The sequence below is a fragment of the Streptomyces sp. NPDC096205 genome (assembly GCF_044763135.1).
Classification (GTDB): Bacteria; Actinomycetota; Actinomycetes; order Streptomycetales; family Streptomycetaceae; genus Streptomyces.
Genome location: NZ_JBIWFS010000007.1, coordinates 225,081 through 281,935, shown reverse-complemented (window position 1 = coordinate 281,935; position 56,855 = coordinate 225,081). Strand labels below are relative to the sequence as shown.

The following is a 56,855-nucleotide window of genomic DNA, read 5'->3' as shown; positions in this document are numbered from 1 at the left end:
ACGCCGGGTTCGCCGTGGACCGGGTGCGCTCCGCGATCGAGGCGGACCCGCGCGTGGGCGGGCGCCTCGCGCTGTGGGCGCGACGGCTGATGGGCGAGGCCTTGTCGCAGTCGCAGCGGGTGGTCGCCGACCGGGACGCGCTGTCCACGATGCTGGTGGGCGGCGTGGCCGACGGGTTCGACCTCGCCGAGGTCGGCAAGATGTTCTCGCGGATCACCGAGGCGCACACCAAGCGGATGGCTGCGCTGGGCCTGGCGGCGTAACGCCCTGTGGGGGCGCTTCTGTTGTCTCGCGGCTGCGGGTCGTCTGTCTTGCGGCTGCGGGGCGTCCGGGGTTGCTCGCGCAGTTCCCCGCACCCCTGAAGGACCTAAGCCGTCACTGATCGTCGGCGCATTCTTCCCGCCGGGCGGACCAGCAGGGACAGGGACGCCGCCGAGACGATCAGGGCGCCCAGGAGGCTCAGGGGAATCGCGGCGGCGTCCAGGGCGGTGTGGGTGATGAAGTCACCGAAGAGGGCGCCGGCCACGCCGGTCGACAGGACCAGCGGACGGGACGGCAGGCGATGGGCCAGGCGGTGCGTCGCGGTCCAGGCGAGGGCGAGGCCGAGCAGAGCGGAGCCGAGCGCTTCCAAGATCATGAAGGGTCCCTCCCACGCGGCCGGCAGTGTGCTTCGCGGTCCTCGTCCGTCATACCCCTGACCTGCGGAATCCAATCCTCCCTCACAGGGGAGGACCTGCTCCGTCCGTGCACCGACACGCATGAGGGGCCCGGCAGCCGAAGCCGCCGGGCCCCTCATCCGGGCGTATCGCTTACAGGGCGCCGAAGCCCACCTTGCGGGGCGCCGGCTCGCCGAGCTCGACGTAGGCGAGGCGCTCGGCCGGGACGAGGACCTTGCGGCCGTGCTCGTCCACCAGGCTCAGCAGCTGCGACTTGCCGGACAGCGCCTCCGCCACGATGGCCTCGACTTCCTCGGCAGTCTGACCGCTCTCCAGAACGATCTCGCGCGGCGCGTGCTGCACGCCGATCTTGACCTCCACGGCTAAGTCCCTCCGAACGGTCAGTGAAGTGCGCGGACATCCGCGCCGTACCCAGCACACATTAGCCCGGTGAGGGGACGGACACGGTCCGGGCGGCCACGCCAACAGCGAACAGCCGCCGGGAACAAAACCCGGCGGCTGCCCTTGCCGCTTGTCTCTTGCTTCTCTTCCACGAACCTCAGTGGTGCTGATCCGTGCCGTGCAGCGGGAAGCCCGCGATGCCGCGCCAGGCCAGCGAGGTCAGCAGCTGCACCGCCTGGTCGCGCGGGACGCTGCGGTCGCTGTGCAGCCAGGAGCGGGCGACCACCTGGGCGAGGCCGCCCAGACCCGACGCCAGCAGCATCGACTCGGCGCGGGACAGCCCGGTGTCCTCGGCGATGACGTCGCAGATCGCCTCCGCGCAGTCGTTGGTGACCTTGTCGACGCGCTCGCGCACGGCGGGCTCGTTCGTCAGGTCCGACTCGAAGACCAGACGGAACGCGCCGCCGTCGTCCTCGACGTACGCGAAGTAGGCGTCCATGGTCGCCCGTACGCGCTGCTTGTTGTCGGTCGTCGACGCCAGCGCGCTGCGCACGGACTGGATCAGGGACTCGCAGTGCTGGTCCAGCAGTGCGAGATACAGGTCGAGCTTGCCCGGGAAGTGCTGGTAGAGCACCGGCTTGCTGACGCCGGCGCGCTCGGCGATGTCGTCCATCGCGGCCGCGTGATAGCCCTGCGCCACGAAGACTTCCTGAGCGGCGCCCAGCAGCTGGTTCCGTCGGGCACGGCGCGGCAGGCGCGTGCCTCGCGGGCGTGCCGCCTCTGTCTGCTCGATGGCTGTCACGCCGCCTCCCAAAATCGTCCACATGCGGTGTGCGCCGCGCCGCCATCGTACTTTTGGGTAACCCTGGTGTGCGCGGTGCGAGCGCAGAATTTCACGTACCGGACGGCGGCGAAAGCCGCGCAGACGGTTTTGAACAGGGGCTAAAGGGGCAGAGTTCGGCCTCTTGCCTGGTCAGCGGTAGTCGTCCTCGTCGAGGGAGACGACCCGGGCCTGTTCCGCCAGGTCCGCCTCGTTGCCCGCCCCCGGATCGATGTCCTTCAGCGAGTCGTCGCGGTCCGGTGCGACGTCGGTGTGCTGTTCGGCCGCGTCGGCTTCCGGCGCCTCGACGTCGTACTCCTCGCTCTCCCGTGTCTCCTCGTCCTCGAACGTCTCGGGATCGGTGGGGTCGACGGTCATGGCTGGGCTCCCTTCCTGCGTACGCCTACGAACGTCCCTGGGAAATGCAGGGGCCACACGCGGGTGCCCTCTGTACGAGCCTAGGAGACACCCGATCCGCACGCTATGCGATCCGCGTTCGGAGGGTCACGCGGTGCATGCGGTACGCGAGCGCATGCTGTGACGCCGAACACAGGGACACGCATGGGCCGGTGCGTGATCACCTCGTAACATTGCCGCATGTCTTCGACCGAGCTGCCGTCCGTGCCGACTGCCACCGTGCTCCCGAAGGTGGCGCCCGTCCGGGTCGCGGAGGGCGAGCGGCTGCGCTCGGTCGGTTTTCCCGGGATCACCCTGTCGGTGCGCTCGCGGCCGCCCGCGCGCGAGGGTCTCCCGCCCGCGCTGTACGTCCACGGCCTCGGCGGTTCCTCGCAGAACTGGACCGAGCTGATGCGGGTGCTCGACGGGGTCGTCGAGAGCGAGGCGCTCGACCTGCCCGGCTTCGGCGACTCTCCGCCGCCGGACGACGGCGACTACTCGGTCACCGGGCACGCGCGCGCGGTCATCCGCTATCTCGACGCCGCCGGACGCGGTCCCGTGCACCTCTTCGGCAACTCCCTCGGCGGCGCGGTCACCACCCGCGTCGCCGCCGTACGACCGGACCTCGTGCGCACGCTCACCCTGGTCTCGCCCGCGCTGCCGGAGTTGCGCGTGCAGCGCACCGCCGTGCCCACCGCGCTGCTGGCGCTGCCGGGCGTCGCCGCCCTCTTCGCGCGGTTGACCAAGGAGTGGACGGCCGAGCAGCGGGTCCGCGCGATGCTGGCGCTGTGTTACGGCGACCCCGGACGGGTGACGCCGGAGGGCTTTCGCAACGCCGTCGAGGAGATGGAGCGGCGGCTGCAGCTGCCGTACTTCTGGGACGCGATGGCGCGTTCCGCGCGCGGGATCGTCGACGCGTACACCCTCGGTGGCCAGCACGGACTGTGGCGTCAGGCGGAACGGGTCCTCGCGCCGACCCTGCTGATCTACGGCGCACGCGACCAGATGGTCGGCTTCCGAATGGCCCACAGGGCGGCCCGTGCTTTCCGCGACTCGCGCCTGCTGACGCTTCCGGACGCCGGGCACGTGGCCATGATGGAGTACCCCGAGACGGTGGCCACCGCCTTCCGGGACCTGCTCGCCTCCACGACCAGAGCCGAGGGCGGTGCCGTGAACACGACCGAGACCAAGAGGAGCTGAGGCGCGGGTGGGACGCCACAGCCGCCGCGGCCCTGCACCCAAGGGCACCGCTGCGGATATAGAGGGGCGCCGGAAGTTCCTGGGGGCGGGGGCCTCGGGAGCCGCGGGGGCGCCGCCGGAGCGGGAGCCGCGTGAGGCGCGTGAGCGGCCTCAGGAGCCTCAGCGACAGCAGCAGCCTCAGCGACAGCAGCAGCCTCAGCGACAGCAGCAGGCTCAGTACCAGCAGCAGCCTCAGCAGCGCGGTCAGTATCAGCAGCCGCAGCCGCAGCCGCAGCCGCAGTACCAGCAGCAACCTCTGCGGCAGCCTCAGTTTCAGCGGCCCGGAGGCGGGGCGCCCGGTTTCGGGGTGCCTCCCAGACCGGACGGGACGCCTGCGCAGGGCGTACCGCGCTTTCCCGATGGCACGCCCGCGCACGGCACGACGCGTTTCGACGGGACGCCTGCGCACGGGATGCCGCAGGTGCGTGGAGGGCATCCGGAGCAGCGGGAGGCCGGTGGGGGCTGGGGTGAGGTGAGGGGCGCGTCGGCGGGTGGCGGGCCCACTCTGCCTCGGCAGCGGCAGGCGCCGCCCGGCGGACCGCGGCGGGAGTACCTCGCGGCGTTCGACGCCGAGGGCGCCGGCGGCGGCAACGGGGGCGACTTCGGGCGTCGTACGGCCATGCCGGCCGCAGACTCGTACGCCTCCGGCACGCAGCGGGAGGGCGCGCCGCCGCAGCCCCCCGTAGAGGAGGAGTCGGTGCGGGGCAAGGGCGGCAAGGGGCGCGCGTTCACCGGGATCGCGGCGGCGGCCGTGACCACCGTGCTGGCGGTCGTGGTGACGGGCCAGGTCACCGACCGGGGGAAGGACCCCGCCATGGGGCCCCAGTCGGCCACCCAGCAGGGGCGAGGCGTCGCCGGCTCGGCCTCGCGCGGGGACGGGCGGCCGACGCCGTCCACGTCGGCGAGCGCGGCACCGTTGACGTACGAGCAGAAGATGGACAAGAAGTACCCGCTGAATCCGGAGCTCACCGGCTCGGGGGAGTTCGACGCGATCCGCGGCATCGACAAGGCGCCCGGCCAGGGGCAGAAGTTCACCTACCGGGTGGACGTCGAGCAGGGGCTCGGCCTGGACGGCGAGCTGTTCGCGCAGGCCGTGCACAAGACGCTGAACGACGACCGGAGCTGGGCCCACAATGGCGGCCGCACCTTCGAACGCATCTACTCCGGACAGCCCGACTTCGTCATCACCCTGGCCAGCCCCGGCACGACCGCCGAGTGGTGCGCCGAGTCCGGCCTGGACACGACCGTCGACAACGTCTCGTGCGACTCGGCCGCCACCGAGCGCGTGATGATCAACGCCTACCGGTGGGCGCAGGGCTCGAAGACCTTCGGCGACGAGATCCACGCCTACCGGCAGATGCTGATCAACCACGAGGTCGGACACCGGCTCGGCTTCCACCATGTGACCTGCGACAAGGACGGCGATCTCGCGCCGGTCATGCAGCAGCAGACCAAGTTCCTCGACCACGACGGCGTGCACTGCCTGCCCAACCCCTGGGCGTACCCGAACAGCTGACGCACCCTGCGTCGGCGGTCACGTTCCGTAGATCCGTGATCTCTTAGCGCGACGGAACGCGCTCCGCACGCGAAAGTTACGACCGTTCACCCCTTTTGGTGGTGCGACGGACAACCGTCCGTCGCACCACCACCTTGTCCGCTTACGTTCGTCCCGCTGCGAGCCGCCGGGTCAACGGCGGCTCCTGATACGGGAGAACGGGGGTGCACGCGTGCGCATCGGACTGCTTACGGAGGGTGGCTATCCGTATGTGAGCGGTGACGCCAGGCTGTGGTGCGACCGTCTCGTGCGCGGACTCGGGCAGCACGAGTTCCACGTGTACGCGCTCAGCCGTGACGCGCGCCAGGAGGCCGAGGGCCTGATTCCGCTGCCCCCGCAGGTCAGCCGGGTGCGCACGGCGGCGCCGTGGACGGCCGAGGAGGACGGCGTGAGCCATGGCCGCCGGGCGCGCCGGCGCTTCACCGAGTGCTACGCCGAGCTGGCCGCCGCCCTGTGCGAGGCGGTCTCCGCGGGTGCCTCGCCCCCTTCTTGCGCCCCTGAGGCGGACCGTTTCGCCAGCGCGCTGTACGGGCTCGCCGAGCTCGCTCGCGACGAGGGCGGCCTGGTGGCGGCGCTGCGCTCCGAGACCGCCGTACGCGCCCTCGAACGCGCCTGTCGTGCGCCCGGCGCCCCGCGCGCCGCCCACGAGGCACGCGTCCCCGACCTGCTCGCCGTCGCGGCGCACCTGGAACGCGCCCTGCGCCCCCTTTCGTTGCACTGGTACGAGGACGACGGGCTCGGCGCGGTCGACCTGTGCCACGCCGCGTCCGGCGGCACCGGCGCCCTGCCCGGGCTGCTCGCCCACCACCTGTGCGGCGTGCCCCTGCTGGTCACCGAGTACGGGGTCCGGCTGCGCAGCCACTACCTCGCCTCCGGCACGGACGAGGCGCCCGTCGTGCGGGCCCTGCTCGCCGCTTTCCACGGTCGGCTCGCCGCCGAGACCTACCGGCGGGCCGCGTACGTCACCCACGGCAACGCCCATGCCCGCCGCTGGCAGGAACGGTGCGGCGCCGACCGGGCCAAGCTGCGCACGGTCTACCCCGGCATGGACGCCGACCGGTTCGCCGAGGTCGGTGAGGCGCCCGAGGGCGCGGACCCCGACACGCTGGTCTGGGTCGGCCGCGTCGAACCCACCAAGGACCTCGTCTCCCTGCTGCACGCGTTCGCGGAGATCCGCAAGGAGGAACCGAAGACGCGGCTGCGGGTCATCGACACGGGCGACGGGGGTGCCGACGGGGCCGCCTACCTGGAGCACTGCCGGGTGCTGGCCGCCCAGCTCTTCCCCGACGAGGCCGCGGGGCTGCACTCCGTCGGCGACAACCCCGTCTCCTTCGAGGAGCTCGGCGGCCCGGAGGCCCCCGACCTCGCCGAGGCGTACGCGTCCGGCGCCGTGATCGTGCTGTCCAGCGTCGTCGAGGGCTTCCCGCTCGGCCTCGTCCAGGCGATGCTCTGCGGCCGGGCGACCGTGTCGACCGACGTCGGCGCGGTCGTGGAGGTCATCGGCGGTACGGGGCTCGTGGTGCCGCCGCGCAATCCGCGGGCGCTCGCCGAAGCGTGCGTGGCGCTGCTGCGCGACCCCGAGCGCCGTGCGCGCCTCGGTGCCGCCGCGCGCGCCCGCGCACTGGAGCTGTTCACCGTCGAGCAGAACATCACGGCATTTCACGGTATTTACCTGGAGATCGTCGCGCAGTGCCCCGTCCGCCGGGTCGTCCTCGACGACACCGGTGAGCCCCTGCCCTTCGGCGTACCCGCCGAGGCCCACGTCCCGGGCCACTGGCCCGCGCCCGCCTCCGGACCGGTCCCCGGCTGGGCGGCGGGGCCGCCGGTGCGGGCGACGTCGGTACCGGGGGCCGCACGGGGTGCCGTGACCGAGGGGGTGCGATGAGCGACACGGAGAGCCGGCTCGGTATGCCCAGCGGGGCGGGGGCGTGGGACGAGCGGTCGGAGAGGTGGCTGGGGGAGGCTGCTGTCGGGGGAGCGTCTGGGGTTGCCGGGGGTGGCGTGGAGGCTGCTGCCGGGGGAGCGTCCGGGGTTGCTGGGCGGGGCGCGGAGGACGCTGCCGGGGGAGCGTCCGGGGTTGCCGGGCGGGGCGTGGAGGCTGCTGCCGGAGGAGCGGCCGGGGTTGCCGGGCTTGGCACGGAGGCCGCTGCCGGGGTGGTGCCGCCTCGGGCCGCCCCTCGGCGGGGGGCCGTGGATCCGGTGAAGGCGCTGATGCACCGTCATCGGGAGCTGTGCAAGCGGGCGGTGGATCCGCTGGAGATCGCGGCCGGGCTCGAGGCGCACGGGGTCACCGACCGGACCGCCGCGCGCTTCCGGCACCGGGATGTGTTCTCGCTGGCCGAGGAGATGTTCGCGCGGGTCCCGCGCGACGGGGACTCGCACGTGCGGTCTGCGGAGGGGGCCGTGTCTCAGGGGCTGCCTTCGGCATCGGCATCGGCATTGGCTTCGGCATCGGCATTGGCTTCGACTTCGGCTTCGGCGGCGCGTGAGCGCGGCTGGGCTCTGCGGGTGTTGCTGCCCGGGGCACTGTGCGCGGCGGCGGTGGCCGGGCTGCGGCTGACCGAGGGGCAGACGCGTCTGCTGGTGGCCGCCGCCGGGGTGCTCGCCGTAGGACTGGGGCTGCGCCTCGCCCTCGCACGCGGCCCGCTGAGCCGGCACGGCGCCCCGTCGGCCGCGCGTCCCGCGACCGGCGTCTGGACCAGCTGGCTCCTCGGATACGCCGCTCTCGGCGACGGCCTGCTGCGGACCGCGGCCACCGGCGGCCCCGACACGCTGCCGACCGGCGCCCCCGACGGCCCCTGGCCGCTTGCCACGGCACCGCTCCTCGCCCTGGCTCTGTCCTGCGCCCCGGCCGCCTGGAGCGCCCGCCTCCTCGCCGGCCGGGCCCGGCGCAGGCTCATCTCCAGCCGGGGCCTGGAGGAGTTCGCCTCCGCCGTACGGCCGCTGCTGCTCGGCTCGTTCGCCCTGTACCTGGGCGCTCTGGCCGCGCTGCTCGCGCTGTGCGCCACGGTCCTGGACGAGCCTGCCGGGTACGCCCAGACCCTCGCCCTGGGCGCGCTCGTGCTGCTCGCGCGGCTGCTGACCGCACACGGCTTCACCCACGCGCCCGCGGTCGTCCTCACGGCGTGCGCGGCCGGCGAGGCCATCGCCCTGGCCGGCGTCTTCGCCGGCCGCCTCCCGGGCTGCGGCTTCCTCTCCGTCCCCGTCGAGGAACTCCTCGACGCCTGGGGCGCCGGGAGCGTACCGGCCCTGATCTGCGCGGTCGGCGCCCTCACCCTGCTGATCCACGCCGGCCGCACCCTGACCCGCGCCTCGGCCCATGCGCACCCGACGCCGTCGCCGTGACCGGCGGTGACCCGGGCCGCCGCCGTCAGCGGCGGACAGCGCCGCACGCCGGACCGACCGGTCGCGCAGCCGAAGGCACCCGCACTCGCACCACCCTGTTGTAAGGAGAACACCAGATGACCACCTCCCGACCCGGAGCACACGGCGCCACGGGCGTGTCCGTAGCCGCTGCACGTGCCGGGGCCACCGGAGCCACCGCGCCTGCCGGGGCTGGCGCGGGTGTCGGAGCCGGCTCAGCCGCCGCGGGTGCCCAGGCGCCCGGAACCGTCGGAGCGCACTCCCAGGGGGGCGCGCGATGAGGGTCCTGCTGATCGGAGCCAACGGCTACCTCGGCCGCTTCGTCGCCGACCGCCTGCTCGCCGACCCGGCCGTCCAGCTCACCGCGCTCGGCCGCGGCGACGACGCCGACGTCCGTTTCGACCTCGCCTCCGGCAGCCCGGGAGCGCTCACCCGCTTCCTGGACGCCGTGCACCCGGGCGTCGTCATCAACTGCGCCGGAGCCACCCGCGGCGGTGCCCGCGACCTCACCCGGCACAACACCGTCGCCGTCGCCACCGTCTGCGAGGCCCTGCGCCGCAGCGGCTGCGGCGCCCGCCTCGTCCAGATCGGCTGCGCCGCCGAGTACGGCCCCAGCCAGCCCGGCTCCTCCACCGCGGAGGACGCCGTCCCGCGCCCCGGCGGCCCGTACGGCGTCAGCAAGCTCGCCGCCACCGAACTCGTCCTCGGCTCCGGCCTCGACGCCGTCGTGCTGCGCGTCTTCTCCCCGGCCGGCCCCGGCACCCCGGCCGGGTCGCCGCTCGGCCGGCTCGCCGAGGCCATGCGCCGGGCCATGCAGTCCGGCGACGGCGAGCTCAAGCTTGGCGGCCTGGGCGCCCAGCGGGACTTCGTCGACGTCCGCGACGTGGCCCGTGCCGTGCACGCCGCCTCGCTGTCGGCCGCCCAGGGCGTCATCAACATCGGCTCCGGCCGTGCCGTGCGGCTGCGCGACGCCGCGGCCGTCCTCGCCCGGGTGGCCGGCTACGGCGGCGCCCTGCACGAACTCGACGGCCCGCCCGGCGCCCTGCGGACCTCCATCGGGCACCCGCGCGGCGACGCGGACCACCCGGGCCACGCGGCACCTGTCGCGTACCCGTACCCGGACGGCTGCGGCAGTTGGCAGCAGGCCGACGTGCGCACCGCGCGCGACCGGCTCGGCTGGCGGCCCCGCATCAACCTGGAGGAATCGCTGGCCGACATCTGGATGGAGGCGGCATGCCGTATCTGACCAGGACGAAGGCCGGCAGCGCGAGCACCGACGTCCGCACCGGCCTCGGCGTCCCCGGCTATGCGCATCCGCTGGTCGCACCTGCCGAGTGGGCCGAACTCACCCGCCCCGGAACGCCCGTCCACTGGGCCGTCCTCGACGTCTCGGACGGGCCCGGCGTACGCCCCGACCCGCACTGCCTGCAGACCGCGAGTCGCCTGCGCACCGCGGGCGTCCGGGTCCTCGGCCGGCTCGACACCACCTATGGCGCCCGGCCCTTCGGCGAGGTGATCTCCGACGCACACCGCTATCTGGAGTGGTATCGGGTCGACGGCTTCCTCCTCGACCGCAGCCCCACCGAACGCGGCGCCCTGCCGGAGATCCGCCGCACGGTCACCACGCTGCGCTCCATGGCCGACAGCCCGCACATCGTCCTCGGCCACGGCATCCACCCGTATCCCGGGTACGCCGAGAGCGCCGACCAACTCGTGACGTTCTCCGGGCCCTGGAGCGACTACCGCTGGTCGCAGGCGGCCGAGTGGACCGCCGAGTATCCGCCCGAGCGGTTCTGCCACTTCGTCCACGGGGTGCCCCGCGGCCATCTCGACGAGGCACTGCGCATCGCCCGCTGGCAGGGCGCGGCCACGATCTGGTTCACCGACCGCACCGAGCACGGCGGCCAGGAGGACCCCTGGGAGGCCATGCCCGGCTACTGGGACGAAATCGTCTCGCGGATCGGAACAGGTGTCTCGGAATGAAAAAGGCCGTGGCACTGTTACGGGGAGAACAACCGTACTTATTGACCGACCAACGGAGTCCCCGTGTCGCTGCCACCCCTGGTCGAGCCCGCCTCCGAGCTCACCGTAGACGAGGTCCGCAGGTACTCCCGCCACCTGATCATCCCCGACGTGGGGATGGACGGGCAGAAGCGGCTGAAGAACGCGAAGGTGCTCTGTGTGGGCGCCGGTGGACTGGGCTCGCCCGCGCTGATGTACCTGGCCGCCGCGGGCGTGGGCACCCTCGGCATCGTGGAGTTCGACGAGGTCGACGAGTCGAACCTGCAGCGCCAGATCATCCACAGCCAGGCCGACATCGGCCGCTCCAAGGCGGAGTCCGCGCGTGACACCGTCAAGGGCATCAACCCGTACGTGGACGTGATCCTTCACGAGGAGCGGCTCGAGGCCGACAACGTGATGGACATCTTCAGCCAGTACGACCTGATCGTCGACGGCACGGACAACTTCGCGACCCGCTACCTCGTCAACGACGCGTGCGTGCTGCTGAACAAGCCGTACGTCTGGGGTTCGATCTACCGCTTCGACGGCCAGGCGTCCGTCTTCTGGTCCGAGCACGGCCCCTGCTACCGCTGCCTCTACCCGGAGCCCCCGCCGCCGGGCATGGTCCCCTCCTGCGCCGAGGGCGGCGTCCTGGGCGTGCTGTGCGCGTCCATCGGCTCCATCCAGGTCAACGAGGCCATCAAGCTCCTCGCGGGCATCGGCGAGCCGCTGGTCGGCCGCCTGATGATCTACGACGCCCTGGAGATGCAGTACCGCCAGGTCAAGGTCCGCAAGGACCCGAACTGCGCGGTCTGCGGCGAGAACCCGACCGTTACCGAGCTCATCGACTACGAGGCCTTCTGCGGCGTCGTGTCCGAGGAGGCCCAGGCGGCGGCCGCCGACTCCACGATCACTCCCAAGCAGCTCAAGGAGTGGATCGACGACGGCGAGAACATCGAGATCATCGACGTCCGCGAGCCGAACGAGTACGAGATCGTCTCCATCCCGGGCGCCAAGCTGATCCCCAAGAACGAGTTCCTCATGGGCACCGCCCTGGAGGGCCTCCCGCAGGACAAGAAGATCGTCTTGCATTGCAAGACGGGTGTCCGCAGTGCGGAAGTCCTCGCCGTCCTGAAGTCGGCCGGCTTCTCCGACGCCGTCCATGTCGGCGGCGGTGTCATCGGGTGGGTCAACCAGATCGAACCCGCCAAGCCGGTCTACTGAGCCCAGACCGGGCCCGCCTTCGCGGCGGCCCACTGAGCCGAGCCCCGGCTCGCCTTCCCGGCGGGGGTCCCGTGCACCGCAGGTGCCCGGGGCCCCCGCCGGTGTCATGAGCAGACCTTGCCGTCCTTCGGGACCGCGCCGTCCAGCAGGTAGTCGTCCACCGTCGAGTCGACACAGTCGCTGCCGCTGCCGTACGCGCCATGGCCCTCGCCCTTCCAGGTGAGGAGCACACCGACGCCCTTGCCCAGCTCGTCGGCCATCCTGCGGGCGCCCTCGTAGGGGGTCGCCGGGTCGCCCGTGTTGCCGACGATGAGGATCGGCGGGGCGCCGGGAGCACGGACCTCCGGCGTGTCGTGCTGACCCGGCACCGGCCAGTCGTGGCACCAGCCGGCCGTGTCCCAGCCGAGGAAGGGGCCGAAGACGGGGGAGATCCGCTCGAAGTCCGGCAGGGCCCGTTTCGTCTCCTGGAGCGTCGGGCGCTGCCGGTCGTCCAGGCACGATATGACCCGTTGGGCGTGGGTCGATGTGCCGTAGTGCCCCGAGGGGTCACGCTCGTTGTAGTCGTCGGCCAGGGCCAGCAGCTCGGAGCCGTCGCCCTCCTGCGCCGCCTCCAGCGCGCTGGTCAGGCTCGGCCAGTTGCTCTCGCTGTACAGCGGCACCACGATGCCGGTGATCGCCAGGCTCTGCGTCAGCTTCCGTCCGGCCGACGCCGGCAGCGGTTCGGCGTCGATCTGCTTCAGCAGCTCCGCGATCCTCGCCGTGCCCCGCTCGGGATCCTCGCCCGTGGCCTTCAGGTAGTTGTCGAGCGCGCGCTGAAAGCCCCTGGCCTGGTTCTCGGCGTGGCCCATGGCGTCGGCGGTCGGATCGACGACCGCGTCCAGCACCATGCGGCCGACCTGACCCGGGAACAGGTGCGCGTACACCCCGCCGAGTTCGGTGCCGTAGGAGAAGCCGAGGTAGTGCAGCTTCTCGTCGCCGAGCACCTGGCGCATCAGATCCATGTCCCGCGCGGTGTCGGTGGTCGACACATGCGCCATCAGCTGCCCGGTGGCCCGCGCGCAGTCCTTGCCGAAGTCCGTCGCGTCCGCCAGGTAGGCGCGCTCCTCCTGCGGCGTGTCCGGGGTGACGTCCACCGTCTCGGCGGCCTGGATCTCCTTGTCGTCGCGGCACCGGACTCCCTCGCTCGAGCCCACCCCGCGCGGGTCGAAGCTCACCAGGTCGTAGCGCTCGCGCAGGGAGGAGAACGTCGAGGCGTACGACGGGATCGTCGACACCCCGGAGCCGCCCGGCCCGCCGAAGTTGAACACCAGCGAGCCGATGCGGTCGTCACCGCTCGCCTTGGCGCGGATCAGCGCGAGGTCGATCGCCTCGCCGCCGGGTTTCGCCCAGTCCAAGGGCACCTTCAGTGTCGCGCAGCTCCACTCGTCGCCCGGCGCGGGGGAGTCGGCGGTCTCCTCGCACCTGCCCCAGTCCGGCTTCTGCCCCGTGAGGGACGACGGCAGCGCGGACGCGGAGGGCGGCGCGAGGCCGGTCCCTGTCGCGTCCGGGTTCTTGTCGTCCCCGTCGTCCGACGAGCCGCCCGTGCAGCCCGTCACCAGCAGCGCGCCGGCGGCACTCGCAGCCGCCCACCGTAGGAATCGCCGCATGACCCATCCCCCCTCTGGCCGTCCGCGCTTCGACGGGCGAACGGCGGTCAGGCCATGTTAGGACGGTTGCGCGGAAGTTCGCCGAGGCCTGTGGATAACCTTCTGACCTGCGGATTCTTGGGTTCTGGGGCCGGGTCCCGCCGGCTGGCTCACGAGCAGACCGTGCCGGTCGCGGGCAGCTTGCCCTCCAGCAGGTAGCCGTCCACCGCGGCGTGGACACACTTGCTCTTGCTGTCGTAGGCCCCGTGCCCCTGCCCCTTGTACGTCACCTCCACCCCGACACCCTTGCCCAGCGCCTGCGCCATCCGGTGCGCGCCCTCGTAGGGGGTCGCCGGGTCGCCGGTGTTGCCCACGACGAGGATCGGCGCCGAACCGGGCGCGCTCACATCGGGATGGTCCGCGGCGCCCGGCACCGCCCAGTCGGTGCAGCTGACCATGCCCCAGGCCAGGGAGTCGCCGAACAGCCGCGAGGCGGCCCGGAACTCGGGCAGCTTGCGCTGGACGTACGCGCCGTCGTAGCGGGCCTTGTCGTCGGCGCAGTTGATGGAGATGTTCGCCGCGGTGATGTTGCTGTACTCGCCGTTGGTGCTGCGCCCGTTCATCGAGTCGGACAGCACCATCAGCAGCTGGCCGTCCCCGTCGTAGGCCGAGTCCAGCGCCTCGGCGAGGAACTGCCAGAGGTCCTTGGAGTACAGGGCCTGGAGAATGCCGCTGGTGGCCGCGGACTGGGTCAGCTCCCGGGGGAAGGCGCCGGGGATCGGCTTGGCGTCGAGGTCCGTCAGCAGCTTGGCGATACGGTTCTGCACGTCCTCGACGCTGTCACCGGCCGGGCAGTCCTCGACCTTGGACACACAGTCCTCGGCGAAGTTCTCCAGGGCCAGCTGGAACCCCTTGGCCTGCCCGAGGGAGCCCTGCTCGGCCGTCTCCGTCGGGTCGACCACCGCGTCGAAGACGGCCCGGCCCACCTTCTTCGGGAACAGGTGCGCGTAGACGCCGCCGAGCTCGGTGCCGTACGAGATGCCGAAGTAGTGCAGCTTGTCGTCGCCGAGCACCTCGCGCATCAGGTCCAGGTCGCGGGCGGCGTCCGTGGTGCGCACATGGGGCAGGATCCGCTTCGAGTGCTTCTCGCAGGCCTCGTTGAAGTCCTTGGTGCCCTCCAGCAGCGCCCCGCGCTCGGCGGCGTCGTCCGGAGTGGCGTCCTCCTGGAACCACGCGTCGAGCTGCCGGTCGTTGAGGCAGGTCACGGGCGAGCTGCGGCCGACCCCGCGCGGATCGAAGCTGACCAGGTCGTAGCGGGTGCGGAGTTTCGTGTAGTCGGCGCCGAAGGAGGGCAGCGTGTAGACGCCGGAGCCGCCCGGGCCGCCGAAGTTGAAGATCAGCGAGCCGATCCGGCTGTTCTCGTCGCCGCTCGACTTCGCCCGGATCAGCGCCAGGTCGATGGTGTCGCCCTTGGGGTCGTCCCAGTCGAGGGGCGCCTTCATGGTGGAGCACTGCCACTCGTCGCCGTCGGGCAGGGGCGAGGGGGTGCCTCCGCCGCCCTCGGCCTGGGACGGCGCGGGGCAGTCCTGCCAGTCCAGTTCCTGTGCCGTCAGATCCTCGTCGTTGTCGCCGTCGTCGTCGCTGCATCCCGCCAGCACGCAGGAGAGCAGCAGAACGGTGGTGGCCAGGGCAGCGGCGCGCAGGCGGGAGGGCTTCGGCATGATCCCATCGTGCGGCCGCGCGGGACGGCCCGCGCGGGGCGCGGGCCGTACGAGGGACGCAGGCCACGGGCCTGCCGGGCTGCACGCGCGCGTGAAGCGCTAGGCCACGCCCGGGCCCCCTACAGCGCGCCCTTGCGCGTGAGGTGGTTGAACGCCAGCCAGCCCGGCAGCACCGGCAGCCACAGCGTCAGCAGCCGGAACAGCAGCACGGCCGGGGCGGCGACCTCCTTGGGCAGGCCGACGGCGATCAGACCGACCGTCAGGGTCGCCTCGACCGCGCCCACGCCGCCCGGTGTCGGCGCGGCGGAGCCGAGCGCGTTGCCCGCCAGGAACACGACCGCGACGCTGGCGAGGCTGATGGAGGTCGACTGGTCGCCGAAGGCGCGGATGGAGGCGTCCAGGCACATCACGAAGCAGGCGGTGAGCAGCAGCATGCCGCCGATGCCGGTGACCAGCTTCTGCGGCCGTTGCAGCACGTCGAGCATGCGCGGCACGACACCGGCGAACAGCGACCGCACGCGCGTGACGACGAATTTCCGCAGGAACGGCACCGACGTGACCACGAGCACCAGCACCGCCACCGTCAGCAGACCGGCGATGACGGTCCGGGACGGAGACAGCGACGGCGTCTTCTCGGTGCCGGTCAGATAGCCGAAGGACAGCAGCATCAGGATGTGGCAGCCGAGCCCGAACAACTGGGACGCGCCGACACTGGCGACCGCGAGCCCGGGGCGCACGCCCGCGCGCTGCAGGAACCGCGTGTTGAGGGCCACACCGCCGACCGCCGCCGGGGCGACGATCTTCACGAACGACCCCGCGACCTGCGCGGCGACGGTCCGCGGGAACGGCACCCGCTCCGGCACGAACCCCAGCAGGCTCATCGCGGCGGCGACATAGCTCAGCGCCGAGAACAGCACGGCCGCCACGACCCAGCCCCACTCGGCCTCGGCGAAGAGCTTGCCGAACTCGATGTGGGTGAGCTGCGACAGCAGGAAGTACGCGCCGAAGGCCCCGGCGATGAAGCTGATCAGCGTGCGCGGCCGCACCCGCTCCAGACGGGCCGGTTCGACGGGTGCCTGGGGCCGGATGCGCAGCACCTCGTGCCGGATCTGCGTCAGCAGATCGTCCTCGCGCGCCTCCTCCAGTGCCTCGTCCATGGCCCGCTTCTCGGCCCGCGCCTCCGCGCGGACGGCCTTCTTGTCGGCCTTGTCGAGCTGTACGGTCTTGCCCGCCTTGTCGAGCCGTACGGGCTCGGCGTCGCTCTCGGACGCCTCCGCGCGGGCCTGCTTGGCGTGCCGGGACGCCTCCAGCACGGCCTCGCGTTCGCGTTCGGCCCGCTCACGGTTCATCCGGCGCAGTGTCGCGCGCGTGGAGCGGGTCAGCGCGATGGGCTGGAGCATGGGCAGACAGTCGGCGACCGTGTCGGGCCCGAGCACCTCGACCGCGCAGGCCACGGCACGCTCGGCGCCCACGCGTAGCGCGAGGGTGGTCATCAGCTGGGCGACGTCCATGCGCAGCAGCAGATCGCCGGCCGCGATCTCGCCGCCGCGCAGGTCGGTGAGGATCACCTTGCCGGAACGATCCACCAGAATCGCGTCACCCGCGAGCCTGCGGTGCGCGATGCGCCGCGACTGCAGGGCCTTCACCTGGAGCCAGGTGCTGCGCAGCAGCTCGTCGGTGATCTCCTCGTCCGCCAGCGAGTCCAGCGTGCGCCCGCCGGTGTGCTCGTAGACGAGCATCACGGCGTCGGGGCCGAGCTCGGACGTGGCGATGAGCTTGGGCGCGTTGGCGCCCGCGGCGATGGCGGCGTAGGCGAGCAGGGCCTCCTGCTCCAGCGCCTGCCGCAGCGACTGCAGGCTGCGGCGGGTGGCGAAGCCGCGCAGGGTGAGGTTGCGCCACACCCGGTAGAAGAAGCCCTGGGCCTGCTGTTCGCGGTCGACGACGGTGACGTCGAGGGGTGGGCCGTCCTCCAGGGTGACGAAGTAGCGCCGGCCGCGGTCGGTGCCGTCGGAGGTCTCGGAGACGTCCTCGCGGGCCGCGCCCACCGGGCGGAAGCCGACCGTCCGCAGGCCCGCCATCAGCGTCTGCCCGGTGGGACGGACATTGGGCGAGCCGACGGCGTAGAGGGTGCCGTAGGCCACGCTCCAGCCGATGAGCACCGTGAGGATGATCGAGAACGGCGTCGTGTAGCCGGTCACCAGCATCGAGAAGGCGTCCAGCATCAGCACGATCCACAGCACCGCGCGCCAGCGGGGTCTGCGGGACATGCCGACGGCCGTCATGTACGCGATGACCGGCGCGAGGTAGCCGTGCACCGGGTCGGTCAGGGCGTTGATGTCACCGGGGGAGGGCTGGGTGAGCGCCTCCTGGATGGAGTCCGGAGCGGCGCGCGCGACCCACAGGTCGGTGGCGAGGGTCACGCCGTGCGCGAGGACGGCGGCGAGCACGCCATCGGCGATCCGCAGCCCGTCGCGTTTGATCAGGCGTTCGATCGCGAAGGCGACAGGGACGAGCAGGATCGCGATGCTGGACGCCAGCCCCGCGATCTTGATCAGGAGGTCGGGAGCCTGCCCCGTGCCCTTGTTGATGTCCTGTTCCAGGCCCGAGGTCGTGCCGTGCGCGAACGCGGCGATCGCCAGCAGCACGATGATGGCGAGCACGCCCACCAGCAGCCGCATGAGGTCGGAGGGGCGGTGCACGCGCGCGGGGAGCAGCGGTTCGTCGCCCTCCACCTCCTCGGCGCGGACCTCGCCCTCGTCGTTCCCGTGCGGTGGATCCTCGTCCCGCCGGCCGGCCTTCTCGTCCGTCGTGGCGGCGTCCGGGCGCGACGCAGCGTCAGAGTTGCCCTCCGCGTCGTCGGGGTGCACACCCTGCTGCTTCATCGTCTCTTCTTGATCTCGTATCAACGGTCACCGCCCGCATGATGGTGGCATGCCGCACCGACACACGGGGGCATCAGGGTGCAAACGCGGGGGCGCACAGTCTGCCGGATGCGCCGTTCCCGGGCGAGGGATACCCGCGGTGGCGGGCCGCTCACATTGTCGGTGGGGTGGTGCAGGATGGGGCGAATGAGCGAGGAGAGCCTGCCGCGAGACGCCCGCGCGGAGTACGCGGACGAGCTGCCGGAGTACGCCGAGCGGGTCCTTGAGGTCGCGGAACTGATCCCGCCGGGGCGCGTCATGACGTACGGCGACATCGCGGAGTGGCTCCAGGAGGGCGGGCCGCGCCAGGTCGGCCGGGTGATGGCGCTCTACGGCGGGGCCGTGCCGTGGTGGCGCGTGACCCGCGCGGACGGCGTCCTGCTGCCCGGCCACGAGCTGCGGGCGCTGGCCCACTACCGCGCGGAGGGCACCCCGCTGAAGGAGGCGGGCAGGGCGGCCGAGGGCCATCTGCCCCGCCTGGACATGAGGCGGGCGCGATGGGACGGCGGCGAACACGCGCAGGGTCACACCTGACAGCTTCGGCCATCGGACGCGGACGCGGGGGACACGTGATCCGTACGGGGGAAACGGGGCACTTCCGTGACATGACGTACGTTCGTGGGGTGAGGGACGTACGTGGCGCACGGGCCGCGAGGGAAGAAGCGGAAGCTCTGCTTCCGGCCTTCTCGTCGGCGTAGCGTCGGCTGCGCGCGTCCCTCTCACCTCCCGGCCACCTTCCTTCCTCGGAGGCGGCCCGGCAACCAGCACACCCACCAGGACCGGCGAACCACGTGAGCTCCTCTTCCTCCACCAGGCGCCTGTCGCACCACCCGGTGCGACAGGGGAGCCGTGGCGCTTACCGACTGGTCCGTACCCCGCCGGCCCAGCCCGCTCCCCCTCGTCTGGACGCCGCACAGCGGTCCGTGGTTGACCACACCCACGGACCGCTGCTCGTCCTCGCCGGCCCCGGCACCGGCAAGACCACCACCCTCGTCGAGTCCGTCGCCGCCCGTGTCGCACGCGGCGGAGATCCCCGGCGCATCCTGGTGCTCACCTTCAGCCGCAAGGCCGCCGTCGAACTGCGCGACCGCATGGCCCTGCGCATAGGGGCCGCCCGTGCGCCCCAGGCGACCACCTTCCACTCGTTCTGCTACGCCCTGGTCCGCGCCCACCAGGACAGCGACCTGTTCGTCGAACCCCTGCGGCTGCTGTCCGGCCCCGAGCAGGACGTCGCCGTACGCGAGCTGCTGGCCGGCCAGACCGACCTGGAGCGGCTCGGCCTCGCGCATGTGCGCTGGCCCGAGGAACTGCGCGCCTGCCTGACCACCCGGGGCTTCGCCGACGAGGTCCGCGCGGTCCTCGCCCGCAGCCGCGAGCTGGGCCTGGAGCCCGGCGCGCTGGACGCCTTCGCCCGCCGCATCGGCCGCCCCGACTGGCGCGCGGCCGCAGCCTTCCTCGCCGAGTACCTCGACGTCCTCGACCTCCAGGGCGTCCTCGACTACGCCGAACTCGTCCACCGCGCGGTGCTCCTCGCCCGCCGCTCCGACGCTGCCGAGAAGCTCGCCGCGCAGTACGACGCCGTGTACGTCGACGAGTACCAGGACACCGACCCCGCGCAGGTACGCCTGCTGCAGGCCCTGGCCGGCGGCGGTTGCACCCTGGTTGCCTTCGGTGACCCCGACCAGTCGATCTACGCCTTCCGGGGCGCCGACGTGAACGGCATCCTGGACTTCCCGCACACCTTCCCGCGCGCGGACGGCAGCCCGGCCCCCGTCGAGGTCCTGCGCGCCTCCCGCCGCTCCGGAGCCACGCTGCTCGCCGCGACCCGGCTGCTCACCCGGCGCATGCCCCTCAACCGCCTCCCCGCGGACAAGACCCGCGCCCACCGCGAGCTGACTCCCGCGCGTGAGGGCGGCCGCGTCGAGGTCTTCACCTACCCGACGCCGGGCACCGAGCTCGACAACATCGCCGACATCCTGCGCCGGGCCCACCTGGAGGACGGCGTCCCCTGGAGCGACATGGCCGTACTGGTCCGGGCCGGCTCCCGCACCATCCCGGCCGTCCGCCGCGCCCTCACCTCCGTCGGCGTCCCCCTCGACATCGACGGCGACGACCTGCCCCTGCGCCACGAACCGGCGGTGGCGCCCCTGCTGACGGCGCTGCGGGCGGTGGCCACGGCGGAGGCGGGGGGTGCGGCCGAGGAGGTGGCCAGGGCCGAGGAGGCGGCCATGGACGACGACGTGGCCACGGTGGCCGCGGACGGCGACGTGGCCACGGTGGCCGCGGACGACGAGGAAGGCTCTGCCCCTGGTGACGAGGCGGGCCAGACCGCCGAGCCCTGCTGGCTCGACACCGAGACCGCGCTCACGCTGCTCACCTCCCCTCTCGCCGGCATGGACGCCGCCGATCTGCGCCGGCTCGGGCGGGCCCTGCGGGAGGAGGAGCGGGCCGCGGGGAACCCCGTGCCGCCGCCGTCGGACGAGCTGCTCGCGCGGGCGCTGGCCGAGCCGGAGCGGCTGGCCGTGCACGACCCGGCCTACGCGCGCGGGGCGCAGCGCCTGGGCGCGCTGCTGCGCAAGGCCCGCGAAGGCCTGGCCGGCGGCGGTACGGCCGAGGAGGCGCTGTGGGACCTGTGGGACGGCACGCCCTGGCCCGCGCGGCTGGAGCGGACCTCCCGGCGCGGCGGGGCGGCGGGCCGTAACGCCGACCGCGACCTGGACGCCGTCTGCGCGCTGTTCGCGACCGCCGCCCGCGCGGAGGAGCGCACCGGAGGGCGGGGCGCGCTGAACTTCCTGGAGCAGATCGACGCCGAGGACATCGCCGCCGACACGCTCACCCGGCGCGCCCTGCGGCCCGACGCCGTGCGCCTGATGACCGCGCACCGCTCCAAGGGCCTCGAGTGGCGTCTGGTCGTCGTGGCCGGGGTCCAGGAGGGGCTGTGGCCCGACCTGCGCCGGCGCGGCTCGCTGCTGGAGGCCGACCGCATCGGCCGCGACGGACTCGCCGAACCGCTCACCCCCGGTGCCCTGCTCGCCGAGGAGCGGCGCCTGTTCTACGTCGCCGCCACACGCGCGCGTGAACGGCTCGTCGTCACCGCGGTGAAGGCCCCCGCCGACGACGGCGACCAGCCCTCCCGCTTCCTCACCGAGCTCGGCGTCGACCCCAAGGACGTCACCGGCCGCCCGCGACGCCCCCTGTCGGTCGCCGCGCTGGTCGCGGAGCTGCGCGCCACCACCGTCGACCCGCGCGTGTCCGACGCGCTCAGGGAGGCCGCCGCCCGTCGGCTGGCCCGGCTCGCCGCGCTCACCGACGACGACGGACGCCCGCTGGTGCCGTCCGCGCACCCCTACCGCTGGTGGGGCATGTTCGATCCGACCGAGTCCAAGGTGCCGCTGCGCAACCGTGACCAGCCCGTCGTGCTCTCCGGCAGCGCCCTCGACCAGCTCGCCAACACCTGCGCCCTGCAGTGGTTCCTCGGCCGCGAGGTGAAGGCCGACGCGCCCGCGACCGCCGCACAGGGCTTCGGCAATGTCGTGCACGTCCTCGCCGACGAGGTGGCCTCCGGGCACACCCCCGCCGACCTCGACGTCCTGATGGAACGCCTCGACTCGGTGTGGAACGCGCTCGCCTTCGACGCGCCCTGGAAGTCGTCGCAGGAGAAGGAGCACGCGCGCGTGGCGCTCGAACGCTTCCTGAAGTGGCACGTCATGGACCGCACCGGCCGCACGCCCGTGGCCAGTGAGCACGACTTCGACGTCACCCTCGGCGCGGGCGAGTACGAGGTCCGCATCCGGGGCCAGATGGACCGCGTGGAGGCCGACGGTCAGGGGCGGGCGTACGTCGTCGACTTCAAGACCGGCAAGCAGGCGCCCACCGCGCGCGAGGTCGAGCGCCATCCGCAGCTCGCCGTCTACCAGCTCGCCGTCCGCGAGGGGGCCGTCGACGACGCCTTCGACGGGGTGCGCCCCGAGCCGGGCGGCGCCGAACTCGTCCACCTCCGCCAGGGCGCGGCCAAGCGCGACGGCGGCGAGACGCTGCCGAAGGTGCAAGCCCAAGAGCCGCTGGAAGGCGAGTGGGTCGGAGACCTGCTGGCCACGGCCGCCGGAAAGGTCCTCGACGAGCGCTTCACCCCGTCGGCCGGCCAGCACTGCACGCACTGCGCCTTCCGCGCCTCGTGCAGCGCACGGCCGGAGGGACGGCACGTGGTCGAGTAGCGGTCGGTCCTCAGGCGCTCACGTCAGCACGTGACGGATCGCACCACCTCCGCCGACCTGCGCTTCTCCCGCCCTGGAAGGGCATCGCGGCCTGCGCTGTCAGTGGCCGCCGCTAGCCTCTTCTCTCATGTCCGCCCGTATCACCGACCCCGAGCAGCTCAAGGAGCTCCTCGGCATCCCGTTCACCCCGGAGCAGATGGCCTGCATCGTCGCGCCGCCCGCCCCGCAGGTGATCGTGGCCGGAGCCGGGTCGGGCAAGACGACGGTGATGGCGGCGCGTGTGGTGTGGCTGGTCGGCACCGGCCAGGTCGCCCCGGAGCAGGTCCTCGGCCTGACCTTCACCAACAAGGCCGCGGGCGAGCTCGCCGAGCGCGTCCGCAAGGCGCTCGTCCGCGCGGGTGTGACCGACCCCGACGTCATCGACCCGGACAACCCGCCGGGCGAGCCGGTGATCTCGACGTACCACGCCTTCGCCGGCCGTCTGCTGACCGACCACGGTCTGCGTATCGGCCTGGAGCCCACCTCCCGGCTGCTGGCCGACGCCACGCGCTATCAGCTGGCCGCGCGGGTGCTGCGCGAGGCGCCGGGGCCCTACCCGGCGCTCAGCCGGTCCTTCGCCGACCTGGTCGCCGACCTCCTCGCGCTGGACTCCGAGCTGTCCGAGCACCTCGTACGGCCCGAGAGCCTGCGCGCGTGGGACGCCGGGCTGCTGCTCGCCCTCGACGGCGCCAAGCTCAGCAACGCCGACCTGCGCAAGGTCCCCGAGGCGGCCGCCGCGCGGCGGGACCTCGCCGAGCTGGTGCTGCGCTACCGGACCGCCAAGCGGGAGCGGGACCTGCTCGACTTCGGCGACCAGATCGCCCTCGCCGCGCATCTCGCGCAGCTCCCGGAGGTGGGGCGGATCCTGCGGGACGAGTTCCGGGTGGTGCTGCTCGACGAGTACCAGGACACGTCCGTCGCCCAGCGCGTCCTGCTCGCGGGCCTGTTCGGCGGCGGCACCGGCCACCCCGTGACCGCCGTCGGTGACCCCTGCCAGGCGATCTACGGCTGGCGCGGAGCCTCCGTGGCGAACCTCGACGACTTCCCCGAGCACTTCGCGCACGCCGACGGCCACCTCGCCACCCGCCAGGCGCTCAGCGAGAACCGCCGCAGCGGCGGCCGCCTCCTGGAGCTCGCCAACGGCCTCGCCGAGCCCCTGCGCGCCCTGCACGCGGGCGTGGAGGCCCTGCGCCCCGCCCCGGGCGCCGAGCGCGACGGCGTCGTCCGGTGCGCGTTGCTGCCCACCCATGCCGAGGAGATGGCCTGGATCGCCGACTCCATCGCCCACCTGGTGCGCACCGGCACCGCGCCGGGCGAGATCGCCGTCCTGTGCCGTACGGCGACCGACTTCGCCGAGATCCAGGGCGCGCTCGTCGCCCGTGACGTGCCCGTCGAGGTCGTCGGGCTGTCCGGGCTGCTGCATCTGCCCGAGGTCGCCGATCTGGTCGCGGTCTGCGAGGTGCTCCAGGACCCGGGTGCCAACGCCTCGCTGGTGCGGCTGCTGACCGGCCCGCGCTGGCGCATCGGCCCGCGCGACCTCGCCCTGCTCGGCCGCCGCGCCCGGCTGCTGGTGTCCCACGCGCGCGTGGGCGACGAGGACGACCCCGACCGCAGGCTCGCCGCGGCCGTCGAGGGGGTCGACCCGGCCGAGGTGATATCGCTCGCGGACGCCCTGGACACGTTCCTGGAGGGCGCCGCGGAGGACGACGAGCTGCCCTTCTCGCCGGACGCGCGCGTGCGCTTCGCCCGCCTCGCCGCCGAACTGCGCGACCTGCGCCGCTCCCTGTCCGACCCGCTCATGGACGTCCTGCACCGCGTCCTGGCGGTCACCGGCCTGGAGGTCGAGCTGTCGGCGTCCCCGCACGCGCTGGCCGCCCGCCGCCGCGAGACCCTGTCGAACTTCCTCGACGTCGCCGCCTCCTTCGCCGCGTCCGACGGCGAGGCCACCCTGCTGGCCTTCCTCGGCTTCCTGCGCACCGCGGCGCAGTACGAGAAGGGCCTGGACAACGCCCTGCCCGGCGGCGAGAACACCGTCAAGGTGCTCACGGCGCACAAGTCCAAGGGCCTGGAGTGGGACGTCGTCGCCGTGCCCGGCCTGGTCACCGGGAACTTCCCCAGCGGCCAGGGCCGCGAGAAGTGGACCGCCCAGGCGAAGGTGCTGCCCCACGAGCTGCGCGGCGACGCCGACACGCTGCCCGACGTCGAGACCTGGGACGCGCGCGGGATGAAGGCCTTCCACGAGGCGATGAAGGAGCACCAGCACACCGAAGAGCTCCGCCTGGGCTACGTCACCTTCACCCGGCCCCGCTCGCTGCTGCTCGGCTCCGGCCACTGGTGGGGGCCCAGCCAGAAGAAGCCGCGCGGGCCGTCCGACTTCCTCATGGCGCTGCACGACCACTGCGCCGCCGGGTACGGCGAGATCGAGGTCTGGGCGGCGGAGCCGGAGGAGGACGCCGAGAACCTGGCCCTGCACCGGGACACCGTCGAACAGGCCTGGCCGCTGCCCCTGGACGAGACGGCGCTGGCCCGCCGCCGCGCGGCCGCCGAGACGGTCCTGGCCCACCTGGAGGCCCTTGCCACGGCCCCGTACGACCCGGACGGCCAGGAGGACCCGGACTGGCCCCCGCCGCCGGAGGACGAGGAACCGCCGTACGAGGAGGAGCCGCCGCAGGACGAGGAGGAGCCGCCGCCCTACGAGGACGAGCCCCTCTTCAAAGACGACCCCGACGACTGGGACACCCTCAGCCCCGAGCGTCCCTCGGTCCCGCACCAGGCCGGCCCCCCGGAGCCGGTGACCGAGCCCCTAGGCACCCCCCGGGACCCGGCCCCCCTCACTCCCGAGGAGGCCCGCACCATCGCCTCCTGGGACCGCGACCTCGACGCCCTCACCGGAGAGCTGCTGCGCGCCCGCCGGTCCGTCACGGAGGTGCCGCTGCCGGCCGCGCTGACCGCCTCCCAGTTGCTGCACCTGGCGGCCGACCCGGACGGCTTCGCCCAGGAGCTGGCCCGGCCCATGCCGCGCCCGCCGCAGCCCGCCGCCCGCCGCGGCACCCGCTTCCACGCCTGGGTGGAGACCCGTTTCGAAGCGCTGACGCTGCCCATGCTGGAGCCCGACGAGCTGCCCGGAGCCGACGCCGAGATCGCCGACGAGCGCGACCTGGAGGCGCTCAAGGAGGCCTTCGAACGCACCCCGTACGCACAGCGCACGCCCTACCGCGTCGAGGCGCCCTTCCAGCTCGCCGTCGCGGGCCGGGTGATCCGGGGCCGTATCGACGCCGTCTACAAGGACGGGGACGGCGAAACGGCGACGTACGAGATCGTCGACTGGAAGACCGGCCGCGAGGGCACGGCCGACCCCCTCCAGCTCGCCCTGTACCGCCTGGCCTGGGCCCAGCAGCAGGGCGTGCCCATGGAGTCGGTGACGGCGGCGTTCCTGTACGTGCGCACCGGTGAGGTCGTACGCCCGCAGTCGTTGCCGGACCGGGCGGCGATCGAGCGGCTGCTGCGCGAGGCCGGGCCGGCGCAGGACGGCATATGACGAACCGCCCAAGAGGGACGTCCGTATGTGACGAACCGCCCAACAAGGATGTCGGTGCGGGCCGATAGGCTCGTGACCATGAGCCAGACCCCGGACAGCGCCGTCCGCCAGTACATCCAGCACCACCGTGCCGCCTTCCTCGACGACCTCGCCGAGTGGCTGCGCATCCCGTCGGTGTCGGCCCAGCCCGACCACGCCCTGGATGTACGGCGCAGCGCCGACTGGCTCGCCGCCAAGCTCAGCGAGACCGGCTTCCCGGCCGTCGAGGTCTGGGAGACCCCGGGCGCGCCGGCCGTCTTCGCCGAATGGCCCTCCGGCGACCCGCAGGCGCCCACGGTCCTGGTCTACGGCCATCACGACGTGCAGCCCGCCGCCCGCGAGGACGGCTGGGACAGCGAGCCCTTCGAGCCGGTCGTCCGGGAGAACCGCCTCTACGCGCGCGGGGCGGCCGACGACAAGGGCCAGGTGTTCTTCCACACCCTGGGCGTCCGTGCGCACCTCGCCGCCACCGGCCGCACCGCCCCGGCGGTGAACCTGAAGCTGCTGATCGAGGGCGAGGAGGAGTCCGGCTCCCCGAACTTCCGCGCTCTTGTCGAGGAGCACGCCGGCCGGCTCGCCGCCGACGCGGTGATCGTCTCCGACACCGGCATGTGGTCCGAGGACACCCCGACCGTGTGCATGGGCATGCGGGGCCTCGCCGAGTGCGAGATCCGGCTGCACGGCCCCGACCACGACATCCACTCCGGCTCCTTCGGCGGCGCCGTGCCCAACCCGGCGACCGCCGTGGCCCGTCTGGTCGCGGCCCTGCACGACGAGCACGCGCGCGTGGCGATCCCCGGCTTCTACGACGGTGTCGTCGAGCTCACCGACCGCGAGCGCGAGCTGTTCGCCGAGCTGCCCTTCGACGAACCGCGCTGGCTGCGCACGGCCAAGTCGTACGCCGCCCACGGCGAGGCCGGGCACACCACGCTGGAGCGGATCTGGGCCCGCCCCACCGCCGAGGTCAACGGCATCGGCGGCGGCTACCAGGGCCCCGGCAGCAAGACGATCATCCCGTCCTCGGCGATGGTGAAGCTGTCCTTCCGGATGGTCGCGGGCCAGGACCCCGGCCACATCGAGAAGGTCGTCCGCGCCTGGGCCGCCGAGCAGGTGCCGGCCGGAATCCGCTGCGAGATCGACTTCGGCGCGGCCACGCGCCCGTGTCTGACGCCGCTGGACCACCCGGCCCTGCAGTCGGTGGTGCGCGCGATGAGCCGGGCCTTCGAGGGGCCCGTCCGCTTCACCCGCGAGGGCGGCTCCGGGCCGGCCGCGGACCTCCAGGAAGTCCTCGGCGCCCCCGTGCTCTTCCTCGGCATCTCCGTGCCCTCCGACGGCTGGCACGCACCCAACGAGAAGGTCGAGCTGGACCTTCTGGTCAAGGGTGTGGAGACCAGCGCCTATCTGTGGGGCGATCTGGCGGAGAGCTGGCGCCATGAAAGCTGACCGGCCGGCGCCGTCCGGGGCGCCCTCGCGCGCGGGGCACACTGGAAAGGCCACCCCGCAGCGCGAAGCCCCGCCGGACCCGGTCACCGCCTGCCGCACGTCCCGCTGAACCGCCGCCGAACCCAACCGTTGCCCCCGGGGGAGTTGGAAGCACCCGTGACCACCTGGACCGACCACACCGCCGAACGACCCATCTCGCTCACCGCCCCGAGCGGCATCGACCGCGCCGCCCACCACCGGCTCGACGAAGCCTGGCTCGCGGCGGCGTGGAGCCACCCCACGACCCGCTGCTTCGTGGTCTCCGGCGGCCAGGTCCTCATCGACGAGACGCCCGACGGCCGGACCGAGCTCGTCATGACGCCGTCCTTCGAGGCGCCCCTCACCGAGGCGCACCGCTACTTCCTGGGCACCGACGCCGACGGCGTCAGCTACTTCGCCCTGCAGAAGGACTCGCTGCCCGGCCGTATCGACCAGTCCGCCCGCCCGGCGGGCCTGCGCGAGGCCGGACTGCTGCTGTCCCCGCGCGACGCCGGCCTGATGGTGCACGCCGTGGGCCTGGAGAACTGGCAGCGCACGCACCGCTTCTGCTCCCGCTGCGGCGAGCGCACAGTCATCGCCGCCGCCGGTCACATCCGGCGCTGCCCGGCCTGCGGCGCCGAGCACTACCCGCGCACCGACCCGGCCGTGATCATGGCCGTCACGGACGAGGACGACCGCATCCTGCTCGGCCGCCAGGTCCACTGGCCCGAGGGCCGCTTCTCCACGCTCGCCGGTTTCGTCGAGCCGGGCGAGTCCATCGAGCAGACCGTGCGCCGGGAGGTGTTCGAGGAGGCCGGCGTGACCGTCGGCCAGGTCGAGTACGTCGCCAGCCAGCCCTGGCCGTTCCCCTCCAGCCTCATGCTGGGCTTCATGGCCCGTGCCACCTCCACCGAGATCAACGTCGACGGCGACGAGATCCACGAGGCCCGCTGGTTCTCCCGCGACGAACTGGGCGCCGCCTTCGACTCCGGCGAGGTGCTGCCGCCCTACGGCATCTCCATCGCGACCCGGCTCATCGAGCTCTGGTACGGCAAGCCGCTGCCGACGCGCAGCGTCTGAGGACGGTCACAAAGAGGACGGCCATAAAGAGGACGGACACAAAAGGGCGGAGGCCCCCGACCGGGGGGCCTCCGCCCTTTTCACAAGCCCTGTTCAGACGCTGATCTTCTGCTTCACCTGGGCCAGCGACGGGTTGGTGAGCGTCGAACCGTCCGCGAAGAGAACCGTCGGCACGGTCTGGTTCCCGCCGTTCGCCTTCTCCACGAACGCGGCGGACGCCGGGTCCTGCTCGATGTTGATCTCGGTGTACGCGATGCCCTCGCGGTCCAGCTGCTTCTTCAGCCGCTGGCAGTAACCGCACCACGTCGTGCTGTACATCGTCACAGTGCCCTGCATGTCTCGCGCGCTCCCTTGGCTCGGGGATCAGGTCGTCCGTTGAGGGAACATACGCGAGCGGGTCACCATTCCCGCCGGGGGTATGCCCGTCGACGTGACGCCTGTCGCATCGGTACGACTATCAGTGCGCCCCTGTGGACAACCGGCTCGTGCGTCTCCGGCGACCTGGCAGCATGGCTGTGTGACAGCAGCAACGCACTCCCCTCTCTTCCCGCAGACACCGGACTCGGCCGACGCGGTGCTCGAAGGGCTCGACCCGGAGCAGCGCGAGGTCGCCACCTCCCTGCACGGTCCGGTGTGCGTACTGGCCGGCGCCGGCACCGGCAAGACCCGGGCGATCACCCACCGGATCGCCTACGGGGTGCGGGCGGGCATCCTCCAGCCCTCCAGCGTGCTCGCCGTCACCTTCACCAACCGGGCCGCGGGCGAGATGCGCGGCCGGCTCCGCCAGCTCGGCGCGACCGGCGTGCAGGCCCGCACCTTCCACTCCGCAGCGCTCCGCCAGCTCCAGTACTTCTGGCCGAAAGCGATCGGTGGCTCCATGCCCCGGCTCGTCGATCGCAAGGTCCAGCTCGTCGCCGACGCGGCCGCCGCGTGCCGCATCCGGCTCGACCGGGGGGAGCTGCGGGACGTCACCGCGGAGATCGAGTGGTCCAAGGTCACCCAGACCACACCCGCCGACTATCCGCTCGCAGCCGCGAAGGCCGGTCGCGAGGCCCCCCGCAGCCCCGCGGAGATCGCCCAGCTGTACGCGGCCTACGAAGACGTCAAGCGCGACCGTGCCGTCATCGACTTCGAGGACGTGCTCCTGCTGGCCGTGGCCGTCCTCCAGGACCGCCAGGACATCGCCGACCAGGTGCGTGCCCAGTACCAGCACTTCGTCGTCGACGAGTACCAGGACGTGAGCCCCCTCCAGCAGCGGCTGCTGGAACTGTGGCTGGGGGAGCGGGACAGCCTCTGCGTGGTGGGGGACGCCAGCCAGACGATCTACTCGTTCACGGGCGCAACCCCGGACCATCTGCTCGACTTCCGCCTGCGCCACCCGGGCGCCACCGTCGTCAAGCTCGTCCGGGACTACCGCTCCACCCCGCAGGTCGTACGGCTCGCCAACGGACTGCTCGCCCAGGCCCGCGGCCGCGCCGCCGACCACCGGCTGGAACTCGTCTCCCAGCGCGGCTCCGGACCCGAGCCCGTCTTCACCGAGTACACCGACGAGCCCGCCGAGGCCGAGGGCGCTGCCCGCCGTATCCGCGAGCTGCTGGACGCCGGGGTCCCGGCCAGCGAGATCGCCGTCCTGTTCCGCACGAACGCCCAGTCCGAGATCTACGAGCAGGCCCTCGCCGACGTCGGTGTGCCCTACCAGCTGCGCGGCGCCGAGCGGTTCTTCGACCGGCCCGAGGTGCGCAAGGCGGGCATCGCCCTGCGCGGCGCGGCCCGCTTCGGCGGCAACGACTCCCTGCTGGACGATGCCGTCGACCTGCCCTCCCAGGTCCGGGCGGTGCTGTCGGGCGAGGGCTGGACGCCGCAGCCCCCCGCGGGGTCCGGTGCGGTCCGCGAGCGCTGGGAGTCGCTCGCCGCGCTGGTCAACCTCGCCCAGGACTTCGCCGCCGTCCACCCCCGCGCCACTCTCGCCGACCTGGTCGCCGAACTGGACGAGCGGGCCAACGCCCAGCACGCCCCGACCGTGCAGGGCGTCACCCTCGCCTCCCTGCACTCGGCGAAGGGCCTGGAGTGGGACGTGGTGTTCCTGGTCGGCGTCGCCGAGGGCATGATGCCGATCACCTACGCGCGCACCGACGAGCAGATCGAGGAGGAGCGCCGCCTGCTCTACGTCGGCGTCACCCGTGCCCGCGAGCGCCTGCATGTCTCCTGGGCGCTGTCCCGCTCGCCCGGCGGGCGCCCGAGCCGCAGACCCAGCCGCTTCCTCGACGGCCTGCGTCCTGGCACGACCACCGTCGCGGGCCGCACCGGTGCAGCGGCCGCGGGCGGCGTCGAGCGGGGTGTCGTGGGCGCCGCGCAGGCCGCCCCGAGACGCAGACAGCGCACCCCTGCCCGGTGCCGTGTGTGCGGGCGCACCCTCACCGACGCCGGTGAGATGAAGCTGATGCGCTGCGAGGACTGCCCCTCCGACATGGACGAGGCTCTCTACGAGCGGCTGCACGAATGGCGGGAGATCCAGGCGAGCCGCAGCGGCCAGCCGGCGTTCTGCGTCTTCACGGACAAGACGCTGATGGCCATCGCCGAGGCCGCCCCGGCCGACCCCGTCGAACTCGCTCGTATCCCGGGCGTCCTGACGCGTAAGCTCAACCGCTACGGGGCCGACGTCCTGGCCATCTGTGCCGGTCAAGAGGTCGTCGCGGGGGCCGAGGACGACTGATACGAACTCGTCGAAAAAATAGTTTGCGCATGCCCCAGCAATCCCCATAGGTTCTTAGGCGTGGGAACGGCGGCCTTCTCGGAGGCGCCGATTCCGTGTTGTACTTGCATATCCGTCGGACTGGTTCACCCCAGTCCCCCTAGACGCCGAGAGGAGGCGAGTCCAGTGATCAGCATCAACGCCAGCTCCATCAGCACCGCCAAAATGACCGATCGCTCGGTCGTCGCTTCCCTGTGCATGCTCGGCGCCTCGGACCATGGCACCGGTCTGTCCGGCATTCCTGCCGTCCGTCCGGCGTCCTCCCTGTCTCTCGCGGGCCTTCCCGTCCGTGAGCGCAATGAGCGACCGACCAAGGCACTGGAAGCAGCAGTAGTGGCAGAGGCGCAGGCCTATGCCTTTACCGCGACCGGTGCCGGATTCCGGACGCAGCAGACGACGCAGCACCACCTGATGTGGGCCTTCCGTGGGCCAGAACCCTGGAGTGATCCAGCCTGATCGTCGATCAGGCCGGCGCCTTCAGGGCCGCGGAACCCCATCCGGGATCCGCGGCCCTTCTGTTTTCCCCGAACGGGGAGAGCGGAACGAAGGAGCCTCGGGACAAGAAAAGAACCCGGTACCAGCCGCACCCGGCCCAACAGGGCCGGAACGACCAGACGAGGAAGACGAAACCGTGCAACTCGAAGCGCACGCCCCGTCCGTACCGCCTTCCGAAACGATCCCCCCGCCCGGCCTCACGGAGGACTCCGCCTTGACCCCCCTCACCGCGCTCACCGCGCTCGACGACGCGATCGAGAACCTCGGTGTGCCCGTCCCCTGCCGCTCCTACGACCCGGAGGTCTTCTTCGCGGAGTCGCCGGCGGACGTCGAGTACGCCAAGTCCCTGTGCCGCACCTGCCCGCTGATGGAGGCCTGCCTCGCCGGCGCCAAGGAGCGGCGCGAGCCCTGGGGTGTCTGGGGTGGCGAGCTGTTCGTCCAGGGTGTTGTCGTCGCCCGGAAGCGGCCGCGTGGCCGCCCGCGCAAGAACCCGGTCACAGCATGAACACCGCAGGAACGATCGACCGCCCCCTCACGCACGACCCCAAGAAGCAGGCCCCGATGAAGCCGTCCACCAGCGAGCTCACGAGCTCCGTGATCGAAGACGTCACCACCACCGGCGCGAACGACTCGCGTCAGAACAGGACCCGCGAGATGCAACTCATCCCAGAAGCCCTGGCACGTGCGCATATGCACGACCGCCTGCGTGACGCGCAGGAGGAGCGCCGCGCGCTGAGCGTGGCGACCGCGCGTCGCATGCAGCGCCGGGCCGAGCGCGCGTCGCTGCGCGCCCGCCGCGCGCTGGCGATCGCCGTCATGCAGTGACCCTGACCACCTGAAAGCGGTGGCCTCCCGCACCGGGAGGAGAGAGCTTCCCCGCGGGGGCCGGTCCGTCCGAACGGACCGGCCCCCGCGGTGCGTTGTGCCCGGTGATCGACGGGCCACGGGGATATCGTCGGCAGGTGACGAGTCTTCCCGGAAGTGGGGACGACGGCGGCTCCGCCGCGCAACCCCAGACCCTTGTGTGCGCCCGCTGCGGTACCACGGAGCAGGCACCGCAGCCGACCTGGACCTGTTCCGTGGAGAACGGCGCACGCCGCTACTTCTGCGACCGGTGCTCGCGGGAGAACCTCCGGGCGATCGAGGGGCGGCTCGACTCGGCCTGGTGGTAGAAGACCGGGCGGGCCGCCGCGCTCAGGCCTCGACGGCGGCCTCCAGATCGTCGCCGGCCTCCGCGGTGTCCTCGTCCGAGGCCTCCTCGGTCCCTTCGGCGTCTGCCACGAACCCCGGAAGCCACTCCTCCAGCTCCTCCCGCAGCCGCACGGTCGCGCCCAACTGGCACAGCACGCCGATGGTGCTCAAGGTCACCCGGTGTATCAGCAGGTACGCCGGGGGCAGGTTGAGCTGCTTGCCCAGCTGGTAGGCGGGGGAGCGGGGGTCGGCGATACGGGCCGCCTGGCTGCGCATCCAGCCGCGGGTGAAGGTGAAGTCCTCCACCTGCGCCGGCTCGATGATCGGCAGGAGGTAGTCCAGAACGGCGTCGGGGTCGAGGTCGATCGACTCCTTCACGAACCCCTCGGTACACAGCAGTTCGTAGACGGCCTCCGCCTCACCGGCGAGGGTCAGACGCAGCGAGTGCCCGATCGGGGTGGGCAGCCCGCCCGGCAACCGGTCGACGGTGCCGAAGTCCAGCACGCCCAGCCGCCAGTCGTCCTCACCTTCCGGGCCGCCCGGCAGCAGGCGGAAGTTGCCCGGGTGCGGGTCGGCGTGCAGCAGGCCGGTGCGGGCGGGGCCGGAGAAGAGGAAGCGGGCCAGGAGCTGGCCGGCCCGGTCGCGCTGGGCCTGCGTACCGCCGGAGATCACCTCCGACAACGGGACGCCGTCGATCCACTCGGTGACCAGCACCTGCTCGCCCTGATGCACGACCGCCGGGACGACCACGTCCGGGTCGTCCGCGAACTCCTCGGCGTGTGCCTGCTGGGCCTGCGCCTCCAGGGCGTAGTCGAGCTCCTCCGTGACCCGGTCGCGCAGCTCGGTGATCAGCGGCTTGATGTCCATGCCTGGGATGAGTGGCCCCAACAGCCGGGCGAACCGGCTCAGTTGGGTCAGGTCGGACAGCAGGGCCTCGCCCGCGCCCGGGTACTGCACCTTGACGGCGACCTCGCGGCCGTCGTGCCACACCGCCCGGTGCACCTGGCCGATCGAGGCGGCCGCGGCCGGCTTGTCCTCGAACTCCAGGAACAGCTCCCGCCAGTCCTCGCCCAGCCGCTTTTCGAGCACCGAGTGCACGGTGCTCGTCGGCATCGGAGGCGCCGCCTCCTGGAGCTTGGTCAGGGCGGCGCGATAGGGGCCGGCGACCTCTTCGGGCAGCGCCGACTCGAAGACGGACAGCGCCTGCCCGAACTTCATCGCGCCGCCCTTGAGCTCGCCGAGCACCTTGAACAGTTGCTCCGCCGTGCGCTGTTGCAGCTCGCGGCCGACGATCTCCGCGGACTCGCCCACGATCCGCTTGCCCAGGCCCCAGGTCGCCCGGCCGGCGAAGCCGAGCGGAAGCGCGGCGAGCTTGGCGGTCCGGGTGACCGCCTTCCGGGGAAGATCAGACATGCGCCCTCCAAGTGCCGGCCGGCCGTGCCGCGCCTGCCGTTCGGCCCGACTCCGCTGACGACCGTTGCACCGCCATTGTCTCGTGCGAACCCCCTGTCTCCGAGATGTGTTCCTCATTACCTTCGCCGGATCGCCGCTCCGCGGCACCGCAGGGGCAGGCCGGATGCCCCTGCACGGGACGGGCATGCCAGTGGAGGGTGGGCAGCGAGACTTCCCAGCGCGCCCCCGCGCTGGAGGGGGTGCGGCCGTCGAGGAAGGTCAGCGCGTGCGCCGCGGCCAGTCCGGCGACCGTGGTGGCCAGGGTCAGATCGCAGGCGCGCACCCGGCGAGGCCGGCCGGAGTGCCACTGCGCGACCAGGCGGGGCCAGGTCGGGTCCCGGTCGGCGCGGGCCTCGTGCAGACAGCCGGCGCAGCCCGTGTCACCCGGCAGCACCAGCGGGCCGACGACGCCGGTCGCCTCCACCACACCGGCGTATAGATGAGGTGTGCCGGAGGCCATCAGGGAATCCGCGGTGGAGGGCACGGGCGCGTGGAGGGCGGCGTCGTCGCGCGGGGCGAGGATCACCAGCGACAGTCCCCGCTGGGGCTCCTCCAGGCGCGAGCGGGGGCCGCGCCGCGGAGGGCGGTCCGGAGCGGCGCTGCGCACGGCCTGCCGGGCGGCCTCCTCTCTGCGCTCACCGACCGCGTCGGCGGGAAGGCCGCCGGGCCCGACGTCCTCCGGCTCGACCCGGCCGACGTCACGCACCTCCACCTCGCCGACGCCCGCACCGGACAACAGGGACGCCAGCAGCGCGCCCACCCGACCGGCGCCCAGCACCCGCACCCGCAGGGAGCCGCGGGCGGCCAGCAGCTCCATGGCCTCACCGGGCGCGGACGTGGTCAGGGACAGGGAGGCCAGGTCGGGCCGCAGCCGGTCCATGACGGGCTGTTTCTCGCGCAGTGCCTGAGCCGCCGGTCCGCCGCCGCGGGAGTCGTCGAGCAGGCCGGCCCGGGCCAGGCCCTGGACCAGGGCGTCCACCTGGCCGTCCGGCAGATCCATACGCCGCCCCTCCTCGCGCAGCAGCGGCAGACCGCGGGTGCCGTCGAGCAGGTCCAGGAAACTTCCCGTGGCTGTGTCCATCGGACCCAGCGTCATCGCGTGTGTCGGCGTCATGCCGAACTGCACGGTGTTGAGGTCGCGCCAGCCGCGCCGCAGCGCGGGTTTCACCATCGGATGCATGACAGGCCCCCGTAGCCCCGGAATGAACAGGTGTGTCGGCGGAGCGGGGGCGTGGGGGTCACCCCGCTCCGCCGACGAGTGCCAGAATGCCGCGGCCGGGCGAGGCGCCGTGAAAGTTGTCCACAGGTGACAGTAAGTAGTCATCCGAGCTGCTTGTCATACAAATCCGGCGGGTGGGTCAAGCCTGCGGCACGGGATCCACACGGAAACGGTCCGGAGCCGGGACTTCCCCCGTGTGCAGCGGGTAACGTCGGGGCGTGTCCGCCGACCCACTGAACCGTGCCGGAACACCGCAGCGCCGCACGACCGGCCAGCCGCCCAGCGGCTCGCAGGCCGACGCGATCGAGGTCCGCAGGAGCGCCCGCCGACGAAGGACGGTCTCCGCGTACCGCGAGGGCGATCGCACCATCGTGCTCATCCCCGCCCGCATGTCCGAGGCGGAGGAGCGACGCTGGGTGAACGTCATGCTCGACAAACTCGCCGCCCAGGAGAGCCGCAAGCTCCTGGGCGACGCCGAGCTGGCCGAGCGTGCCGAGCGGCTGTCGGCGCAGTACTTCGACGGCCGCGCCCGCCCCGCCTCGGTGCGCTGGGTGACCAACCAGAACACCCGCTGGGGCTCGTGCACCCCCGCCGAGGGCAGCATCCGGCTGTCGCACCGGCTGCAGGGCATGCCCGAGTACGTCATCGACTACGTCCTGCTCCACGAACTCGCGCATCTGCTCGTGCCCGGTCACGGCCCCCGCTTCTGGCGGCTGCTGGAGGCCTACCCGCGCACCGAGCGCGCCCGCGGCTACCTCGAAGGCGTGGTGGCGGCCGACCGGCTGCCGCACCTGCCCGGCGCGCGGGGGGAGTGAACGAGGGATTCCGCCCCCTCTCGTGCCCCGTGGTACGGCTGAGCTGTGGTTGTGTACCGGGTCTGTACCGACATCGTCCGCTGTCGGAGTTTGCCGTTAGCCTGGCGCGACGAACTCACTTCGGGATGGGGGACGGTCGTAACGCATGGCCAGGGAATTCCAACGCGGCCACAAGGCCAGGATCAGTGACCTCACCGCGGGCACGGATCTGTACGTAGGCGTGCAGATCTCCGGCCCCGGGCTGACCTTCGACATCAGCTGCTTCGGGCTCGACGCCGACGAACGGCTCTCGGACGACCGGTACTTCGTCTTCTTCAACCAGCCGAAGTCCCCCGAGGAGTCCATCCAGCTCCTGGGCGCCCAGGCGGGTGACACGGAGTCCTTCCGGATCACGCTCGACCGTATCCCGGCGCAGATCCAGAAGCTGTCCTTCACGGCGACGATCGACGGCGCCGGGCAGATGTCGCAGATCGCTCCCGGCTACATCCGTATCGTCGCGGGCGGCGAGGAAGTGGCCCGCTACGCCTTCAACGGCTCGGAGTTCTCCACCGAGCGGGCCGTGATGCTGGGCGACTTCTACCTGAAGGACGTGTGGCGGTTCGCCGCCGTCGGACAGGGCTTCGACGGCGGACTCGAGGCGCTGCTGAAGAACTTCGGCGGCGAGGTCGCCGAGGAGGAGGCCCCCGCACCGCAGGCGCCGCAGGCCGGGGCCACGCCCGGTTTCGCACCCCCCGCCCAGGCCGCCGCAGCCCCCGCCTTCAACGCCCCGGCACCGGCCCCCGCGCCCGCCCCGGCCCCGGCACCCGCTCCCGCCGCGCAGGGCTTCGCGCCGCCGCCCGGAGCCACGCCGCCCCCGGCACCCGCTCCCGCCCCCCAGGTGCACACCGCGCCGACCATCGTCGCGCCCTTGCACACCCCGCCCGGCGGCACCGTCCCGCCTCCGCCGCAGGCGCCGTACGGCCAGCCGCCCCAGCCGCAGCAGCCGTACGGGCAGCCGCCGCAGCAGGCGTACGGCCAGGCCGCCCCGCCGCCGCCCGGCTACGCCCAGCCGCAGGCCCCGCAGGCGCCCGCCCCGCCGCCCGGCTACGGGCAGCCGACCCCGCCTCCGGGCTACGGCCAGCAGCCCGCCTTCGGGCAGGTCCCCGGCCAGCAGGCCGCTCCTTACGGCGCCGCGCAGGGCGGCACCCCGGGCGTGGCGGGCGCGCTCCAGCAGTTCCGGGAGACGCCCACCGGGCAGCGCTGGACGCAGCAGAACAAGAAGCTGGTCCGCGTCGACCTCGGCATCGGCGGCCAGCCGGTCCTCGCCCGCCAGGGCAGCATGGTGCTCTACCAGGGCAAGGTCGATTTCAGCTACAAGGGCGCGGGCTTCGCCGGCCGGATCACCGGCAATGCCACCGGCCAGGAGATGCAGCTGATGCGCTGCACCGGCCAGGGCCAGGTGTTCCTCGCCGAGAACTCCACGATGCTGCACCCGATCGAGCTCCAGGGCGACGGCATCTGCGTCTCCGCCGAGAACGTGCTCGCCTTCGACGAGAGCCTGCAGTACGAGGTCCGCCGCATCGAGGGGCACGGCATCCCCGGCGGCGCGCTGTTCACGATGCAGTTCACCGGCACCGGCACGATCGTCGTCAAGACGCACGGCACGCCCGTCGTGCTGCCGGTGACGCCCACGACCTTCGCCGACTGCAACGCGGTCGTCGCCTGGTCGTCGGCGGCCCAGGTGGTCGTCTCCAGCCAGGTCCGCATGCGCCGCAACGCCTACCCCGGCGACACCGGCGAGAGCGTGAACCTGCAGTTCCGGGCAGCGCCCGGCAACTTCATCGTCGTCCAGCCGTACGAGGTCTGAGGGAGAGCCCGACATGAATCAGCCACTCGCGGGCTTCGCTCCCGCACCCGTCACCGCCCGCATGGAGAACCACGGCAACCACATGCTGAAGGTCGCCATGCAGACCGGAAACGACCTTCTCGCGCGCGTGGGGTCGATGGTCGCCTACGAAGGGTTCGTCCAGTACGAGCCCAACCCGCCGGCCGTCCGCCAGATCGCCAAGGACTGGATGACCGGCGAGGGCGCACCCCTGATGAAGTGCTCCGGCGACGGCCTGCTCTACCTGGCCGACTACGGCGCCAACGTCGTCGTGATCAACCTCAACGGCGACGGCATCTCCGTCAACGCCACCAATCTGCTCGCCTTCGACGCGCACCTGAGCTGGGGCGTGGAGCGGGTCAAGGGGCTGGCGAAGTTCGCCGGCCAGGGCCTGTGGAACACCAAGATCTCCGGTCAGGGGTGGGTCGCCCTCACCTCCCGGGGCAAGCCGATCGTCGTGGACTGCGGCGGCGGCGAGGACGAGACCTACGTCGACCCGGACGCGCTCGTGGCCTGGTCGCCGAACCTGAAGGTGAAGGGCAAGCGCAGCTTCAAGGCGCAGTCGCTCATCGGCCGGGGCAGTGGCGAGGCCTACCAGATGGCCTTCTCCGGCCAGGGCATCGTCGTCGTCCAGCCCAGCGAGGACAGCACCGACCGTCTCCGGGTCCGGGGCTGAGGGGGAGCACCACACCATGCAGAGTCCGCTTTTCGCCTACAACGACCAGCAGACCCAGGAACGCTGGGCGCTGCAGAACAAGCAGATGCTCCGCGTCACCATGGAGGGTCACGACGACATCCTCGCCCGCAAGGGCACGATGGTCGCCTACCAGGGCCTCGTCGAGTTCGACGCCGAGTACCAGAGCAACAGCTCCTCACGCGCGCGTGCGCACACCGGTGAGGGCCTGGACCTGATGCGCTGCCACGGGCAGGGCACCGTCTACCTGGCCAACCTCAAGCAGCACGTCCACCTCATGGACGTCGAACAGGACGGGCTCACCGTCGACAGCAGCTACGTGCTGGCGATGGACTCCTCCCTGCACCACGAGGTCATCGCCGTCGACAGCCTCTACGGCATCTCCGGCTCGGGGAAATACCAGCTCAACATCACCGGCCGTGGCAAGGTCGCTCTGATGACCTCCGGCATGCCGCTGCTGATGCAGGTCACCCCGGACAAGTACGTCAACTGCGACGCCGACGCCATCGTCGCCTGGTCCACCTCGCTGCGTGTGCAGATGCAGGCCCAGACGCACTCCTCCGGCGTGTGGCGCCGGCGCGGCAACACCGGCGAGGGCTGGGAGCTCAGCTTCATGGGCAGCGGCTACGCCCTGGTCCAGCCCAGCGAGCTGCTGCCGCCGCAGAACGCCCAGATCGGCTCGGGCCTCGCCGCGCAGTACGGCATGGGCCAGCAGGGGGTCCGCAACCAGAACCAGGGCAACGTCTGGAGCTGACCGTCCGGAAAGCAGACGTAAGGGGTGGCCACCCTGGTGGCCACCCCTTACCTGTTCAGAGCCTTGCTCTATCTGTTCAGAGCCGTGCTCTGGTCGCTTCGAGCAGTCGTACGACCGACTCGTCCGCCACGTCCGCCACCTCGTCGTAGGCGAACCAGCGCAGGTCCAGCGACTCGTCGCTGATGGCCTCGGCGGCTCCGGCGGGTGCCAGGGCCGCGTACTGGACGTCCAGGTGCCAGTTGCAGGGGGCCGGGATGGGATGGCGGTCCAGGCGCACCGGGCCGCCCGCCAGCAGGGTCAGGCCGGGGATGCCCGACTCCTCGGTGCCCTCACGCAGGGCGGCGGCCTCCAGGGAGGTGTCCTGAGGCTCGCAGTGGCCGCCCATCTGCAGCCACATCCGCAGCTTCCTGTGCAGGGTGAGCAGCACCCGCCCGCGCGAGGGGTCGACCACCAGGGCGCTGGCGGTGAGGTGGCCCGCGTGGCAGGCCTTCCACATGCCGTCCGGGTGGGCCGCGAGATGGTCCAGGTAGGCCTGGCGCAGGTCGGGCTGGTCCTCGTAGCCCTTGAGCACGAGGACCGCGTCGTCGTACAGGCTCACTCGGTGTCGTCGCCCTTCTTGTGCAGGTCGGGCTTCTTCGTGGAGCCGTCCGCCGCCTCGCCGAGCATCTTGTCCAGCTCGGAGAAGTCCAGGTGCTCGCGGTGCACGAAGCCGTCCGGGTCGTCGAGGTCCGTCGCGGTGGGCAGCATGTCCGGGTGGGCCCACAGCGCGTCGCGGCCGTCCACCCCGCGCGCGTCCGTCAGGGACGCCCACAGGCGGGAGGCGTCGCGCAGCCTGCGCGGGCGCAGCTCCAGGCCGATCAGCGTGGCGAAGGTCTGCTCCGCCGGGCCGCCGGTGGCGCGGCGTCGGCGCAGGGTCTCCCGCAGCGCGTCCGCGGACGCCAGGCGCGGCTTGGCGGCCGCGTGGACCACCGCGTCCACCCAGCCCTCCACGAGCGCCAGAGCGGTCTCCAGACGGGCCAGGGCGGCCTTCTGCTCCGGGGTGTCCTCCGGCTGGAACATGCCCTGCTGGAGCGCCTGCTGCAGCTCCTCGGGGTTCTGCGGGTCGAACTGGCCGACCACGTCCTCGAGCTTGGCGGTGTCGACCTTGATCCCGCGCGCGTAGCCCTCGACGGCGCCGAACAGGTGCGAGCGCAGCCACGGCACATGCGCGAACAGGCGCTGGTGGGCCGCCTCGCGCAGGGCGAGGTACAGCCGCACCTCGTCCTTGGCGATGCCCAGGTCCTTGCCGAACGCCTCGATGTTCACCGGCAGCAGCGCGGCCTTGCCGGCCGGCCCGAGCGGCAGGCCGACGTCGGTGGAGCCGACGACCTCGCCCGCCAGCACGCCCACGGCCTGGCCGATCTGCGTGCCGAACATCGCACCGCCCATCGAGCGCATCATGCCGATCAGCGGGCCGGCCATGGCCTGCATCTCCTCCGGCAGGATGTCGCCCATGGCGCCGCCGACCCGCTCGGCGACCGGGTCGACCAGCTCCTTCCAGGCGGGCAGGGTGGCCTCGACCCATTCGGCACGGCTCCACGCCACGGCGGTGCCCGCGCCGGACGGCAGCGAGGTGGCGTCGTCCAGCCACAGGTCGGCGAGACGGACGGCCTCCTCGACCGCGGTCCGCTCGGCCGGGCCGACGCTGGCGTCCTTCACGCCGTCCGCGGTGCCCTGGGCGACCGTCTGGCGCGCGATCTGCTTGGCCATGTCCCAGTTCACCGGGCCGCCCTCGTAGGAGAGCATCTGGCCCAGCTGCTGGAACGCGGCGCCCAGGTCGGTGGGGTTCAGCGAGCCGAACATGGCAGCGAGCGGATTGTCCGCTCCGGGGCCGCCAAAGCCTCCGGCGCCGGGCAGCCCGAAGCCGAACGGGTTGGCCGGTCCCTGCTCACCACCGCTCTGCTGGTCCTTCTTCTTGCCCTCGTCGCCGTTCTCCGGCTCCTCCGGCGGAAGGCCGAATCCGAATGGGGTGTCACTCACGGGATTCCTCGGCTGGTAAGGCCGCCGGTTCTTTCCCGACGGCACGACTGCCCGACAACACCACCCAGCGTAGACACCGTGGGCGGTTGGGGCCTCGGTGCTTCGCCGACAGAAGGCCTGCGGCAGGATGGATGCCACCTGGTACGTACGCGTCACTCGCGCTCGTATTGAAGACAACCGCTGGAGACGCCCGGTGAGTTCCCCAGACCCGCAGGTTCGCGCAGCGCGAAACCCGTCAACCTCTCCCGCCGCGCGCGGGCCCGTCGTCGCGGTCACCGGTGCCGCGTCCGGCGTGGGTGCCCTGCTCACCGAGCGGCTCGCCGCGTCGGAGGAGATCAAGCAGGTCATCGCCATCGACGAGCGGCGCGGCCCGTGCGCGGACGCGCAGTGGCACATCCTCGACGTGCGCGACCCGGCGATCGCCGACAAACTGCGGGGCGCCGACGTGGTCGTGCATCTCGCCCTCGACCTGGATCTGGAGACGGATCCCGCCGCCCGGACGGCGTACAACGTGCGGGGTACGCAGACCGTGCTGACCGCGGCCGCCGCGGCCGGGGTGCATCGCGTGGTGCTGTGCACGTCCTCCATGGTCTACGGCGCCCTGCCGGACAACGAGCTGCCGCTGTCCGAGGACGCCGAGCTGCGCGCCACGGCCGAGGCGACCGGCGTCGGGGACCTGCTGGAGATCGAGCGGCTCGCGCGGCGCGCCCCGCGCGCGCATCCCGGGCTGAACGTCACCGTCGTACGGCCCGCCGTCCTGGTCGGCGGCACCGACACCGCGCTGACCAGGTACTTCGAGTCGCCGCGGCTGCTGGTCGTCGCCGGGTCGCGGCCCGCGTGGCAGTTCTGCCACGTCGAGGATCTGTGCAGCGCTCTGGAGTACGCCGTCCTGGAGAAGGTCGACGGGGAGCTGGCCGTCGGGTGCGACGGATGGCTGGAGCAGGAGGAGGTCGAGGAGCTCAGCGGGATCCGCCGGATGGAGCTGCCCTCCGCGGTCGCGCTCGGCGCCGCGGCCCGGCTGCACCGGATCGGGCTGACGCCCTCGCCCGCGGGTGACCTCGCCTACACGATGTACCCCTGGGTGGTGAGCGGCAGCCGGCTGCACGACGCCGGGTGGCGGCCGCAGTGGACCAACGAGGAGGTGCTCGCGGAGCTGCTGGAGGAGGTCTCCGGGCGGCACACCGTTGCCGGACGGCGGCTGGGGCGGAAGGACGCGACGGCTGCGGGGGCCGCCGGTGCGACGGTGGCTCTGCTGGGCGCGGCGGCTGTCGTACGGCGCGCCCGGAAGGCTCGGCGGCGTATCTGAGCGGGCTCTGGTGGGCCGTCCTGTCAGGTGCTGCGGCGTTGTCGCTGGACCCGGGGCGTTCGCGCACCTCGGCGCTACGACGTGCCGCTTCTTTGGGCCGGGAGCCGCCCCAGCGGCCCGACTGCCCGCAGCTAGGACCACCTACGCCCCAGGGGCGCGGAGAACTGCGCGACCGACCCACCACGGCCTGCGGCCGGACGCGATGCCGAGCCACCCCCGCACCCCCCTGCCCCGTCCCTCCGTACGTATCTCCAAATCCGCCCCCACGCGCGCGGGGCGATGACGGTATTCCCCCTGCTCCCGCGTGTGCGGCACGATGGATGTATGGCACTCACGAACGATCACCCCGGCGAGCAGGCCGCGCAGGATCCGATCAAGCTGATCGGGATCAGGGAGACGCCGCTCTCCCTGGACGAGGTTTTCGCGGCGGTGGGGGACGACGCCGCCGGCGGGACCGCTCTCTTCGTGGGGACCGTGCGGAACCACGACGGGGGTGCCGATGTCGACGAGCTCGGCTACTCCTGCCACCCCTCCGCGGAGGCGGAGATGCGGCGGATCGCCGAGAAGGTCGTGGCGGAGTACCCGGTGCGGGCGCTGGCCGCCGTCCACCGGGTGGGGGATCTGCAGGTCGGCGACCTCGCTGTCGTGGTCGGCGTGTCGTGCCCGCACCGCGGCGAGGCCTTCGAGGCGTGCCGGAAGCTGATCGACGACCTCAAGCACGAGGTGCCGATCTGGAAGCACCAGAAGTTCTCGGACGGCACCGAGGAGTGGGTCGGCGCCTGCTGAGCTCCGGCACACCTGTCACACGCACAGTCACCCACCCCTCCGGTTGCGTAACCGCACCCCTGCCGTGAGCGTTGTCAGTGCGGATGTTTAATCTGCTGATCAGTCAGTTGCGGACGCTCATGGGGTTGGGAGGTCGGCATGGCGGCGCTCGCCTGGTTGCTGATTCCGCTGGTGGCTGCGATCGGCGCCGGTCTGTGGGGCAGTTGGGCCAACCGGACACGCAGGACACGGGGTGACGGTCCGGAGCTCGACGGGTATGCCCGGTTTCGCGCGGCCATGGAGAAGTCCCGCACCAGCGGCTGATCGCGGCCCTGACGGTGTTCCGACAGGCTCGTCACGTACTGTCGTGGCATGCCACGCCGCACCACGACGATGCTCGCGTCGACCCTGATGCTGATCGTGCTCCTGTGCGCGGGAGTGCTCATCAAAGTGCCGTACTCGGAGATGTCCCCGGGTCCGACGGTGAACACCCTGGGCGAGCACGACGGCGAGCCGGTGCTGCAGATCTCCGGCCGCAAGACCTACCCGACGACCGGCAACCTCAACATGACCACCGTCCGGGTCACCAGCGCCGACTACCGGATGAACCTCGTCGAGGCGGTCTACGGCTGGCTCGCGCACGACAACAAGATCGTGCCGCACGACACGCTGTACCCGGACGGCAAGACCGAGGAGGAGTCCACGCAGGAGAACGCGGAGGAGTTCAGCCAGTCCCAGGAGAGCGCCAAGGTCGCCGCCCTGAAGGAGCTGGACATCCCCGTGAAGTCCTGGGTGGTCGTCTCGACGGTCGTGAAGGACGAGCCCGCCGAGGGTTCGCTGCACGCCGGTGATGTGATCAAGGCGGTCGACGGCACGGCCGTGAAGCAGCCCGGGGACGTCGCCGAGCTGGTGACGAAGCACAAGCCGGGCGAGGACGTCGTCTTCACCGTCGTGCCCGCCAAGGAGCAGGCCGCCGCGGAGAAGGAGCACCGCACCGCGACCGGCACCGAGGACGTCACGATCACCACGACGGCCTCCGACGACGACGGCGGGAAGCGCGCGATCGTCGGCATCACGGCCGGCACGGACCACACCTTCCCGTTCACCATCGACATCAAGCTCGCCGACGTCGGCGGCCCCAGCGCCGGACTGATGTTCTCGCTCGGCATCTACGACAAGCTCACCCCGGGCAGCCTGACGGGCGGCCAGTTCGTGGCCGGTACGGGCACCATCGACGACGACGGCAAGGTCGGCCCGATCGGCGGCATCGAGATGAAGACGGTCGGCGCCCGCGACAAGGGCGCGAAGTACTTCCTGACGCCCGCCGACAACTGCGCGGCCGCCGCCAAGGACACCCCGTCCGGGCTGCAACTGGTCAAGGTCGACACCATCGGTGACGCGCTCGACGCCCTGCAGGACATCCGCAAGGGCGACACCGCGGACCTGCCGAAGTGCACCACCGGCTGAGCCGCACCGGCTACGGAAACGGCCACACCGCTGCGGAACAGGCCGGGGGCGCCCCTCGAGCAGGGGCGCCCCCGTCGCCTTACGAGCCGTACGAACGCCGTGAGGCCTCAGTCCTCGAACGTCGCAGCCAGCGCCTCCGCCAGACCCGGCACCAGGTCGGGGCCGGTGAGCACCTCGGTCGGCGAGTCCTTCTCGCGCAGCCGCAGCGCCGACTCGCGGGCACCGTCACGCAGCACCGCGACCGTCATGCGGACCTCCTGGCGCTCGGGGTGCCGCGCGACCCACTTGGCGAGCTGGGCCTCGCCCAGACCGTCCGGAACCTGAGCCTCCGCGGACGGCGGCAGCATCAGCCGCTCGACGGTGAGGGCGCAGCCGACCACCGCGTCGGGCCAGGCGATGGTGCCGAGGAACTCGTCGAGCGCCTTGTCCGTTGGAATCTCGTCCTGCTCGATCGGGGTGAGACCGGTGGGGGTCTCCGGCTCGTCCCCGAGGCCGAGCTGCGCCGCGAGCGCGGGCTCCTGGGTCCGCAGCCGAGCGGTGTCTACGAGGGCGAAAAGGCGGGCGGGCTGGTCCCAGCCGAGGCCGGAGGCGTACTCGTCGATCTCGAGTACGGCCCGGGTGAGCGGGCTCGCCGCCATGGGAGTGTTGGACATGGTCACAATCCTGCCTGGTTCCTGACCCGAATCGGGAACCGAGTAAAGCGTGAGTAAGTTGCATAGGTGTGGGCCTACGATCACGGGGCCCGACCGAGGGCCCGCGAACCCGGGGGCCTGACGGACCAACAGCGAACTTCGAGGTGCGCACCTTGGCTTTCCAGATGCCGGACCGCGGCGGAGGCCCGACGGGGCCACGGATCAGAGTGGGCCGCCCGTCCCGGCGTGTCCGGACCCTGCTCATGACACTGGGCGTGCTTGCCGTTCTCGGCATGGCGTTCACCATGTTCGCGGGCTTCTGGACGGACTGGCTCTGGTACCGGTCGGTGAACTACTCGTCCGTCTTCACGACCACGCTGTCGACCAAGATCGGACTGTTTTTCGTCTTCGGCCTGCTCATGGCCCTCGCGGTCGGCTTCAACATCTGGCTGGCCCACCGGCTGCGCCCGCCGCTGAGCGCGATGTCGATGGAGCAGCAGAGCCTGGACCGCTACCGGATGGGCATCGCGCCCTACAAGAAGTGGCTGCTGCTCGCGATCACCGCCCTGGTGGGCCTGATCGCCGGCGCGTCCGCTTCCGGTCAGTGGCGGACCTGGCTGATGTGGGTCAACGGCGTGTCCTTCGGCCAGGAGGACCCGCAGTTCCACCTGGACGTCTCCTTCTACGCCTTCGACCTGCCCTGGTACCGCTTCCTGCTGGGCTTCGGCTTCGCCGCCGCGATCCTGTCGCTGATCGCCGCCACGCTGACGCACTACCTGTACGGCGGGCTGCGCGTCACCAGCCCGGGCGCGCGCGCCACGGCTGCGGCCACCGGGCACCTGTCGGTGCTGCTGGGCATCTTCGTCGCGCTGAAGGCGGTCGCGTACTGGCTCGACCGGTACGGCCTCGCGGTGAAGTCCAGCGACTTCAAGGCGACGGACAACTGGACCGGCCTCAGGTACGTCGACGCCAACGCCTATCTGCCGGCCAAGACGATCCTGTTCTGCATCGCCGTCATCTGCGCCCTGCTGTTCTTCGCCACCCTGTGGCGGCGCACCTGGCAGCTTCCGGTCATCGGCTTCGGCCTGATGGTGCTCTCCGCGATCCTCATCGGCGGCCTGTACCCGGCGATCGTCCAGAAGTTCCAGGTCCAGCCCAACGAGCAGGCCAAGGAAGCCCCGTACGTCGAGAAGAACCTCGAGGCGACGCGTGAGGCCTACGGCATCGACGGCGCCCAGGTCACGGACTACACGGGCAAGAGCCAGACCGAGGACAAGACGAAGCTGCGCGACGACGTCGACGCCGCGGCCAGCATCCGCATCCTGGACCCGAACATCGTCTCGCCGACGTTCCAGCAGCTCCAGCAGATGCGGAAGTACTACGCCTTCCCGAACAACCTGGACGTGGACCGCTACAACGACAAGGGCACCGACCAGGACACCGTCATCGGTCTGCGCGAGCTGAACCTCGGCGGCGTGGACAAGCAGAACTGGATCAACAGCCACTTCCGCTACACCCACGGCTACGGCGTGGTCGCCGCCAAGGGCACCACCGCCGACTCCGAGGGCCGTCCGGTCTTCACCGAGTCCGACCTGCCGTCCCAGGGCGACCTGCCCCGGTACCAGCAGCGCATCTACTACGGCGAGAAGACCGACACCTACTCCATCGTCGGCGGTCCCCAGAAGGAGATCGACTACTCCGACGACAGCGGCGAGAAGACGTACAGCTACGAGGGCAAGAGCGGCGTCAACCTCTCCAACCCGCTCAACCGCGCGGCGTACGCGGTCGCGTTCAGCGAGCCGCAGATCCTGTACTCCGGCGCCATCGGCGAGGGTTCGCGGATTCTGTACAACCGCACGCCGAAGGACCGGGTCGAGGCGGTCGCCCCGTGGCTGACCATCGACGGCGACGCCTACCCGGCGGTCGTGGAGGGCCGGATCCAGTGGATCGTCGACGCCTACACCACCACCAACGGCTACCCGTACGCCTCCCGTACGACGCTCGGTGACACCACGGCCGACTCGCTCACCGCGACGAACAACTCCCGCGCGGTGGTGGCCCAGCAGAACCAGGTCAACTACATCCGCAACTCGGTGAAGGCGACCGTCGACGCGTACACCGGCGAGGTCAAGCTCTACCAGTGGGACACCGAGGACCCGGTCCTGAAGACCTGGATGAAGGCGTTCCCCGACACGGTCGAGCCCAAGAGCGCCATCTCGCAGGGCCTGATGGCCCATCTGCGGTACCCGCAGGACCTGTTCAAGGTCCAGCGCGAGCTGCTCGCCCGCTACCACGTGGACGACGCCGACACCTTCCTCAGCGGCAGCGAGGTGTGGCAGGTGCCGGACGACCCGACCAACAAGTCGGGCAACGCGGTGCCGCCGTACTACCTCAGCATGAAGATGCCGGACCAGAAGGAGCAGGCGTTCTCGCTGACGACGACGTTCACGCCCAACGGGCGTGACAACCTCAGCGCGTTCATGGCGGTCGACGCCGAGGCCGGCACCAGCGGCTACGGCAAGATCAGAATCCTGAAGCTGCCGACGAGCACCACGGTCGACGGACCCAAGCAGGTGCAGAGCCAGTTCAACTCCGAGCAGGACATCGCCGAGTCGATCAGGCTGCTCAGAGGCGGCGACTCCGAGGTCGAGTACGGCAACCTGCTCACGGTGCCGCTCGACGGCGGACTGCTCTACGTCGAGCCGGTCTACGTCCGCGGTGGCGGGCTGAAGTACCCGCTGCTGCGCAAGGTGTTGGTGACGTACGGCGGTCAGACCGCGTTCGAGGACACCTTGGACGAGGCCCTCAACAAGGTGTTCGGAGCGCAGGGTTCGACGCCGGAGCCGCCGGACGAGGGCGACGACGGCACGACCAAGCCGCCGACCTCCAAGAACCCCACGGTCCAGCAGGCGCTGGACGACGCCCAGAAGGCCTTCGACGCGGGCCAGGAGGCCCTCAAGAAGGGCGACTGGGAGGCGTACGGCCGGGCGCAGAAGGATCTGGAGGACGCACTCCAGCGTGCCGAGGCGGCGCAGACCAGGGCCGGCTCGGGCGGAGCCGGAGGCGACAGCGGGGGCAGCAGCCCGAGCCCCCGCCCGAGCGGCAGTCCCGGCAGCAGTCCCAGCCCCAGCCCGAGAACATGATCAGAGGCCGGCAAAGGGCCTGATCAAGGGCCGGTCAGAAGGTCACCCCGCGCCGTGGTACGGTTGCAACACAACGGCGCGGGGTGGAGCAGCTCGGTAGCTCGCTGGGCTCATAACCCAGAGGTCGCAGGTTCAAATCCTGTCCCCGCTACTGAAGTCGACGGTACGCCGTGCGACACCGAAGGCCCGGATCCTCAACAGGATCCGGGCCTTCGTGGTGTGCGAACGCATGTGCCGATGCCCGGGGATCGTCGTGCCGCGGTGGGGAGTTGGGCGAACTGTGTTTGACTTGTCTCTCTGTGGGCATGTCGACAAAACGCTGAAGTGACCTCACGGACTGCGGTATACCGGGTGTACCCAGGTTGCAGGTGGTGCGACGATGGACGTTATGGGGGACAAGGCAACTCTGTTGGAGACAGGGCGTTTTGTGCAGCCTTCCGGCCGCGAGGAACCCAGCCCCGTACGGGACGAAACGGGCGAGGCGGTCGAGGAGGCGCGGCACCGGATCGCCGCCGAGGCCGGCGACGTCGAGGCCATGAGCGTCCTCGGGGCCATGCTGCTGCGCCGCGGTGATCTCGACGGAGCCGAGCCCCATCTGCGTGCCGCCACCGCCGAGGGCGACCGGGCCGCGGCCAACAACCTGGGAGTCCTCCTCCACCAGCGCGGTTACGCCGACGAGGCCGCCGGATGGTGGCGTATCGCCGCCGTCGCCGGGTCCGCGCCCGCCGCGCACGCGCTGGGTCGGCACCACCGTGAGCGCGGGGACGAGCCCGCCGCCGAGTACTGGCTGCGCCAGGCCGCCGAGCAGGGGCACACCCTCGGGGCGTACGCGCTGGCCGATCTGCTGGAGCACCGCGGGGACGCCGGGGCCGAGAGATGGCTGAGAGTGGCGGCCGAGCGGGGGCACCGGGAGGCCGCGTACCGGCTGGCCAGGGCGCTTGACCGCAAGAGCGCACCAGAGGGCGGGACCGGGCCTGACAACGGTGTCAGCACGGGCAGTTTCCGGACGGACACGGCGGCGGTGGGCGCCGGCGCGTCATGCGGTGTCACGGACTCCTTCGTGGGCGCCTCCGCGGAGGCCGAGCAGTGGTACCGGCAGGCCGCCGCGCGCGGGCACCGTCGGGCCGCGCTGCAGCTCGGCGCGATCCTGGAGCGCCGGGGCGAGCTGAAGGAGGCGGGGCGCTGGTACCTGACCTCGGCCAAGGACGGCGAGCCGCGGGCCGCGTGCGCGCTCGGGTTCCTGCTGCGGGACGCCGGGGACACCGAGAGCGCCGCCGTCTGGTGGCTGCGGGCCGCGCAGGACGGCGACGGCAACGCGGCCAACGCACTGGGCGCGCTGCACGCCGAGCGCGGCGAGACGCAGACGGCCGAGCGGTGGTACCGGGCCGCGATGGACGCGGGCGATGTGAACGGGGCGTACAACCTCGGGCTGCTCTGCGCCGAGCAGGGCCGGATCGCGCAGGCCGAGCAGTGGTACCGGCACGCGGCGTACGCCGGGCACCGGGAGGCGGCGAACGCGCTGGCCGTCCTGCTGCTCCAGGGCAGCGACCCGACGGGTGCGGAGCCGTGGTTCTCCAAGGCCGCGGAGGCCGGGAGCGTGGACGCCGCGTTCAACCTGGGCATCCTGTACGCCGGGCGCGGCGAGGGCGAGACGGCGCTGCGCTGGTACGAGCGGGCCGCCGCGGCCGGGCACACCGAGGCGGCGCTCCAGGTCGGGATCGCCCGGCTGCGGGAGGGCGAGGAGCAGGAGGCCGAGCGGCATCTGCGGTGCGCGGCGGGCGGGGGCAGCGCGGAGGGCGCGTACCGGCTGGCAGCGCTGCTGGACGCGCGGCGTCCGCCGGTCGCCACGCACGAGCTGGGGGAGCCGGTGCGGGAGCGGAGCGAGTGCGAGGAGTGGTACGAGCGCGCCGCCACGCAGGGGCACCGGCGGGCCCAGGTGCGGGTCGGAATGCTGGCCGCCTCGCGGGGCGACGTCGTCGAGGCGGCGCGGTGGTACCGGGAGGCCGCGGAGGCTGGGTCCCGGAACGGCGCCTTCAACCTCGGCCTGCTGCTGGCCCGCGAGGGCAGTGAGCCGGAGGCGGCGGTCTGGTGGACGCGCGCGGCTGACGCCGGGCACGGCCGGGCGGCGTTGCGGCTGGCCCTGGTCTACGCGCGTCGCGGAGAGCTCGCGGAGGGGCAGCGGTGGGCGGACCGGGCGGTGACGCTGGGTCCGGCGGAGGTCGCCGAGCGGGCGGCCCGGCTGCGGGACGCGCTGCGGGAGGAGCTGTCGGCCTGAGCTCGGCCTGAGCTCGGCCTGGCTGGGTCGAGCTGGGCCCTGCTGTGGGGCGCGGGGCGTGGGTGCCGGGGCCGGGGCGTTCGCGCACCTCGGCGCTGACGAGGTGCCGCTGCGCCCACCCGTGCCGCCCAGCGGCACGATTGCCCGCAGCTGGCGCGGCAAGCAGGCCCGCAGCTGGGGCGGCAAGCAGGCCGGCAGCTGGGGCGGACGACATCCTGCGGCGTCTCGCCGAGCGGTTGCCCGAAGCCAAGGGGCGGACGGGGGCCTGTAATGGATTTGCCTCCGTACGGTTCCTTGACGTAATGTTGCATTCATCGACGCGGGGTGGAGCAGCTCGGTAGCTCGCTGGGCTCATAACCCAGAGGTCGCAGGTTCAAATCCTGTCCCCGCTACTGAAGGCCGAGGGCCGGAATCCGAAAGGGTTCCGGCCCTCAGTCGTATGCCCGTGTGCGCGGCATGCGGAGACAAGAAAAAGGCCCTGGCTAGCGAGCCAGGGCCTTATGTGTGTGAGGTCACGCCTTTGCGCAGTCCGGGCAGACGCCCCGGTAGGTGACCTCGACGTCCGAGACCGTGAAGCCGAAGCGTTCGGAGTCGGGGAGGTCGGCGAGGGGGTTGCCGGCGGGGTGGACGTCCCGGATGGCGCCGCACTGGGCGCAGACCAGGTGGTGGTGCGGCCGGTGGGCGTTCGGGTCGTAGCGCTTGGCGCGCTTGTCCGTCGACACCTCCAGCACCTCGCCGAGGGAGACCAGCTCACCCAGGGTGTTGTAGACGGTCGCGCGGGAGATCTCGGGCAGCCTCGTCACCGCGCGCGCATGGACCTCGTCGGCCGTCAGATGGACGTGCTCGCCGTCCAGGACCTCGGCCACGACACGACGCTGCGCGGTCATCCGCCATCCGCGTCCGCGCAGCCGTTCAAGAAGGTCACTCATGAGACCAGCCTAACAGCAAGGGGGACCAGGTCCCGACCCGGTGTGAATTTGGATCTCTGCTTGTTCTGGACTTAGTCCAGTGTAGGATCGGGAACGGCTTTGGCCAAGGGACAGGACAGGCAAGAAATGGCGCAGCAGCAGGAGGCCCACGTGACTCAGGGACCGCTTACGACGGAGACCGGTGCTCCGGTCGCCGACAACCAGAACAGTGAGACCGCGGGTGCCGGGGGCCCGGTCCTCGTCCAGGACCAGCTCCTGCTGGAGAAGCTCGCGCACTTCAACCGTGAGCGCATCCCTGAGCGGGTCGTGCATGCGCGCGGCGCGGGCGCCTACGGCACCTTCACCGTCACCGCGGACGTCACCCCGTACACCAGGGCGGCCTTCCTCTCCGAGGTCGGCAAGCAGACCGAGGTGTTCCTGCGCTTCTCCACGGTGGCCGGCAACCTCGGTGCCGCGGACGCCGTGCGCGACCCCCGCGGCTTCTCGCTGAAGTTCTACACCGAGGAGGGCAATTACGACCTCGTCGGCAACAACACCCCGGTGTTCTTCATCAAGGACGCCATCAAGTTCCCCGACTTCATCCACACCCAGAAGCGCGACCCGTACACGGGCAGCCAGGAGGCGGACAACGTCTGGGACTTCTGGAGCCTCAGCCCCGAGTCCACGCACCAGGTGACCTGGCTGTTCGGCGACCGCGGCATCCCGGCGTCGTACCGTCACATGGACGGTTTCGGTTCGCACACGTTTCAGTGGAACAACGAGGCGGGCGAGGTCTTCTGGGTCAAGTACCACTTCAAGACCGACCAGGGCATCAAGAACCTGACCGCCGAGGAGGCCGAGCTCCTCGCGGGCAAGGACCCCGACTCGCACCAGCGCGACCTGCGCCAGGCCATCGAGCGGGGCGAGTTCCCGAGCTGGACCGTGGGTGTGCAGATCATGCCGGCGGCGGACGCGGCGACGTACCGCTTCAACCCGTTCGACCTGACCAAGGTGTGGCCGCACGCGGACTACCCGGTCGTCGAGATCGGCCGGCTGGAGCTCAACCGCAACCCGCAGAACGTCTTCGCCGAGGTCGAGCAGAGCATCTTCAGCCCCGCTCACTTCGTGCCGGGCATCGGCCCGTCGCCCGACAAGATGCTCCAGGGGCGGCTGTTCGCGTACGGCGACGCGCACCGCTACCGCGTCGGCATCAACGCCGACCACCTGCCGGTGAACCGCCCGCACGCCACCGAGGCGCGTACCAACTCCCGTGACGGCCACCTCTACGACGGCCGGCACGGCGGCGCGAAGAACTACGAGCCGAACAGCTTCGGCGGCCCGCAGCAGACCGGCCGTCCGCTGTGGGGGCCCGTCTCCGTCAGCGGTGTCACGGGCGACCACGTGGCCCCGGTGCACGCCGAGGACGACGACTTCGTGCAGGCGGGCAACCTGTACCGGCTGATGGCCGAGGACGAGAAGGAGCGCCTGGTCGGCAATCTGGCCGGGGTGATGGCCGGGGTCTCGCGCGACGACATCGTCGAGCGGGCGATCGGCAACTTCCGCAAGGCCGACGAGGACTTCGGCAAGCGGCTGGAGGTCGCGGTCCAGGCGCTGCGCGGCTGACGCGGCACGGATCGCCTGCCGCGGGGCGGGCCGGACTTCCCTGGGGAGTCCGGCCCGCTCCGTCGTACGACGGTGGGTCAGGCAGGCACCTGCTGCCTCGCCGGTGCCCAGCAGCGGATGATGTCGCGGACCGAGACGACGCCGGTGGGCCCGCCTCGGTCCAGCACGATCAGATGCCGGAAGCCGCCGTGGGTCATGGCGGCGGCCGCCTCCTCCAGGGTCCAGGACGGCGCGGCGAACACGACGTCGGTGGTGGTGTGGTCGTGGGCGCGTTCGGTGTCGGGGTCCTGCCCCCGGCCGAGGGAGTTGAGGATGTCGCGTTCGGTGAGGATGCCGAGTCCGCCGGCGTCGGGGTCGAGGACCACGGCCGCGCCCACCCGGCGGGCGGACATGAGGGCGGCGGCCTGTCGAAGGGTGTGGTTGGGGCCGATGGTGAGGACCATCGTGCTCATGGCGTCACGGACGAGCATGGGCTGGAGCCACCTCCTGGGAGTGTCCCGCCCCCTTGTTCATTGTTTCACAAGTTCACAAGTGGGGGGACTCTCAGAGTGGCAGGCAAAGAACGGGTCAACAAGGGGGCGCGCGCGGCCCTTTGAGGGCGCGTGAGGCAGTACGGCGTGAGTCAGGAGCGCCGGTCGAGGTGGTCGAGCAGCTCGTCGTGGAGCAGGCCGTTCGACGCGGCCGCGTTGCCGCTGTGCGGGCCCGGGCGGCCGTCGAGGCCGGTGAAGGTGCCGCCGGCCTCGGTGACGACGATCGCGTTGGCGGCCATGTCCCACAGGGACAGCTCGGGTTCGGCGCAGATGTCCACCGAGCCCTCGGCGACCATCATGTACGGCCAGAAGTCGCCGTACGCGCGCGTGCGCCAGACCTCGCGGGTGAGGTCCAGGAAGCCGTCGAGGCGGCCCTGCTCCTCCCAGCCGGAGAGCGAGGAGTACGCGAAGGAGGCGTCCGCGAGGCGGGAGACGCCCGAGACGTGGATGCGGGTCGCGCTCGACAGGCTGCGGCCCGTGTACGCGCCGTGGCCCTTCGCGGCCCACCAGCGGCGGCCGAGCGCGGGGGCGGAGACGACGCCGACGACGGGGTGGTAGCCGCCCTCGCCGGCCTCCATCAGGCTGATGAGCGTCGCCCAGACCGGGACGCCGCGGACGTAGTTCTTCGTGCCGTCGATCGGGTCGATCACCCAGCGGCGGGGGCCCGTGCCCTCCAGGCCGTACTCCTCGCCCAGGATCGCGTCCCTCGGGCGGGCCCGCTGGAGCTGGCCCCGGATCAGTTCCTCGGCCGCCTTGTCCGCCTCGCTCACCGGCGTCATGTCCGGCTTGGTCTCGACCTTGAGGTCGAGGGCCTTGAAGCGGTCCATGGTCGCGGCGTCTGCCGCGTCCGCGAGGACATGGGCGAGGCGGAGGTCGTCGAGGTAGTCCGGCATGGACGAACCGTATCCGGCGCGGTCCGCACGGTGCCAGCGGGGCCGGAGTGTGGACAGCTCGGGGCATTGACGGTCCGGGTCGCCGAGGGCAGGGGCAGGCGGGTCTTCGCCGGCCGCGCTGACGGGTGCCGCTGCGCCCACCCGTGCCGCCCCAGCGGCACGACTGCCCGCAGCGGCGGCGCACGTTGCTCGCGGCTGAGCGGCGACGCCCCAGGGGCGCGGGGAACTGCGCGACCGGCCCACGACGGCCCGCGGACGGCAGGCGACCGCGAGCCCCCGGACGGCGGGCGACCGCGAGCCCCCGGACGGCGGGCGACCGCGAGCCCGCGGACGGCGGGCGACCGCGAGCCCGCGGACGGCAGGCGACCGCGAGCCCCCCCGGACCGTCGCCGCAACCCTTGACAGTGCTCTCATCCGCGTCAAATCTGAAGCGCAGAGCCGGTCTCCCCGGGAGGCGATGATGCCTGCAGCGCGGGAATCTCTGCTGGACGCCGCTTTCGCGGCGCTGGTCCGTAGGCCATGGGCCGCGGTGCGGATGGTGGATGTGGCGGCGGCGGCCGGGGTGTCCCGGCAGACGCTGTACAACGAGTTCGGCAGCAAGGACGGCCTGGCCAGGGCGCTGCTGCGCAGGGAGGCCGACGGATATCTCGCCGGAGTCGACCGCGCGCTCGCCGCGGAGCACGACGCCCGGGGCAAGCTCACCGCGACCGCCGAGTGGACCACCACCCTCGCCCGGGAGAACGCGCTGGTGCGGGCCATGCTCACCGGCTGCTGGAACGAGCGCCTGCCCGCGCCCGCCACCGCGGCGGTCGCCTCGTCCTCGGCCGTGCCCGCGCAGCGCCGGGCGGACCGGCCGCTGCCCTCTCCCGCCGACTTCGTCGTCATCGTCCGCGACCGGGCCGTGGCCGCCCTCGCCGGGCACGAGTCCGCCGACCTGGCCCGCTCCTGCGAGCTGGCCGTCCGTCTCGCCCTGTCCTGCGTCGCCGCCCCGCCCGGCGAGGGCGGGGTCGCCGATCTCGTACGCGGCGCCCTGGACACCGTATGAGGTGCGAGAAACACCCCGAACCGTCTAGTGCGCCGAACCCGACAGCTGCAGCCCGATGACCCCCGAGATGACCAGGCAGATCGACACGATCTTCAGGGTGGAGACCACGTCACCGAGGAAGGCCATGCCGTAGATCGCGGTGCCCGCCGCGCCGATGCCCGTCCAGACCGCGTACGCCGGGCCCACGTCGAGTTTGCGCAGGGAGAGGGTGAGCAGGCCGAAGCTGCCCAGTGCGAAGACGGCGAAGGCGATGGTCGGCCAGAGCCGGGTGAAGCCGTGCGACAGCTTCAGACACACGGCGAAGCCGGTTTCGAGCAGCCCTGCCACGACGACCAGCAGCCACGCCATGTGCCTGTCCTCCCGTAACTCCACGCCCTGTGGCGCTCAGTGACCGCTTGTCAGGCTTTACCCGCTCTTGGGGCCCGGCTTTTGTGATTATGCCCTTACCGGACCCCCGGGGCGGCAAACAACGCGGGAGTCAGTCACCGTCCGTGCGTTCGCGGGTGGCGAGCAGGCGGCGCAGGGAGTACAGCCGGGCGGGGTCGGCGTGGCCGTCGGCGACCCACGCGTCCAGCGCGCAGTCGGGCTCGTCGTGGCTGCACGCGCGCGGGCAGCCCTCGGTGCCGCCTTCCAGCTCGGGGAAGGCGTGGATGACCCGGGAGGGGTCGACGTGGGCCAGGCCGAAGGACCGTACGCCCGGGGTGTCGATCACCCAGCCG

48 protein-coding genes and 2 tRNA genes (2 of these 50 cut by a window edge) are annotated in these 56,855 nt (G+C 72.1%); 32 read left to right on the top strand and 18 right to left on the bottom strand.

What is annotated here, in order from left to right; genetic code table 11:
* A protein-coding gene (locus ACIQ6Y_RS26135; protein WP_404042407.1) for a ferritin-like fold-containing protein crosses the window boundary here: on the top strand, window positions 1-263 show its final stretch. The gene continues 493 nt to the left of window position 1, outside the view; the window shows 263 of its 756 coding nt (coding positions 494-756); its start codon lies off the left edge, out of view; the stop codon is at window positions 261-263.
* Window positions 264-367: 104 nt separating this feature from the next.
* Here ACIQ6Y_RS26135 and ACIQ6Y_RS26130 read toward each other — a convergent pair whose 3' ends face one another.
* The 4 genes from ACIQ6Y_RS26130 to ACIQ6Y_RS26115 all read right to left on the bottom strand — a co-directional run bounded on the left by ACIQ6Y_RS26130 (window position 368) and on the right by ACIQ6Y_RS26115 (window position 2,256).
* A complete protein-coding gene (locus tag ACIQ6Y_RS26130) occupies window positions 368-637 on the bottom strand; it encodes a hypothetical protein (RefSeq protein WP_404042406.1) in 270 nt (89 codons plus the stop codon).
* Between the two features lie 172 nt (window positions 638-809).
* Entirely contained in the window at window positions 810-1,037 is a 228-nt protein-coding gene (locus ACIQ6Y_RS26125; protein WP_404042405.1) for a DUF3107 domain-containing protein, read from the bottom strand.
* Window positions 1,038-1,215: 178 nt separating this feature from the next.
* Window positions 1,216-1,860 (bottom strand): TetR/AcrR family transcriptional regulator, encoded by a 645-nt coding sequence (locus ACIQ6Y_RS26120; RefSeq protein ID WP_404042404.1) that lies wholly within the window; start codon window positions 1,858-1,860, stop codon window positions 1,216-1,218.
* A 171-nt stretch (window positions 1,861-2,031) separates the two neighbouring features.
* Window positions 2,032-2,256: a hypothetical protein gene (locus tag ACIQ6Y_RS26115; protein ID WP_404042403.1), complete on the bottom strand. Its 225-nt coding sequence runs from the start codon at window positions 2,254-2,256 to the stop codon at window positions 2,032-2,034.
* A gap of 219 nt (window positions 2,257-2,475) precedes the next feature.
* Here ACIQ6Y_RS26115 and ACIQ6Y_RS26110 point away from each other — a divergent pair, with 219 nt between their 5' ends.
* The 7 genes from ACIQ6Y_RS26110 to moeZ all read left to right on the top strand — a co-directional run bounded on the left by ACIQ6Y_RS26110 (window position 2,476) and on the right by moeZ (window position 11,656).
* The gene (locus tag ACIQ6Y_RS26110; RefSeq protein WP_404042402.1) at window positions 2,476-3,474 is read left to right on the top strand and encodes an alpha/beta fold hydrolase; all 999 of its coding nucleotides are present in this window, start codon (window positions 2,476-2,478) and stop codon (window positions 3,472-3,474) included.
* Window positions 3,475-3,481: 7 nt separating this feature from the next.
* The gene (locus ACIQ6Y_RS26105; RefSeq protein WP_404042401.1) at window positions 3,482-5,029 is read left to right on the top strand and encodes a DUF3152 domain-containing protein; all 1,548 of its coding nucleotides are present in this window, start codon (window positions 3,482-3,484) and stop codon (window positions 5,027-5,029) included.
* A gap of 211 nt (window positions 5,030-5,240) precedes the next feature.
* Window positions 5,241-6,953 (top strand): DUF3492 domain-containing protein, encoded by a 1,713-nt coding sequence (locus ACIQ6Y_RS26100; protein WP_404042400.1) that lies wholly within the window; start codon window positions 5,241-5,243, stop codon window positions 6,951-6,953.
* Window positions 6,950-8,413, top strand: coding sequence for a hypothetical protein (locus ACIQ6Y_RS26095; protein ID WP_404042399.1), 1,464 nt, complete (start codon window positions 6,950-6,952; stop codon window positions 8,411-8,413). The genes ACIQ6Y_RS26100 and ACIQ6Y_RS26095 overlap by 4 nt, the downstream gene beginning before the upstream one ends.
* Before the next feature lie 295 nt (window positions 8,414-8,708).
* Entirely contained in the window at window positions 8,709-9,677 is a 969-nt protein-coding gene (locus ACIQ6Y_RS26090) for an NAD-dependent epimerase/dehydratase family protein (RefSeq protein WP_404042398.1), read from the top strand.
* Window positions 9,665-10,414 carry a spherulation-specific family 4 protein gene (locus ACIQ6Y_RS26085; RefSeq protein WP_404042397.1) on the top strand — a complete coding sequence of 250 codons (750 nt, stop codon included), beginning with the start codon at window positions 9,665-9,667 and terminating at the stop codon, window positions 10,412-10,414. Before ACIQ6Y_RS26090 ends, ACIQ6Y_RS26085 begins: the two co-directional genes overlap by 13 nt.
* 63 nt (window positions 10,415-10,477) lie before the next feature.
* On the top strand, window positions 10,478-11,656 hold the full coding sequence (gene moeZ / locus ACIQ6Y_RS26080; protein ID WP_404042396.1) for an adenylyltransferase/sulfurtransferase MoeZ: 1,179 nt from the start codon (window positions 10,478-10,480) through the stop codon (window positions 11,654-11,656).
* 104 nt (window positions 11,657-11,760) lie between these two features.
* On the opposite strand, the gene ACIQ6Y_RS26075 is transcribed toward moeZ, so the two are convergent.
* The 3 genes from ACIQ6Y_RS26075 to ACIQ6Y_RS26065 form a co-directional block, all read right to left on the bottom strand.
* Window positions 11,761-13,302 (bottom strand): alpha/beta hydrolase, encoded by a 1,542-nt coding sequence (locus tag ACIQ6Y_RS26075; RefSeq protein ID WP_404042395.1) that lies wholly within the window; start codon window positions 13,300-13,302, stop codon window positions 11,761-11,763.
* A 149-nt stretch (window positions 13,303-13,451) separates the two neighbouring features.
* A complete protein-coding gene (locus tag ACIQ6Y_RS26070) occupies window positions 13,452-15,002 on the bottom strand; it encodes an alpha/beta hydrolase (protein WP_404042394.1) in 1,551 nt (516 codons plus the stop codon).
* Window positions 15,003-15,121: 119 nt separating this feature from the next.
* Window positions 15,122-17,884, bottom strand: a complete 2,763-nt coding sequence (locus tag ACIQ6Y_RS26065) for a YbhN family protein (RefSeq protein ID WP_404042393.1) — start codon at window positions 17,882-17,884, stop codon at window positions 15,122-15,124.
* A gap of 186 nt (window positions 17,885-18,070) precedes the next feature.
* On the opposite strand from ACIQ6Y_RS26065, the gene ACIQ6Y_RS26060 reads away from it, so the two are divergent.
* From ACIQ6Y_RS26060 to nudC, 5 genes are all read left to right on the top strand, one after another.
* On the top strand, window positions 18,071-18,457 hold the full coding sequence (locus ACIQ6Y_RS26060; protein WP_404042392.1) for an MGMT family protein: 387 nt from the start codon (window positions 18,071-18,073) through the stop codon (window positions 18,455-18,457).
* A 257-nt stretch (window positions 18,458-18,714) separates the two neighbouring features.
* Window positions 18,715-22,137, top strand: a complete 3,423-nt coding sequence (locus ACIQ6Y_RS26055; protein ID WP_404042391.1) for an ATP-dependent helicase — start codon at window positions 18,715-18,717, stop codon at window positions 22,135-22,137.
* Window positions 22,138-22,264: 127 nt separating this feature from the next.
* Window positions 22,265-25,714 (top strand): UvrD-helicase domain-containing protein, encoded by a 3,450-nt coding sequence (locus ACIQ6Y_RS26050; RefSeq protein WP_404042390.1) that lies wholly within the window; start codon window positions 22,265-22,267, stop codon window positions 25,712-25,714.
* 78 nt (window positions 25,715-25,792) lie between these two features.
* On the top strand, window positions 25,793-27,196 hold the full coding sequence (locus ACIQ6Y_RS26045; protein ID WP_404042389.1) for a dipeptidase: 1,404 nt from the start codon (window positions 25,793-25,795) through the stop codon (window positions 27,194-27,196).
* Between the two features lie 156 nt (window positions 27,197-27,352).
* Window positions 27,353-28,294, top strand: coding sequence for an NAD(+) diphosphatase (gene nudC, locus ACIQ6Y_RS26040; RefSeq protein ID WP_404042388.1), 942 nt, complete (start codon window positions 27,353-27,355; stop codon window positions 28,292-28,294).
* A gap of 93 nt (window positions 28,295-28,387) precedes the next feature.
* Here nudC and ACIQ6Y_RS26035 read toward each other — a convergent pair whose 3' ends face one another.
* Complete coding sequence (locus ACIQ6Y_RS26035) at window positions 28,388-28,630, bottom strand: mycoredoxin (RefSeq protein ID WP_404042387.1); 243 nt, start codon at window positions 28,628-28,630, stop codon at window positions 28,388-28,390.
* A gap of 181 nt (window positions 28,631-28,811) precedes the next feature.
* Here ACIQ6Y_RS26035 and ACIQ6Y_RS26030 point away from each other — a divergent pair, with 181 nt between their 5' ends.
* The 5 genes from ACIQ6Y_RS26030 to ACIQ6Y_RS26010 all read left to right on the top strand — a co-directional run bounded on the left by ACIQ6Y_RS26030 (window position 28,812) and on the right by ACIQ6Y_RS26010 (window position 32,713).
* Window positions 28,812-31,007, top strand: coding sequence for an ATP-dependent DNA helicase UvrD2 (locus tag ACIQ6Y_RS26030; RefSeq protein ID WP_404042386.1), 2,196 nt, complete (start codon window positions 28,812-28,814; stop codon window positions 31,005-31,007).
* Between the two features lie 165 nt (window positions 31,008-31,172).
* Window positions 31,173-31,502 (top strand): hypothetical protein, encoded by a 330-nt coding sequence (locus ACIQ6Y_RS26025; protein WP_404042385.1) that lies wholly within the window; start codon window positions 31,173-31,175, stop codon window positions 31,500-31,502.
* A gap of 175 nt (window positions 31,503-31,677) precedes the next feature.
* Window positions 31,678-32,046 carry a WhiB family transcriptional regulator gene (locus ACIQ6Y_RS26020; protein WP_030784068.1) on the top strand — a complete coding sequence of 123 codons (369 nt, stop codon included), beginning with the start codon at window positions 31,678-31,680 and terminating at the stop codon, window positions 32,044-32,046.
* Window positions 32,043-32,366: a hypothetical protein gene (locus tag ACIQ6Y_RS26015; protein WP_404042384.1), complete on the top strand. Its 324-nt coding sequence runs from the start codon at window positions 32,043-32,045 to the stop codon at window positions 32,364-32,366. The genes ACIQ6Y_RS26020 and ACIQ6Y_RS26015 overlap by 4 nt, the downstream gene beginning before the upstream one ends.
* 137 nt (window positions 32,367-32,503) lie before the next feature.
* Window positions 32,504-32,713 (top strand): hypothetical protein, encoded by a 210-nt coding sequence (locus ACIQ6Y_RS26010; RefSeq protein ID WP_404042383.1) that lies wholly within the window; start codon window positions 32,504-32,506, stop codon window positions 32,711-32,713.
* A gap of 22 nt (window positions 32,714-32,735) precedes the next feature.
* Here ACIQ6Y_RS26010 and ACIQ6Y_RS26005 read toward each other — a convergent pair whose 3' ends face one another.
* Complete coding sequence (locus tag ACIQ6Y_RS26005) at window positions 32,736-34,145, bottom strand: ABC1 kinase family protein (protein ID WP_404042382.1); 1,410 nt, start codon at window positions 34,143-34,145, stop codon at window positions 32,736-32,738.
* Window positions 34,138-35,364 (bottom strand): TOMM precursor leader peptide-binding protein, encoded by a 1,227-nt coding sequence (locus tag ACIQ6Y_RS26000; protein WP_404042381.1) that lies wholly within the window; start codon window positions 35,362-35,364, stop codon window positions 34,138-34,140. The genes ACIQ6Y_RS26005 and ACIQ6Y_RS26000 overlap by 8 nt, the downstream gene beginning before the upstream one ends.
* Window positions 35,365-35,621: 257 nt before the next feature.
* On the opposite strand from ACIQ6Y_RS26000, the gene ACIQ6Y_RS25995 reads away from it, so the two are divergent.
* From ACIQ6Y_RS25995 to ACIQ6Y_RS25980, 4 genes are all read left to right on the top strand, one after another.
* Window positions 35,622-36,218, top strand: a complete 597-nt coding sequence (locus tag ACIQ6Y_RS25995) for a M48 family metallopeptidase (protein WP_404042380.1) — start codon at window positions 35,622-35,624, stop codon at window positions 36,216-36,218.
* 145 nt (window positions 36,219-36,363) lie between these two features.
* Window positions 36,364-38,064, top strand: a complete 1,701-nt coding sequence (locus ACIQ6Y_RS25990) for a TerD family protein (protein WP_404042379.1) — start codon at window positions 36,364-36,366, stop codon at window positions 38,062-38,064.
* A 13-nt stretch (window positions 38,065-38,077) separates the two neighbouring features.
* Window positions 38,078-38,758 carry an AIM24 family protein gene (locus ACIQ6Y_RS25985; protein ID WP_404042378.1) on the top strand — a complete coding sequence of 227 codons (681 nt, stop codon included), beginning with the start codon at window positions 38,078-38,080 and terminating at the stop codon, window positions 38,756-38,758.
* Window positions 38,759-38,774: 16 nt separating this feature from the next.
* On the top strand, window positions 38,775-39,530 hold the full coding sequence (locus tag ACIQ6Y_RS25980) for an AIM24 family protein (RefSeq protein ID WP_404042377.1): 756 nt from the start codon (window positions 38,775-38,777) through the stop codon (window positions 39,528-39,530).
* Between the two features lie 76 nt (window positions 39,531-39,606).
* On the opposite strand, the gene ACIQ6Y_RS25975 is transcribed toward ACIQ6Y_RS25980, so the two are convergent.
* Both ACIQ6Y_RS25975 and ACIQ6Y_RS25970 read right to left on the bottom strand, forming a co-directional pair.
* Entirely contained in the window at window positions 39,607-40,128 is a 522-nt protein-coding gene (locus ACIQ6Y_RS25975; RefSeq protein WP_404042376.1) for an NUDIX hydrolase, read from the bottom strand.
* Window positions 40,125-41,549 (bottom strand): zinc-dependent metalloprotease, encoded by a 1,425-nt coding sequence (locus tag ACIQ6Y_RS25970; RefSeq protein ID WP_404042375.1) that lies wholly within the window; start codon window positions 41,547-41,549, stop codon window positions 40,125-40,127. The genes ACIQ6Y_RS25975 and ACIQ6Y_RS25970 overlap by 4 nt, the downstream gene beginning before the upstream one ends.
* Window positions 41,550-41,742: 193 nt before the next feature.
* Here ACIQ6Y_RS25970 and ACIQ6Y_RS25965 point away from each other — a divergent pair, with 193 nt between their 5' ends.
* The 4 genes from ACIQ6Y_RS25965 (at window position 41,743) to ACIQ6Y_RS25950 (ending at window position 45,087) form a co-directional block, all read left to right on the top strand.
* A complete protein-coding gene (locus ACIQ6Y_RS25965; RefSeq protein ID WP_404042374.1) occupies window positions 41,743-42,855 on the top strand; it encodes an SDR family oxidoreductase in 1,113 nt (370 codons plus the stop codon).
* A gap of 324 nt (window positions 42,856-43,179) precedes the next feature.
* Complete coding sequence (locus ACIQ6Y_RS25960) at window positions 43,180-43,641, top strand: molybdenum cofactor biosynthesis protein MoaE (RefSeq protein WP_404042373.1); 462 nt, start codon at window positions 43,180-43,182, stop codon at window positions 43,639-43,641.
* A gap of 138 nt (window positions 43,642-43,779) precedes the next feature.
* Window positions 43,780-43,944, top strand: coding sequence for a hypothetical protein (locus ACIQ6Y_RS25955; protein ID WP_404042372.1), 165 nt, complete (start codon window positions 43,780-43,782; stop codon window positions 43,942-43,944).
* A 48-nt stretch (window positions 43,945-43,992) separates the two neighbouring features.
* Window positions 43,993-45,087: a PDZ domain-containing protein gene (locus ACIQ6Y_RS25950; protein ID WP_404042371.1), complete on the top strand. Its 1,095-nt coding sequence runs from the start codon at window positions 43,993-43,995 to the stop codon at window positions 45,085-45,087.
* Between the two features lie 107 nt (window positions 45,088-45,194).
* Here the strand turns inward: ACIQ6Y_RS25950 and ACIQ6Y_RS25945 are convergent, their stop codons facing one another.
* Window positions 45,195-45,740: a PPA1309 family protein gene (locus ACIQ6Y_RS25945; RefSeq protein ID WP_404042370.1), complete on the bottom strand. Its 546-nt coding sequence runs from the start codon at window positions 45,738-45,740 to the stop codon at window positions 45,195-45,197.
* Between the two features lie 164 nt (window positions 45,741-45,904).
* Between ACIQ6Y_RS25945 and ACIQ6Y_RS25940 the strand changes: the two genes are divergently transcribed.
* The 4 genes from ACIQ6Y_RS25940 to ACIQ6Y_RS25925 all read left to right on the top strand — a co-directional run bounded on the left by ACIQ6Y_RS25940 (window position 45,905) and on the right by ACIQ6Y_RS25925 (window position 51,529).
* Window positions 45,905-48,862, top strand: a complete 2,958-nt coding sequence (locus ACIQ6Y_RS25940; protein WP_404042640.1) for a UPF0182 family protein — start codon at window positions 45,905-45,907, stop codon at window positions 48,860-48,862.
* Window positions 48,863-48,939: 77 nt separating this feature from the next.
* Window positions 48,940-49,013, top strand: a tRNA-Met gene (locus ACIQ6Y_RS25935).
* A gap of 228 nt (window positions 49,014-49,241) precedes the next feature.
* Window positions 49,242-51,137: a tetratricopeptide repeat protein gene (locus ACIQ6Y_RS25930; protein ID WP_404042369.1), complete on the top strand. Its 1,896-nt coding sequence runs from the start codon at window positions 49,242-49,244 to the stop codon at window positions 51,135-51,137.
* A gap of 318 nt (window positions 51,138-51,455) precedes the next feature.
* Window positions 51,456-51,529 (top strand) — tRNA-Met (locus ACIQ6Y_RS25925).
* Between the two features lie 120 nt (window positions 51,530-51,649).
* Here the strand turns inward: ACIQ6Y_RS25925 and ACIQ6Y_RS25920 are convergent.
* Window positions 51,650-52,066 carry a Fur family transcriptional regulator gene (locus ACIQ6Y_RS25920; RefSeq protein WP_404042368.1) on the bottom strand — a complete coding sequence of 139 codons (417 nt, stop codon included), beginning with the start codon at window positions 52,064-52,066 and terminating at the stop codon, window positions 51,650-51,652.
* A gap of 150 nt (window positions 52,067-52,216) precedes the next feature.
* On the opposite strand from ACIQ6Y_RS25920, the gene ACIQ6Y_RS25915 reads away from it, so the two are divergent.
* On the top strand, window positions 52,217-53,668 hold the full coding sequence (locus ACIQ6Y_RS25915; protein WP_404042367.1) for a catalase: 1,452 nt from the start codon (window positions 52,217-52,219) through the stop codon (window positions 53,666-53,668).
* 77 nt (window positions 53,669-53,745) lie between these two features.
* On the opposite strand, the gene ACIQ6Y_RS25910 is transcribed toward ACIQ6Y_RS25915, so the two are convergent.
* Window positions 53,746-54,138 carry a cyclic nucleotide-binding/CBS domain-containing protein gene (locus ACIQ6Y_RS25910; protein ID WP_404042366.1) on the bottom strand — a complete coding sequence of 131 codons (393 nt, stop codon included), beginning with the start codon at window positions 54,136-54,138 and terminating at the stop codon, window positions 53,746-53,748.
* A 152-nt stretch (window positions 54,139-54,290) separates the two neighbouring features.
* Window positions 54,291-55,091: a histidinol-phosphatase gene (hisN, locus tag ACIQ6Y_RS25905; protein ID WP_404042365.1), complete on the bottom strand. Its 801-nt coding sequence runs from the start codon at window positions 55,089-55,091 to the stop codon at window positions 54,291-54,293.
* Window positions 55,092-55,548: 457 nt separating this feature from the next.
* On the opposite strand from hisN, the gene ACIQ6Y_RS25900 reads away from it, so the two are divergent.
* A complete protein-coding gene (locus tag ACIQ6Y_RS25900; protein WP_404042364.1) occupies window positions 55,549-56,136 on the top strand; it encodes a TetR/AcrR family transcriptional regulator in 588 nt (195 codons plus the stop codon).
* Between the two features lie 24 nt (window positions 56,137-56,160).
* Here the strand turns inward: ACIQ6Y_RS25900 and ACIQ6Y_RS25895 are convergent, their stop codons facing one another.
* Window positions 56,161-56,484, bottom strand: a complete 324-nt coding sequence (locus ACIQ6Y_RS25895) for a DMT family transporter (RefSeq protein WP_404042363.1) — start codon at window positions 56,482-56,484, stop codon at window positions 56,161-56,163.
* Window positions 56,485-56,614: 130 nt separating this feature from the next.
* Window positions 56,615-56,855 carry the 3' portion of a ribosome small subunit-dependent GTPase A gene (gene rsgA, locus ACIQ6Y_RS25890; RefSeq protein WP_404042362.1) on the bottom strand. It continues 770 nt past the right edge of the window, so only the last 241 of its 1,011 coding nucleotides appear in the window; its start codon lies off the right edge, out of view; it ends in the stop codon at window positions 56,615-56,617.

Excerpts from the sequence above, each read along its gene's own strand:
- ACIQ6Y_RS25955 (WP_404042372.1), top strand. The coding sequence starts at position 43,780 with ATGGCGGCGCTCGCCTGGTTGCTGATTCCGCTGGTGGCTGCGATCGGC.
- ACIQ6Y_RS25930 (WP_404042369.1), top strand. The coding sequence starts at position 49,242 with ATGGACGTTATGGGGGACAAGGCAACTCTGTTGGAGACAGGGCGTTTT.
- ACIQ6Y_RS26130 (WP_404042406.1), bottom strand. The coding sequence starts at position 637 with ATGATCTTGGAAGCGCTCGGCTCCGCTCTGCTCGGCCTCGCCCTCGCC.
- ACIQ6Y_RS26060 (WP_404042392.1), top strand. The coding sequence starts at position 18,071 with ATGAGCGAGGAGAGCCTGCCGCGAGACGCCCGCGCGGAGTACGCGGAC.
- ACIQ6Y_RS26090 (WP_404042398.1), top strand. The coding sequence starts at position 8,709 with ATGAGGGTCCTGCTGATCGGAGCCAACGGCTACCTCGGCCGCTTCGTC.
- ACIQ6Y_RS25895 (WP_404042363.1), bottom strand. The coding sequence starts at position 56,484 with ATGGCGTGGCTGCTGGTCGTCGTGGCAGGGCTGCTCGAAACCGGCTTC.
- ACIQ6Y_RS25950 (WP_404042371.1), top strand. The coding sequence starts at position 43,993 with ATGCCACGCCGCACCACGACGATGCTCGCGTCGACCCTGATGCTGATC.
- ACIQ6Y_RS25910 (WP_404042366.1), bottom strand. The coding sequence starts at position 54,138 with ATGCTCGTCCGTGACGCCATGAGCACGATGGTCCTCACCATCGGCCCC.
- ACIQ6Y_RS25990 (WP_404042379.1), top strand. The coding sequence starts at position 36,364 with ATGGCCAGGGAATTCCAACGCGGCCACAAGGCCAGGATCAGTGACCTC.
- ACIQ6Y_RS26050 (WP_404042390.1), top strand. The coding sequence starts at position 22,265 with ATGTCCGCCCGTATCACCGACCCCGAGCAGCTCAAGGAGCTCCTCGGC.
- ACIQ6Y_RS25960 (WP_404042373.1), top strand. The coding sequence starts at position 43,180 with ATGGCACTCACGAACGATCACCCCGGCGAGCAGGCCGCGCAGGATCCG.
- ACIQ6Y_RS25945 (WP_404042370.1), bottom strand. The coding sequence starts at position 45,740 with ATGTCCAACACTCCCATGGCGGCGAGCCCGCTCACCCGGGCCGTACTC.
- ACIQ6Y_RS25980 (WP_404042377.1), top strand. The coding sequence starts at position 38,775 with ATGCAGAGTCCGCTTTTCGCCTACAACGACCAGCAGACCCAGGAACGC.
- ACIQ6Y_RS25940 (WP_404042640.1), top strand. The coding sequence starts at position 45,905 with ATGCCGGACCGCGGCGGAGGCCCGACGGGGCCACGGATCAGAGTGGGC.
- ACIQ6Y_RS26015 (WP_404042384.1), top strand. The coding sequence starts at position 32,043 with ATGAACACCGCAGGAACGATCGACCGCCCCCTCACGCACGACCCCAAG.
- ACIQ6Y_RS26035 (WP_404042387.1), bottom strand. The coding sequence starts at position 28,630 with ATGCAGGGCACTGTGACGATGTACAGCACGACGTGGTGCGGTTACTGC.
- ACIQ6Y_RS26000 (WP_404042381.1), bottom strand. The coding sequence starts at position 35,364 with ATGCATCCGATGGTGAAACCCGCGCTGCGGCGCGGCTGGCGCGACCTC.
- ACIQ6Y_RS26095 (WP_404042399.1), top strand. The coding sequence starts at position 6,950 with ATGAGCGACACGGAGAGCCGGCTCGGTATGCCCAGCGGGGCGGGGGCG.
- ACIQ6Y_RS26005 (WP_404042382.1), bottom strand. The coding sequence starts at position 34,145 with ATGTCTGATCTTCCCCGGAAGGCGGTCACCCGGACCGCCAAGCTCGCC.
- ACIQ6Y_RS26045 (WP_404042389.1), top strand. The coding sequence starts at position 25,793 with ATGAGCCAGACCCCGGACAGCGCCGTCCGCCAGTACATCCAGCACCAC.
- ACIQ6Y_RS25900 (WP_404042364.1), top strand. The coding sequence starts at position 55,549 with ATGATGCCTGCAGCGCGGGAATCTCTGCTGGACGCCGCTTTCGCGGCG.
- ACIQ6Y_RS26085 (WP_404042397.1), top strand. The coding sequence starts at position 9,665 with ATGCCGTATCTGACCAGGACGAAGGCCGGCAGCGCGAGCACCGACGTC.
- ACIQ6Y_RS26065 (WP_404042393.1), bottom strand. The coding sequence starts at position 17,884 with ATGAAGCAGCAGGGTGTGCACCCCGACGACGCGGAGGGCAACTCTGAC.
- ACIQ6Y_RS26115 (WP_404042403.1), bottom strand. The coding sequence starts at position 2,256 with ATGACCGTCGACCCCACCGATCCCGAGACGTTCGAGGACGAGGAGACA.
- ACIQ6Y_RS26110 (WP_404042402.1), top strand. The coding sequence starts at position 2,476 with ATGTCTTCGACCGAGCTGCCGTCCGTGCCGACTGCCACCGTGCTCCCG.
- ACIQ6Y_RS25920 (WP_404042368.1), bottom strand. The coding sequence starts at position 52,066 with ATGAGTGACCTTCTTGAACGGCTGCGCGGACGCGGATGGCGGATGACC.
- hisN (WP_404042365.1), bottom strand. The coding sequence starts at position 55,091 with ATGCCGGACTACCTCGACGACCTCCGCCTCGCCCATGTCCTCGCGGAC.
- ACIQ6Y_RS26075 (WP_404042395.1), bottom strand. The coding sequence starts at position 13,302 with ATGCGGCGATTCCTACGGTGGGCGGCTGCGAGTGCCGCCGGCGCGCTG.
- ACIQ6Y_RS25985 (WP_404042378.1), top strand. The coding sequence starts at position 38,078 with ATGAATCAGCCACTCGCGGGCTTCGCTCCCGCACCCGTCACCGCCCGC.
- ACIQ6Y_RS26070 (WP_404042394.1), bottom strand. The coding sequence starts at position 15,002 with ATGCCGAAGCCCTCCCGCCTGCGCGCCGCTGCCCTGGCCACCACCGTT.